Genomic DNA, 56,724 nt, shown 5'->3' with positions numbered 1-56,724 from the left:
AACTGCAGCACCATCGCCGACACCTGCCAAAATTTCGTGTCCAGTTCACCAGAGTAGGCATCAAGGATTTCGTCGATGATTTCGTTCGGCATGTCCTGCTCATCCGACAGCACCTTGGCAAGTTCGAGGTACTCGTCGGCCAATGCGAATAGCGGCTTACTCATGGCTCCCCCCCTCCTGCTGGGCTTGGCCGTTGGCGAATGTTTTTTCGCCTTCCGCCCAAGTTTCGAGTCGCTTTGAAATCGAGGCGCACTGGGCCTGCGTCAGTTGATCGAGCTTGGTGACGCTACCCCCCGTTGTCTTGTAGAGCCATGCCAGCACTCGTTTTTCGGTGAAACCGTACTGACGAATTTCCTGGCGTAGGGTTTCAAGGGCTTCCTTGCCGATCTGCACAAGCGTTGCATCGGTTGCAGAGTTTGCAGAAGTTGCGTTCGATGCAGGCGTTGCAGACTTTGCTGAGCGTCGTGGCTTTGGCGGCAACGATGCAACGGGAGTCTCTTCCTCGACGACAGGACGGTCCTCAATGTCCTGCGTGTAGATCTCGGATAGGCCAGCCAATCGCAAGGTGGCGTCGATGTGGGCACTCTTCTCGGCCATCTTCAGCGTCTTGTTGATGTCGCCGTAGTCCTGGCCGACACTGCGAGCACCAACCCCTTCGGCGACCGGGCGACCGTGAGCATCACGAAGTTCGCAGCGCAGCATCACCGTGGTCAGTGCGATGCCATTCAAGACTGCTTGCTCGTAGTCGGGCAACGATGGGTAATGCACGGTCATGCCCAACATGCCGGTAATTTTTTCTGCGCCAGGCTTGAACAGCGATGGCTTGGACCAGTGATGAGGATCACCACAGTCCTTGACCCGGCCTTGGCGAGCAAACTGGCAGCGTTCCTTGCTGGCAACGTGGATTCTTCCGAAATCGACACCCTCTACCAACGCTGATCGTAGCCATTCCATCAATAGCTCACGGTTCGCTTTCCTGCGATCCAGACCGGCTTTGAATTGCTCGGCTGGTAAGTCGAGGGGTGAAACGGTGATGGCGGTGTGCGGTATGGGCACGGGTTGCGGTAGTGGCTGCGCTTCCACCACGGTAGGGACGCTGATCGGCGTTTCGTCGGCAATGCGACGGATGACACGACGGCCATTACGCAAAGCTTGTTGCGTGGTGGCGGCGAGTTCGTGGTTCTCACGGATTTTGTCTGCGAGTCCCATGGTCAGTACTCCTCTGGCAAGAGAACAGTGGTAGTGCTGCGGTCGGCCTCCGTGATGATCCACAGCTTCTGATTGCTGATTTCGTAGGAGGACAGCAAGCGGCTGCCGTAATGCAAGGCGGCACGATTGGCCTCCACATCCTCGGGATCGAGGTCGCCCCAGTCGCCGGTGTGGTGGCGATGCAGGAACTCATAGGGCGTCAGGTCGTTTTCCTGAAGGAAAGCCATCGCGCCCGGTGTGGCGTAGATTTCGCCCAAGTTGAACAAGGTTGGGCGTTGCCAGAGAGAAAAGCTGGTTGTGGCTGCGGTATTGGCAGTCATGGTAGGGTGCTCCTCGTGGTGAATACTCATCACACGGTTTGCGGGAGTCGGTCGCCAAACTCAGGCTCCCGCAAACCACCAGCACATGCTGCCCCCTGCCGACGAGCGACATACCGTTGAAACGAAGGAATGAATCAAAACCAACCGGCGTGACTTGGCCTGAGCGGTATTGCTCATGGTTGCAGTCGGTGAATTGGCTTGTTTCGGGGGATGCCGACAGGTCGGCTAGGGACAGGAAGCGCCTTTGCAAAGGCGTCCGGTGACAGCGATGTGCGTTTTCAGCTTAGCGCCAACGCACTCAATTTGTCAACTTGTCGTTTGAAATCAATCTGTTGTTGTTTTATCTCTGGCCGCTCAGGGCCTGATACCGGTAGATTAATCATGCTGATCACCGTCAGCACCTCGGCCTTAGCGGACATAAACGTTCTAAAAACAATTGGCCGAATCTGGTCTGGGAGCAGCCATTTTGCCTTTGGAGCCTTGGAATGACGGATTTTGCTAGCTGCCTTCTTTGGCTTTACTTTCGTCCTAGTATTTCCACGGGGCCCATAGCTGAAGGATCTCACTATTTCCGCACTCAAATAGACAGTCGCTTTAGCCGGCAGGATTACCTTTAGGTAGTCTTGCCGGCTTTCACATGTAATAAGTACGGTGCCTATTCGTCTTAGACGATTAGGGCCTGCCCATTCAGCGCCTACGTGCGGCAATGATGAGTTGCGCCCCACGTTCTGCAATCATGATAGTGGGCGAACTAGTATTTCCAGAGGTAATGGTAGGCATGATTGAGGCGTCGACAATCCGCAGCCCTGTCATTCCTTGCAAACGCAATTCGGAGTCGGTAACCGCGTTCTGGTCATCGCTGCGCCCCATTTTGCAGGTGCCGACAGGATGAAAAATGGTAGTACCGACATTGCCAGCTGCATGAGCAAGTTGCTCGTCGGTGGTGAATTGAGGTCCCGGCAAATGTTCCACCGGCTTGAATGGCGCAAGTGCCGGTTGGCTCGCGATACGACGCGTCAAGCGAAGCGCTTGTGCTGCCTTTCGCCGATCCGCTTCATGCGTGAGGTAACAGGGCGCAATTTTAGGTGCGCTGGCGGGATCGCGATCTCGGATGCCTATATGACCGCGCGACTGCGGGCGCAGATCGCAGACGCTGGCAGTAAACGCAGGAAAACTATGCAGCGGATCACCAAATTTATCCAACGACAACGGCTGTACATGATATTCGAGGTCTGGTGTCGGCACCGACTTGTCGGAGTAAGCGAATAGCCCAAGCTGGCTGGGGGCCATCGTCAGTGGGCCGCGGCGGAAAAGAGCATATTCCAGGCCCATCATGGCTTTACCCAATAGGCTGTTCGCCTGCTTGTTGAGCGTCTTGATACCCTGGACTTTGAAGACACTGCGTAGTTGCAGATGGTCTTGCAGATTTTGGCCGACTCCCGGCAAGGCGTGGACCACCGGGATGCCCAGGCGCTGCAGGAAAGTCGGGTCGCCGATACCAGAACGTTGCAGAATGGCCGGCGAACCGATGGAGCCAGCGGCAAGAACGGTCTCGATACGGCTGCGAGCCACGCAGACTTGATTGCCGAGGCGAAATTCGATGCCGCGGATGTGTTTACCTTCAAGCACTAGCTTATCGGACAGGGCCCCAGTGACGATTTTCAGATTTGCCCTCCCGCGAACCGGGTCGAGGAAGCCGCGCGCACTGCTCCAGCGCGTACCTCTTTTCTGATTGACCTCGAACTGGCTCACGCCAAGGTTGTTGCCGCCATTGAAATCCGGCGTGGCCGGAATACCTGCCTGCACTGTCGCCTCGGCGAATCGGTCCAGAATGCTCCAGGACAGCCGCTGACGCTCAACCCGCCATTCACCGCCCGAGCCATGGAGTTCGGTATTCCCCCCCCAGTGATCCTCAACCCCCTTGAATAGCGGCAGCACCTTCTGCCAGCTCCAGTTCGTGTCGCCGGTCGATTCGGCCCATACATTGTAGTCATGTGCCTGGCCACGCAAATAGAGCATGGCATTGATCAATGTACTACCGCCAAGGCCTTTACCTCGGGCGTAGATGATCGAACGCCCATTGAGTCCGGGTTCGGGCTCCGTCTTGTAGCACCAGTCGGTACGCGGATTGTTGATGCAGTAAAGGTAGCCAACAGGGATCTTGGTCCAGATCCATTTCTCGTCGTTGCCGGCTTCGAGCAGAAGGACGGTCACGTCGGGGTCGGCCGACAGGCGGTTGGCCAAGACGCAGCCGGCCGCACCGCCGCCGACTACAACATAGTCGAATTCACCGAAATCTTTCATAGTGCATTCCTGGGAAAGTCAAGTTTGATGGCGCCCTCCGCTATGGCGGAGGGCATTTCAGAAGACGGCCGGAGGTTAGTTCACCGGCATCACAAACTCGGGGCCCTTGGAACCACTGTCAGGCCAACGCTGCATAACGCTCTTGTAGCGGGTGTAGAAACGCACCCCTTCTTCGCCATAGCTGTGGTGATCGCCGAACAGGCTCTGCTTCCAGCCGCCGAAGGAATGCCAGGCCATCGGTACCGGAAGGGGGACATTAATGCCGACCATTCCGACCTGGATTTTCTGGGCAAACTCCTGTGCAGTCCGCCCGTCGCGGGTATAGCAGGCGACGCCGTTGCCGAAGGCGTGGGCGTTGATCAGGTTCACCGCCTCGGCAAAGGTGTCGACCCGCACCACGCAGAGCACCGGGCCGAAGATTTCCTCTTCGTAGATCTTCATGCCGGGCTTCACATGATCGAACAGAGTGGCGCCGAGGAAGTAGCCCGTCTCGCGTCCGGCCACAACATGTCCACGCCCATCGAGCACGGGGCTGGCGCCCTGTTCAATACCCGATGCGATGTAGTCCTCGATGCGCGCCTTGGCGGCGTGCGTGACGACCGGCCCCATGTCGGCGCCGGGAGCTTCACCATCGTTGATGTTGAGCTTCTCGGCGCGGCTCTTCACCTTGGCAACCAGTTCATCGGCGATATGCCCCACCGCCACTGCCACCGAGATCGCCATGCAGCGCTCGCCGGCCGAGCCATAGGCGGCACCGATCAGTGCATCGGCGGCCTGGTCGAGGTCGGCATCCGGCATAACGACCATGTGATTCTTGGCACCGCCCAAAGCCTGCGAGCGCTTGCCGTTGCGGGCTGCGGTCTCGTAGATGTAGCGAGCGATCGGCGTGGAGCCGACAAAACTAACCGCCTGCACGTCAGGGTGGGCGAGCAGCGCATCCACAGCCGTCTTGTCCCCTTGCACGACGTTGAACACCCCCGCCGGCAAGCCGGCCTCACGGAATAGTTCGGCCGTTAGCAACGAAGGCGAAGGATCTCGCTCGGACGGCTTGAGGATAAATGAATTACCACAGGCGATGGCAACCGGGGCCATCCACATCGGCACCATGAAAGGGAAGTTGAAAGGAGTGATGCCGGCGGTAACGCCGAGTGGCATGCGTTGGCTCCAGTTGGCGATGCCGCCACCGACGCTGTCGGAATACTGCCCCTTCAGGAGCTGCGGAATGCCGCAGGCAAACTCGATTATCTCCAGGCCACGCTGCACCTCGCCCTGGGCATCAGGAAAGGTCTTACCATGCTCACGGGTGATCAGTCGGGCGAGATCATCTGTGTGCCGTTCGACCAGTTCCTTCATCTTGAACAGCACGCGGGCGCGGCGCTGAGGAGCCAGATTCCCCCACTTGACCTGTGCGGCAACAGCAGATGCAACAGCGTCCTCCACGTCGGCTTGGCTCGCAAGGTCAACATAACGGGCAACTTTTCCTGCTGCCGGGTCAAAAACAGGGCTTTGACGATCATCTCCACCGCGACGGAACTCGTTGTCGATCCAGTGGCCAACATGACTGAGTGGAGTGGTATACGTAATGCTCATATTTAAATCTCCAAAAAAAGTATCTCAAACAGGTGTAATCAATTTAACGCCATGAAATACATGGGGTCCAATGAGTTATTCTCAAAATAGATATTTTGATTGGAAATATCTAAGAGTGCCCTCCCCCCAGATACGCTGCGTGCACCGCAGGATCGTCCCGGAGTTGTTCGGAGGGCCCGTGTATCGAAATCCGGCCGTTTTCGAGCACATAACCGTAGTCGCTAACGGAGAGTGCTGCAGCAGCGAACTGCTCGACTAGCAACATAGTCACGTTCTGTCGGCGAAGGTCGGCAATGATGTTGAAAACCTCATCGACCAGGATTGGCGCCAACCCCATTGACGGCTCATCGAGCAGGATCACTTCGGGGTCAAGCATCACTGCCCGCGCCATTGCGAGCATTTGTTGTTCGCCACCGGAAAGTGTGCCGGCCAGTTGGTGGCGGCGCTCCTTAAGGCGTGGAAAAAGATCCATCGCCTGCTCCAGGTCGCACTGGATGTCACCTTTCGGGCGGCTACCGGTGAAGCGTGGAAAAGCACCAAGCAAAAGATTATCGGCTACCGACAGATTCGGAAAAACGCGGCGTCCTTCCGGTGAATGCGCGAGGCCGCGGCGAGCAATGCGGTGCGAGTCGAAACCGGTAATGTCGTGGCCTTCGAGCAGCACAGCACCGCGGGATGGTTTAATCATCCCGGAGATAGCTCTCATGGTCGTAGTCTTGCCGGCTCCATTCGAACCGATCAGACAGACCACCTTGGCCTTGGGGACGGTAAGCGAGATGCCATGAAGTACATCGACGCCGCCATAGCCGGCGTGCAGATTGTCTAAGGTCAGCATGCGTATGACTCCTGGGCATCGGTTTGCACCGCTTCGGCACCGAGATAGGCTTCAATGACTTTTGTATTGGTACGAATCTCGGCTGGTGTGCCTTCAGCGATCTTTTGGCCGAAATCGAGCACCGAAATACGGTCGCAAACCCCCATTACCACGTCCATGTGATGTTCAATAAGAACGACCGCAATGCCATGTTCGCGAATCTTGCGAATCATTGCCGTTAACTCTGGCAGGTCGGCCGGCGGAATGCCGGCAGCCGGTTCATCGAGCAGGAGCAGCGAAGGCGACAGCGCCAGGGCGCGCGCTATCTCGAGCAAGCGCTGTTTTCCGTATGGCAAATTGCGCGCTTCTTCGTTGAGCAATTCACCCAAACCCACGAAATCAAGCAGGCTTGCCGCACGTGAGCGAGTTGCGAGTTCCTGCCGGCGATAGCGTGCGGTGCGCAGAACGACATCTGCCAAAGTCAGCGAGTAGGAATGGGTCAATCCCACCATGACATTCTCGATGACTGTCATTTCGCCAAACAGCTGCACATTCTGGAAGGTCCGTGCCACACCTTGAAGTGCGATGGCCGATGACGTGCGCCCTGAAATAGCATTCCCTGCAAAGGAGACATGCCCCCGGGTCGGCATGTAGATGCCGGTTAGCACATTCATCATTGTGCTTTTGCCCGAGCCATTGGGGCCAATCAGACCATGAACGCGACCGGCAGCGATTCGTAGATTAACTTCGTTGAGTGCCTTGAGCCCACCGAACTGCATCACGATGCCGGACGCCTCCAGCAGCGCACCTCCTGTCTTTATGTGCTCTGGCGCCGCCCAGACAAGGGAAGCATCGCCCTTATCTGTGATCACTTCGTGGACTTGGACCCACTGCGGCCGGAAGCGCTTCACGACGGTGCGCAGGTACCCCATGATGCCGTCCGGCAGGTAATAAACCACACCGAGGATTAGCAGACCAAAAATGGTCAGGCGATGTTCTGCAATATCCTCGAGGGTAAAGGCAAAAACCACGAAGGCGGCCAACGTAACTAAGGGCGTCGCCAATTGGCGCAGGGTGGTACGGGTTTTCAAGACTGCGTAAGCGGCACAGATGAGGACAGCCCCGGCGATGACCACTGTTAGCTGCCGGAACAACTCGATATCGGAGAGCAAGTTGGGTAGCAGCACGACAATGGCGGCGCCAAGTACAGAGCCACTACGAGTTTTGCGCCCACCCAGCGTGACCGCCAGCAGAAACAGGATGGCCAATTCGAAATTGAAGGTACTAGGGGCAATGTATTCCTCCGAAAAGGCATAGAGCCCGCCCGCCAGGCCGGCAAAGCCGGCACTCATGACAAAGGCCAATACCTTGCTTCGGTACACCGAAACCCCCATGCAATCACAGGCTACAGGACTGCCGCGCAAGGCTTCAAAAGTACGGCCGATATAGGACTTCAGCGTACGGTGCACAACCAGTAGCGCGAGCAGGACTGCGGCAAGGGTGAAGTAGTAAAAACCCACCGCCGTGACCACATGGCCTAACACCACCGGCTTGAGCACCTGCAGCCCTTGCGGACCATTGGTGAGGAAATCCATCTCGTTGATAAGAATCTGGGCGATAGTGCCGAAGGCAAGAGTAACCATCGCCAAGTAGGGACCGGTGACGCGCAAAGCTGGCACTGCGAGGATGGCGCCAAAGGCGGCAGTAACGGCAATGGCACCTGGCAGCGCCAACCAGAATGGGAGGCTGGCTTGGGTAAACATGACCCCGGTGGCGTAGGCGCCGATACCGAAAAGGCCAGCATGGCCGAGCGAGATTTCCCCGGTATAACCAACCACAATATCCAGACCGAAGAGCAAGATAGTGTAGATGCCGATCACCACTAGGAGGTGGATGTAATAAGGATTGGGCACGAACAGGGGAAACAACATGAGCCCCATCAAGAGCAGGCAAAAGAAAAGCAGTTTGGTGTTTTTCATGATTACACTTTCTTAATCGCAGTCTTCCCAAACAGGCCCGCCGGCTTCACGGCCAACACCACCAGCAGCAGTACCAGCCCGGGCACGTCCTTGTAGCCGGTAGAGACATAGAAACCAGTGAAGGTCTCAGCCAGACCGAGGATCAGGCCGCCGACAATGACCCCCAACCCAGAGGTGAGTCCGCCGATGATGGCAACAGCAAAAGCCTTGAGACCGAGGGAGGCCCCCATGCTGGCGCCAGTCAGGGTCAGTGGTGCGACCAGAACACCAGCGAAGGCTGCGGCGGCGCACGATATGGCGTAGGAAAAGGTGATGACCTGGCCAGTATTGATGCCCATCAGGCTGGCAGCATCGCGGTCGGCGGCAGTAGCAACAATAGCCTTGCCGTAGATCGACTTTCGGTTGAAAAACTCGACAGCAAACATCAGCACGAGCGCACCAACGATTACAATAATTTCCATCGGCAGGATGTTTGCGCCGAACAACTGCAACGGCGCTTCGGGCACTGGCGAGGGAAATTTTAGGTCGTCCTTGCCCCAGATGTTCTCGGCGACGTTTTTCATGATGATGCCGAAGGCAATGGTGGCCATGATCCACCCTTGTGACTTGATCTTCAGCGCGGGCCGAACGCTTAGACGCTCTACGCCGATGCCATAGAGGGCGCCAGCAAGTAGCACAATAGGAATCATCAACCAGTAGTTACCGATATGACTGACGGTGCTAAGGCCAATCAGGGCGCCGACAGCTAAGGCTTCGCCCTGGCCAAAATTGAGGGTGCCTGAGGTAGAAAAAGTCAGCTGATAGCCGAAGGCGATGACCGCGTAGATCATGCCCAGGGCGATGCCGCTGAACACGATTTGCAACAGCATGTCCATGGAAAGGGCTCCGTGTGGGGATGTGCCCGACAAGTGACGGGCCAAGCATGCGGTGCAGTTCGCAGCTACTAGCAATCCGCACCGCCTGGTGATGAGGCTGAAAACAACGCTGAAGAGAGCGTTATCTGGCGCTCTTGTTCTTCTCAGCGTCGTAGGCGTACACCACCTGACCGCCCTTGACCTCCCCGGTCACCAATGTGCTAATTCCATGGACGGCTTCGTGGACCTGCTTGCTATATGGCTTCTCATAGGTCTGAACAACGCCCATCACCGGTTCCTTGAGGTTTTCCAGCGCCTCGCGGATCTTGACCCCATCGGTGCTTCCAGCTTGCTTGATCGCCGCAGCAAGTAGTTGCATAGCGTCATAGCCTTGAGCCGCAGAAGCTGGTGAAGGGATGCGCTCGACCTTATAGGTTTTCTGATAGGCATCGATAAATGCTTTACGCTTGGGCGTAGTTGCTTCCTGGATGAAAGTCTGCGGCATCCGGGCCCCTTCGGCATTACGGCCGGCATTGTCGATGAAGTTGGCCATCGACAGCGTCCAACTGCCGACCATCGGCACTTTCCATCCGAGTTTTGCCATGCCGTTGGCAATCTGCGCCAACTCTGGCCCTATGGCATAGGTCAGGATGGCCTCGGCCCCAGCAGATTTGGCTTTAAGAAGCTGCGGGGTCATGTCTACGTCCTTGATATTGAATTTCTCCACAGCCACCGCGGTGATGCCTTTATTCTTCAGCGCAGCTTCTAGATCCTCGCGACCAAGTTGGCCGTAATTGGTGGAGTCTGCAAGGATGGCAACTTTCTTGAATTTGCGGCGTTCAATAGCCTCCTCGACGATTAAGGCCGCCTGGATGCTATCGTTAGCAGCAACGCGGAAAATATAGCTTTCCTGATATTGGGGCGGCAGAAATTGGCGAGTCACTTGGGTGCCGGTCGCCACCGTGGTAATCATCGGAATCTTTGATTCCTGATAGAAACGTTGGCTGGCCAAGGCGACACCGGTATTGGCGATACCCAGTGCAGCGACCACTTTTTCCTTATTGATCAGTTCTTGCACCACTTGGGCGCCACGTTCATTCTTCGCCTCATCATCGCGCTCAATCAACTGGATTTGGCTACCAATGATGCCACCTGCGGCATTGATTTCCTGGGCAGCCAGTCGGATACCATCTCGCATAGCAACCCCCATCGGCGAAGAACCACCGGTAAATGGGCCAGACACACCGATGCGGATTGTGTCTGCAGCCTGCGCGCCACAGGCCAAACTAACCGCCAAGGCGGCAGTGATCAAATCTATCTTCAGCTTAAACATTGTCTCTTCCTCTTGGTTTTGAGTAACGAACCGTAGTGCCGGATAGACGGCAGAACACCCGCCATAAAGCACTTCTCCTCACGTCGCCGAATACTTATCCAAGGGTAAAAAGATGAGCCAGATATATGGAAGACTCATTGCAAAACCCTATGAATAAACAGACAAACGACTGATTGGCATTAAAACCAGTGGAAACTGCGGGGTCCAATGAGTTATTGTTGACTCAGTTATTTAAACTTCAAATATCAAATGGACTACTCTGGACTAAGAGCCTTTGTCATGGTTGCCCAAGAAGGAAATCTGACACGAGCAGCTGATCGCCTATGCCTTACTCAGCCGGCCCTGAGCCTACAGCTAAAAAAACTCCAAGAGACTCTTGACGTAACCCTCTTTGAGCGCTTGCCCCGAGGCATGCGCCTGACACAAGCCGGACGCCAGCTGCTACCTGCTGCCGAGCGGGTTTTGATGTCCGCTACCGAATTTCGCGCGGCAGCGGTGAGCCTTAAGGGCAGTGTTATGGGAACACTGCGTCTTGGAACGATTGTCGATCCCGAGTTTCTACGTTTGGGAGCCTGCCTACGGCTACTTGCCGAACGCCATCCCGGACTATCTTTCGTGCTCCGGCATGGCATGTCAGGTGCCATGGCTCGAGAGGTCGAGGCGGGAAACCTCGATGTTGCCTTTGCGCTTGGAGCTCCCGAACTAGAAGATCTACAGGACAGATTCCATGTTCTCGCTCTGACAGGTTTCGTCTATCGGGTCGTTGCCCCACCAAGCTGGGGAGTACAGGTGCGAGGAAAAAGCTGGGGAGATTTGGCTCAGTTACCGTGGATCGGCACGCCTCCGGAGTCAGTTCACAACCGACTGCTTAGCCGTATCGCAGCAGCAGAAAATGTAGATTTCAAGGTGGTGGCACAGGTCGATCTAGAGCCATCGATGATGGATTTGGTTAAATCCGGGGTCGCCCTCTCCCTTGCTCGCGATAGCTTGGCCTTGCATGCAGCTCATGCCGATGGCGTAGTGATTGCCGATGCCGTCACAGTACCTGCGGCTCTTGGATTCGTATGTCGCAAAGATCGATTAAAGGAGCCAGCGATTGCAGCGGCATTGGAAATCGTGTCAGAAGCTTGGCATGGAGAGGTTCATTAACAATTGCCGGGATAATCTATGCTGGCATGATGCCCTGTGGGGATTACTCCCCAGAACAAGAGTTGTCGCATAGGCTTGACCTTGAGCAGCGTTGTCTACAGATTAGAGAGCGGCTTGGTGTGGTTAGTGAAGAAGCCACCTTCGGTCAGCACCCTACGTAATTTTTGCACTGCAGTCTTTAGCCGGTCAGTGGTAAACCCTCCAAAACCGAGCATCAGACCGGAAAGTTTGAGGCCATCGGAGCACATCGTCGAGAGGGGTCTAAGGGCAATACCTGCCATGCTGGCTGCTGCCGCAATCGCTACGTCGTCCAGCCCCTCGGGAAGCCGCACCACGAGATGCATCCCTTGGTTTGCCGATTGAATTTGCAACTCGGGCAGTTCGAGTTGGAGGGCATCGATCAATCCCTGGCGCCTCTCGGCATAGACGCCACGAATGCGTCGAATATGGGTCTCAAAGTAACCCGGGCACGAAGGCGCCTTCCTTGTACTTGAAGTCGTGGATCATGCCGGCCGGGATGTCGTCGGCCTTCGGGTTATACGACACCTCCCAGACTTCCTTCACGTCCTTCAGCGCGGCAACGAAGCTCTGGCGCGGCGAGGCGTCATAGACGGCCGACACGCGCGAGGTCGTCTTGCCATCCTTGTCGGTGACCGGCAGGATTTTCTTCAGGTTCAGGTCGGCGTCGAGGATGACCAGGCTGTGCGGCAGGTAGTTGGCCACCGCCACCCACTTGCCGTCGCCCGACACCGCCGCGTTGCGGGTGTTGATGCCGGCGCGCACCTCGGCGACGATCTTCAGGTTCCACAGGTCGTACTTGGTGATCCAGCCATCGCGCGAGGCAAAGAAGACGTAGCGGCCGTCCGGCGTGAATTTCGGCCCGCCGTGCAGGGCGAAGCGGGACTGGAAGCGATGGATGGGTTCCAGCTTGTCGCCGTCGAGCACCGACACGTGGTGGTCGCCGCTCTCCACCACGACGAACAGGTTGAGCGGATCGGCCTTGAACACCGGTTTGTCGGGCAGCGGCTGCTTTGCGTAGACGATGCGCGAGGCGGCGATTTCCTTCTCGCCCCAAGCCGGCATGGGCAGGATGGGGGTGTAGGCGTAATCGACCAAGGCCTTGATCTCGTCGGCCGACAGCTTGTCGCCAAAGCCCTGCATCTGGGTGGCCGGCCGGCCTTCACGGACGACCTTCTCGGCCTCCGGCTTGCGCAGGCGGGCCAGGTTGTCCGGCAGCAGCGCCGGGCCGAGGCCGCCCAGGCGGTCGGCGCCGTGGCAGGCGGCGCAGTGCTGCTTGAAATTGGCCTGCACGTCGGCCGCCTCGGCCAGTTGCGCCATGCCGAACAGGAAGTAGGCGGCAAAGCCGGCCGGGACCAGGATTTTCCAATAGCTCATAGACCGATCTCTTCATCCGACAGGTAGCAGCCGGGATCTTCCGCCCACGGGTCGCCGGTCATCTGCTGGGCGCGGACGCGGGTATTGCCGTTGCAGATTTGCAAATAGGCGCATGCGCCGCAGCGTCCCTGGACCGCCCGCGGGTGCTGCTTCAAGCCAGCCATCAGCGCGTCCGAGGTATCCGGCCAGATCTGCGAGAACGGCCGGTCCTTGACGTTGCCCAGGGTGTGGTGCCACCACATGGTGTCCGGGTGCACATTGCCCAGGTTGTCGATATTGGCGACATTGACACCCGACGAGTTGCCGCCCCACTGGCGCAGCTTGGCCTCGACGTGCGCCGCCTGTTCCGGAAAGCGCTGGCGCACCCAGTGCAGGAAATAGACGCCGTCGGCATCGTTGTTGCCGGTGGTGAATTCCTTGTTCAGCCCGCGCTGCTGGTAGTCCCGGCAGGTGGCGAACAGCAGGTCCATCGCCCAGCGCGTCAGCTGGTGCTGTGCATCGTCCTTGCGGTTCTTGTTGCCCCGCCCGGCGTAATTGAGGTGCGAGAAGTAGAAGCGGTCGATGCCTTCGTCCTCGACCAGCTTGAGCAGCCCGGGCAGGTCGTGGGCGTTGTCCTGGGTCATCGTGAAGCGCACGCCGATCTTCAGGCCGAGGTCGCGGCACAGGCGGATGCCGTGCAGGGATTTCTCGAAGGCACCGTCCAACCGGCGGAACTTGTCGTGCGTCGCGCCCAGCCCGTCGAGCGAGACGCCGACGTAGTTGAAATCACATTCGGCGATTCTGTCGATATTGTTCTCGTCGATCAGCGTGCCGTTGGACGACAGGCCGACGTAGAAGCCCTTGGCCTTGGCACGCTTGGCAATATCGTAGATGTCCGGCCGTAGCAGCGGCTCGCCGCCGGACAGGATGAGCACCGGCACCTTGAAGCCGCGCAGGTCATCCATCACCGTATAGACCTGTTCGGTCGTCAGCTCGCCGGGGAAATTGGTGTCGGCGGAAATGGAATAGCAGTGCTTGCAGGTCAGGTTGCAGCGCCGGATCAGGTTCCAGATCACCACCGGCCCCGGCGGATTGCGCTTGGGGCCGAGCGGCGTCGGCGACGCGATTTCCTGCATGTATTGGGAGATACGGAACATCAATTTTCCTCGTCGTACCAAGAATTTGAACGATTTGTCATCAGCGCCACCTTCATCGTGGCTATCCTCGAAAAACTACCTCTTTTTACGGGGAAAGGCGGTTGGGTCTGGGTTGTCGTTGGCATCGCAGCTACGCCGTCGTCCTTTGCTTGGGACCGTATCGCTCGGGCGATCGGCCAGATTCCAGCCCTGCTGCTCGCCTACGGACTGCAAACAGTTTCCATCATCCTGCCCGTCCTGACGAATAGTTCATCACTCAACCTGTTCAGCGCCATTCTCTTTGGCGGCACCTTCGTGGGCATTGTCAGTCTGACGCTAACGCTCATCGGTCGATGTTTTCCGGAGAATCCCGCCAAGGCGATGGCACGGCTAACCCTCAGCTACGGCGTCGCACAAATAGTTGCGCCGGCCATGGCCGGGTATATCGCTGCGGTTAGCGGAAGCTATGAGCGGGCTCTCATCATTGCAGCAAGTGTCATGGTTGCAGGCATGTTCCTGCTCGTTGCCCTCGGGAAGCACGAGGGAAGACAAAAAACCTGATTACCCCTTAGCGCGCGGCGACCAAACATTTCCCCTCCATTCCAAATGATGCGGCGCCCAGCCCCGGCACTACTGGGGCTGCGGCCGGGGAGCACAATACCGGTCCAAAGAAAATTGAGAATACTGGACCTTCACGTTGTGCCGGTCGGACATAATAGTTCACAGCCGATTGTGATCAGCCTTTGCACCATCTCGTCGAGAAGACGCCAGCCCTCTACAACCCCATGTACACATCAACTTTCACTTTCGCTCCAGGTGCCTTCGACGATGAATTTCATGCTTTGGACGAGGAAATTGCCCGAACTGCAAAATCCATCCCCGGCTACCTGGGTGAAGAGAGTTGGGAGAATCCTTCAACAGGACTCATTTCCAATGTGTACTACTGGGAAACCCTGGATGCACTTCAGGAGTTGGTAAAACATCCAGTACACGTCGCTGCAAAGGAGCGGCAAGCCCGTTGGCTCAATGGCTATCAAGTGGTCATTGCTCAGGTTATCGGCTGCTATGGTGACGGCGGCATTCCACATCCGCTTGCTCACAAAACGCTCACAGCAAGCGGCCATAGATCGCCTTGTATCCGCAAAAGTAGAATGGACAGATGAACAGTTACGGGATCGGTTTGAAGGGGATTCAAGATCACCTCTAGAGCGTCCTCGGAAAGGAGAATCGTATGGCGTGGGCACTCTTGGTAATTGCTGGTTTTCTTGAAGTGGGTTGGGCCATCGGTCTGAAGTACACGGAGGGATTCACCAAGCCGTGGCCGAGTATTTTCACAATCACGGCCATGATCATCAGTGTCGTGCTGCTGGGCATTGCCATGAAGTTCCTGCCTGTTGGCACCTCCTACGCCGTGTGGGTAGGAGTCGGGGCTGTTGGTACGGCAATCCTCGGCATCATTCTATTCGGAGAACCTGCCACACCTGCTCGGCTGCTCAGCCTGGGGTTCATCGTTGCCGGCATCGTCGGCCTCAAACTGGCAAGTTAGGCTTAGTTAAATTGGTGTAGTTGCAAGGATCCGAATATGCAAAGCATGAGCACCTCATAGAGACCTTGCACTTCAAACACGTCCGTACAAAGTACGTCCAGCGTAGGAACCCATCACCGATAAATGACCAACACCATGTCGTTCATAGCTTTCCTGACCACCGCCATTCTCCTTGCCATCACTCCTGGCCCAGGTATTGCTTACGTGGTCGCTCGTACAGTGGCTGGCGGCCGGACAGAAGGCTTGACCTCATGTTTCGGCACCTGCATCGGCGGAATGTTCCACGTTCTCGGGGCAGCGTTCGGGCTGTCTGTGCTAATTGCCCAATCCGCCGTGGCCTTCAACATGATCAAGTACCTCGGCGCGGTCTATCTGATCTACTTGGGGATTCGCCTGCTCCTGTGTAAGGAAGAAGCGCTCCCGGTCGAGCCAATTGTTTCTCAAGGTACACACAGTGCGCTGTTTGAGGGAATCTTTGTAGAGGTCTTCAACGTCAAGACCGCACTCTTCTTTCTAGCGTTCCTGCCGCAGTTTTCCTTACCTGGCAAACCGTTAGCTCCACAACTAATGCTGCTCGGAAGCATCTGCGTTGTCCTCAACACGCTCGTAGATGTCATAGCGGTTTTTGCTATAAATCGTTTGCTTAAATCAAGCAACACCAGCACTGCACGCGCTCGACTACTTACCTGGGCGTCCGGTCTCACTATGCTAGGGTTAGGTGCCTATTTGGCAATAGCACGGCGTAACGCCTAGGTCTGATATGGTCCCTTCGGCCTGATTGGAGCTAGTGACCTGCTCTCTGAAATTAGTCCGGTCATGATGTAGCGTCTGACTCGATAGGTGGCGGACATCGACGCGGCCGGCGGTATTCCGAAGACCGGCACGGCCGCCCTTCACGGCTTCGTGTTGAACCGGGGGCTGGGCCACAAGATGCTCGGGAAGGCCTCGTTCACGGCCACATACGGCCGTTGACGCGCGAGTGCGGGGGGGCAGCCGTTGCTCGTCCCGCCGGACTGGAGGGCGTCGATACGTCCGCAAAGAGCACGATCCGGACCTAGGCAGGTAGTGCAACCAGACGTGCAACCCTTCAAATTGCCAATGGCCGGTCTGTACTCAGGACTGGCCACTTATCATTGAGGTCGCCACCGACCGCTAAGGCCGAGATCCGGCCTGATGCCAGCGGCAACAGGCAGTTGGTCGGCCTAGGACTAAACCGCTCGCGCGGTAGGGTCCGTGCTGAACCGCAGCGCGCCGCTCTGGCGGACAAGAGGTTCGTATTGCGCTGGCAATTGCCGATGTTGGAAATGAGGCATTCCCGCCTCGTTCTGACAGGCTTCTCAGTGTGAAGATGCCTAACCCTCAAACTGATCAAGTTGATGCTCAGCAAAAAGCACTTCGGGCGATTTTGTCCCAACCGTCATTTCCGGAGATGCGAAAACATATTGCTCAAAATCAGGCGGCAAATCAAAGTCGGTCGATGGGGTTAAAAACCGCTCAAGTTTTTGATGTGCCGCAAGCTGCTGAACATTGGTAAACGGCACCGTTAAATCGATGCCGGTGATCGATTTGATCTCATCGCAATTTTCAGCAAACACATCATGTGGTTTTTTCTGACCAACGAACATCTTGTGGTGGCGAGGATCGCTTCCATCAAAGTACCAAGCCATTAAATTTTTGCCCCGAGTACCCAAGCCTTTGACGGCTGCATCGGTCGGCATCATTATCGGAAAATTTTGGCGCAGCCCAAAATCATGCTCGACCATGGATAAAATTTCGTCATTGATCAAAACTTCATCCCAACCCCAATCTGCAGGGCTGACTTTTGCATTGCGAGTCAACCAACGCTTTTTGACGGTCACTTCGATAAAAAGATACCGTTGGCACAGCGCCAAGTACTCAGCCGGGATAACCACAATATCGTGGCTATAGGCTACTCGGGACATCCAGTGGGCAGGATCATTGAGTGCAAAAAATCGAATGCTGTGATCCTGTAGTGACAGTTCCCAATACCCATTGCGGCGACTACCGTGAAACTGCAGCCTGTCCCGATAGTCAGTAGCCCATGAAATTTTCTGGTTGTGCAGCAATTCAGCCCGGTCAGCAAGGGTGGTGACAGCGGTCCTGACTTCTTCAATACTGTCGAACGGCACAAAAAGGGCGGCTGTCGCGCGTCGGATTTTGCTGCACGCCACGCTGAACAGTTTGACCAGATCCAAGGGAGTATCCCAAAAAATCAGCCACTCCTGCAATAAGCTCAACGCCAATTGAGCCGCAGCCATCGGATTGTTGTGAGTCAGCAACTCACAACTAACAGAGCAGTCACCAGGGTAGATTTCAACTTGATAGCCTTTCCATTGGCCCGAGACACCGTAAACAACGGATACGGAAAAGTCGCTGCCGCTGATGTAGGAGGGCGGATTGATTGGGGTGAGCATAGTTTTTCCGCCCAGTTCATGGCAGCAACTGCCAGTGTATCCCGGCAATAGGCGCATTTTCTTGCGTGAAATATTCTTTGAATCGGGATAGAAGTTAATGACGAGATTTCTCATCGAGGTCTCCATTCAAGGGAGGTTAAAAAGCAAAGGCCGTGAGCCGCTCATCAGCGGCTATGTTTGCTTTACAGTTTTTTGCCGACGTAATTCGAGTAGAAATTCGTGGCTGTTCCTGGCAAATACGTGCCCCATTTCAAGGCGGGCAAGGAGCTTTTGGAACGTGTCGAGCAGCACAACGACACGAAACGACTCAGCCCCCCTCCCCGTCTGCACGACGCTAACCATAAGTTTCAGGCGGGGAGGACTCATCACTTTGGCATACAGTATTGATTGCCTCTGTTTGCTGTATAAAAATACAGTATTAAAGGAGGCTGCCATGATTCGTATCGTTTGCCCATTCTGTCACTCCCCGCTGAACGCCACCGATCTGGAAACAGCAACGCTCGGTGATCGCGTGTGCTTGGTTTGTCCCGAGTGCGAGCACGTCCTATTGATGGATGATACTCACGCTGGACCTGAAGTGCCGGTGTCTGCCGAGGCGGTTGAAGCCCATGCTTGAGGCTGCCAATTCAAGCTTCGATTGGTTGCCTGCCCTCGACCCGCCACGTCTATTCATCCCACTCGGTGCGGCCAAGGTCTCGGCAGGATTTCCCAGCCCGGCTGCCGACTACGAAGACAAGCGGCTCGACATCAACGAGTACCTGGTTCGCAACACGGTCAGCACCTTCTTCTTCCCGGTGCAGGGCGACTCGATGCAAGGTGCGGAGATCTTCGACGGCGATATTCTGGTTGTGGATCGCAGCATCAAGGCCAGCCATGGTCACATCGTTATTGCATTTGTCGATGGCGAACGTCTGGTGAAGCGCCTTTATCACCGTGATGGCCGTGTGGCTTTGGTCGCTGAAAACCCGGCCTATCCGACCATCGACATTCGCGGTGACATGGAATTGGTCATCTGGGGTGTGGTGATCGGCAAGTTCAAGCGCCTGGGGTAGCGATGCCGGTATTCGCCTTGGTCGATTGCAACAACTTCTATGCCAGTTGTGAAAAGCTGTTCGACCCCAAGCTGGCCTCAAAGCCGGTGGTGGTGCTGTCGAACAACGATGGCTGCGTCGTTGCGCGAAGTGCCGAAGTCAAAGCCTTGGGCATTCCGATGGGAGTTCCTTGGTTCAAAATCCAGAAGGAAGCCAAGCAGTACGGCATCGTGGCTTTCTCCTCGAATTACGCCCTGTACGCTGACATGAGCAACCGTGTGGTAGAAGTGCTGGGTCAGTTCACCCCGAACCTAGAGGTGTACAGCATCGACGAAAGCTTTCTCGACCTGAGCGGCTTCAATCGTGATTTGGTCGAGTACGGTCAGGAAATCCGGCAGCGTATTCAGCAGTGGCTGGGCCTGGCGGTGTGTGTCGGCATTGCCCCGAGCAAGACCTTGGCGAAGCTGGCGAACCATTGCGCGAAGAAAAACCTGGCTGGTTCCGGTGGCGTGTGTGATTTAACGACCATGACCCAATCTCAACTCAGCCAACTGTTTGCCGGTATCGACGTTGGCGAGGTCTGGGGTGTTGGCAGCAAGATCGAGGCTCGTCTTGCCAATATGGGCATCACGACCGTCTTGCAGCTTCGGGAAGCAGACCCTGACTTGATTCGCTCTAAGTTTTCGGTGGTGCTGGAGAGAACGGTTCGGGAATTACGCGGTGTGTCCTGCCTGGACCTGGAAGAGGTTGCCCCGGATAAGCAGCAGATCATGTGCAGCCGATCCTTCGGCCAATACGTTTATGACCGCGATCAACTTGAGGAAGTCCTCGCTTCTTATGTGGCAAGGGCTGCCGAGAAGCTGCGAAAACAAGCCTCATTGGCCGGTGCCTTGATGGTGTTTATTCGCACCAACCCGTTCAACCCCAAGGAGCCGCAATATCAGCGATCAATGACCATCCCCCTGCCCGAGGCCACTGCCGATACGCGAGTGTTGGTGATGTGGGCGTTGAAAGGTTTGAAGCGAATTTATCGCCCCGGCTTCGCCTATCAGAAGGCCGGCGTGATGCTGAGCGAACTGCGACCGAAGGCGATGGCGCAAGCATCGCTATTTGCTGACATTGAGGATGATCGTGGTCAGCGGCTGATGGCGACGCTCGACGTTATCAACCAGCGGTGGGGTCGAGGCACCTTGCGGTCGGCGGCAGAGGGGATGGAGAAGCCTTGGCAAATGAAGCGGCAGCGGCTATCGCCGAGCTACACGACAGAATGGCAAGGATTGCCGATGGTGATTGCGGGGTAGAGTTGAGGGACGGCAATCGACCCACAGCCGACGTTCGGTGCGCGAAATCTGTGATGTCAGGTAACGATGCGTAGCCGTCACCCGGCAATGCTAATAGCGCGCGACAATAGCTTTCAGAAAGCCCCGCATAGTTCCTGCGAGGCTTTCTGTAGCTGCACAAGTGTTAGCGATTTACATCAACAACAACACGCCCTTTAACTTCACCATTCAGCAATTTGGTGGCAAATGGCATAACCTCGCTAAGACCGATTTCGCGGCTGATAACGCCCAGCTTCTCGATGTCTAGGTCAGAACCCAAACGTCGCCATGCCTCAAGGCGGTCAGGCGTTGGGCACATGACGCTGTCGATACCCGCCAGCGTCACGCCGCGCAGAATGAAAGGGGCGACCGACGACGGAAAATCCATACCGCCCGCTAGGCCGCAAGCGGTAACAACACCACGGTATTTGGTTGTGGCGCAAACATTGGCCAAGGTATGGCTACCCACGACATCGACCGCACCGGCCCAGCGCTCTTTACCCAAGGGCTTGCCAGGTGACGAGAATTGCGCGCGGTCGAGCACTTCTTTGGCGCCCAAGCCTTTCAGATAGTCTGCTTCCTCTGGCCGACCGCTCACAGCAACCACCGTGTAGCCAAGTTTGGTCAGCACGGCCGTGGCGACACTGCCGACGCCACCTGCCGCACCGGTAACCAGAATTTCACCTGCTGACGGCATGAGACCGTGCCGTTCAAGTGCCAAAACGCACAGCATAGCCGTATAGCCAGCGGTACCGATAGACATGGCTTGCTGCGGCGTAAAACTGGCAGGCAGGGGGACCAGCCAATTCCCATTTAACCGGGCTTTTTGCGCCAGGCCTCCCCAATGGCCTTCGCCGACGCCCCAGCCATTGAGCAGCACCGCATCACCGGGTTTGTATCCTGGATGCGAAGAGTCTTCAACGGTACCAACCAAGTCAATGCCGGGAACCATAGGGAATTTACGGACAACGGGGCCTTTACCGGTGATTGCCAGGCCATCCTTGTAATTCAGTGTCGAATGGCTGACGCGAACGGTCACATCGCCTTCCGGCAGTTGTGATTCGTCAATGTCCCGGAGTCCAGCGCGGTAGCCGGATTCGTCCTTCTCAATCAAAATCCCTTTGAACATGTGAGTCTCCTTGGTAATTTAGACCGAACGTCTAGTAAAAGGCAAAAAAATTAGCCGGGGGGTAACCCAGCAAAAAAACCTCGTGCAAAAACTTCAAGCGGCTCTGCGCTTTGTTCCAACTTCGCCCTCAGCACCGCACCCTCCCAGCCAATCCAGAAAAAAGCAGCGAGTTGTTCACAATCGGCTTGCCGTGAAAGCTCGCCTGCTTCTTGAGCTGCCATCAGGCAACGCGCAAATCTTGACTGCCAATCGTCGAAAACCGCTTGCAACTGCCTGCGGAAGCTTTCTGGGAGGGAGCCCATTTCCTGACCCAGATTTCCGATGAGGCAGCCGCGCCGAAAATCGTGACTAGCCATGCCGGCCTGGGCTCCGGCTACGAAAGCCCGTAAACGCGCGAGTGGAGAGATGCTTTTGTCGCTGAGATAATGGTCAATCTTGCGAGCAAAAAAATGAGCGTATTGCGCAATTAACGCTGTACCGAAGGCCTCTTTGCTTTCAAAGTAATGATAGAAAGACCCTTTCGGAACGCTGACACGGTGCAAGATTTCGTCAATGCCTGTGGCCGAGAAACCTTTCTCGGTCAGAACTTCCAAGCCGGCGCGCAGCAGCAAATCACGTGTTTCAACCAAATACTCTCTGGGTTTAGGTGGTCGGCCACGCCTACGGGGAGTTGAAAGCTGAGTTTCCATGTTTTTTATATTAGACCGACCGTCTCATTAAATCAAGTAACTTTTAAGTAGGCCAGTTTTTGGCGCTGGAGCCGTTAGCTCAATTTGCCGCAGAAACCGAACTCGGTTCCCGGTTTGACGAGGCATTCCGAGCGTTTAAGCAAGTCATCAGGCAGGTTTTGGAGCGGAGACGACGGATGAATGTCCGCTGTGCAGAAAAGATGGGCGGCTGGTTGTGGCCGAATGCTGACCGATCAAGACTCTGCCGAGTACATCAACTGCCGCTGGTGCTTCAAAGTCAGCAGCACAACGTCAGCGTCGGAATGGGCGTACAAAACAATGAACTGCTGGCCGACGACGTACTCGCGCAGTGAAGGCAGTCCAGCTTGCTCAGCCAGTTGCTGAACAGCGTTGGCTTTCAGCGCAGCTTGTGCAGATTTTGCAGATAGAAACCGTGCTGGCCGACCGCTGGCTGGTGACCAGGCCAGGATGGCGATCATATCCCTGAGGTCTTCCTTCAGCTTGGCTAAGCGACCATCTGCAGATGCTGCATCTTGGACGTGGAAGAACTGGTGTGCGGCATCCAGGTTGGCGAGGAAATTCGGTGCGGCTTCGACCTTGGCGTTAAGTGGTAACGCCATTAAGACAAGGCTTTGATGAGGTCAGCGTTCGATACGCGATGACCGGCCAATACCTCACGCAGCCCTGCCTCAGCTTCCGTTAGCAGGACTAGGCTGGCATGTTCCTCTTCCAGGGCATGGTAGTAGTCAAGCTTCTTCGCATCGACCAAGGCGACGTAAGCCGCCCCGTTCTTGGTCAGCAGCTTTTCAGCCCCGGAAACCACATCATCAGCCAACTCGGTCAGGCGGGCGCGAGCCTCGCTGATCGGTACGACATCTTGGGCAGTGAAGCTCATAGCAACATCCTTTAACAAAAACGTTAACGTTTAGTGTAGCAGACAGCGATGGCGTTGCAGATGTTGCAGATGAACTCAGGGATAAATTGCACCCAGGGATGCAAATTGCTTCGGGTAGCCTGTCTTCAACTTGGTCGGCTGAATACGGTTAGCCAGGGTCACAGCGGTGTTCACCCGAGAGTGCGGCCAAGCAATGTCCAATCCGTGAGGCAGAAAAACTTTGCGATAACGGTTAAACGTCAGCCTCGGCCAGTGATCCTGAATGATCGTGCCTGATGCCCACGCACTGTAGATCGCCTTATTCTGGTGGCTAAGTGTTGCCAATACCGATGGTGGAAGCTCAGCCACAAGGTTCAAATGCGAGAGGCCAAGCTGCTGAAGGCGATCAGACAACTCCTGGCGAACCACCGATAACGACCAGTCATTGCTGTTGGCCTTACCCATCTTCCGCAACTCCGCACCACGATAAACACGCTCGTAGCGCAACAAATTTTGGGCGAACTGTAGCAACTTACGCCAGTAGGAAGGCTTACCTTTGATGGGCTTGCGAATCATCTCCAGATGCTTGTTGTAAAACTTGTCGGCGGCTCCATCCTGCTGTTTGCCAACGTAGATGGTTTCGATGCCGGTCAACTCCTCATGAACGGTAACTGCAAATCCGTCGATCAACAGGCGCTCACGAATGTGTTGCAGGGTTTCCACCACCTCAGCCTGGGAGGAAAGGGGGAATGCGCCATTTATATCGAGGCGCTCAAGCTCAAACCCCTGCTGCATGTAGAACTCTCGATCAGCCTTGGTGAAGGGCACACCGAATCGCTGGTGAACGAAAGGCATTAGGCCGACCATCAAGGCTGTAGCGTTATTGGTCCCGACCAAGTTGTGCCCCTTGAGCAGGGACATTGGCGATACAGGGCCTGTCCTCATCGTATTTGCTGCTACAACGAAGGTGGCTTTGAAGCTACCGCAAGGAGTCTGAACCCTTCTCCAGAATTCACTGCCCTTGGCTTTCGGGTCGCTGGCCTTGGCAGCAGTCACTGCTTGCAGCAGTTTTGAGCGCATCTGGATGATGCCGTCAGTGGTATCAATCATTGTTGTATTCCTTGACTGCATTCGTACTCAAAACCGATCTGGCTATCGGTTATTGAACATTGATAGTCTTGTTCAATTTGTTGAGTACGCTGCGTATTACCGTGATTTGTACTGGCCGCTTATCTGGCTTGGTGTATTGGGAATTAGTGGTCGGCACTGCATCAGTTGCAGCCGATGCAGTGCCAAGCCGCTCATCACACCGTACTCAGAATGAGGGGGTTGATGACGTAGAAACTTTGCTTGCCGCTCTTCGAGCTTGGCATGGCGATCTGCCTCGTCGGGGTGCCACGGGCTCCAAGCATCAATAGATTGCGACTTTTAAGTGCGGCGATCACGGCTGACTTGCCATGCTGAAGGCAAACTTGCTGCTGGAAAGCTTCTTGGCTCAGCAGGAATGCCGTCACGCCATCCACGGTGTGGGTGAAACCGCATGGCAGGCCCTTAGCTGAACGGTGTTCGACAAGCGGGATGAACGACGCCTGATGGTCGGCGATGTAACCTTTCACTGATGCGAACACGGGATCACGCGCGACCGCCTCAGCCTCGTATTGACGGTTCCATGCCTTGAAGCAGGTACGAGCAGCGCGGATTGCAACACCAGTATCGAAAGGCAAGATCCCGATTTCAATCGCAAGCTCCCCTGCGTATGCAATAGTCGCCAAACGCCGAGCAACATCAAGCTGAAGCCCAATTTCCGGTAGGTCGGCACAGCCACTCATCAGGGTGTCCTGAATTTTCTCGACGCGCGCAGCCGCGGACTGTTCGATTTCGTCCTGATGATCCACGAGATGCTGAATAAACGCAGGCCCAGCGGTGCCGTAATACTTCTGAGCATTCATCGCCATAGCTCCAGCCAATGCAGCATGGTTTTTATAGCCATGAGTATTCTCGAAGACGCCATGTGATGAAAACGGGATCGAGAGCATTCGAGCCAACTGACCAGCGGAAGCTGTTAATCCATACTTGGCGAGGAAAGCAGCGAAGCTCTGTTCCCCTGTCGAAATTGTTACTAACCGGAACTTATGTACCGGCTGGACTTTGCTGTCTGAATTCAACCGTGATTTCGACGAGCCGTTCATCAGGTCATAGGCAGCCTCACCGGCATCACTAGCTTTGGCTTGCGACAATTCATCAAGTGGAAAAACCAAGTCGTTGCGATCAACTGCAGATTGCAGGAGAGCATTGGCCGTAGCCTTCCAACTTCCCATGATTTCCTCATCACCGTAGACCGAACAAATGGCGGCAAGGGTGGCCGTTTTTCCGGAGCGCGAAGCTCCGTGCAAAAGAATACCGATGTTAGGCTGCTTCACTAAACCCAGCAGTGGTCCAGCAAAGGCAGCGGAGAGCAGTAATAGCTGACGTGAATTGCCAGCAAAGAACTTGGCGACAAACTGCTTCCACTCCTCCAGCGTTCCCTGCTTTTTGAACGGTGCGGTTCCGTAGAAATACACCGCAGGCTTTTCTCCCTTGGGGGCCAGAATTTGGTTTCCATAGATGAAAACCTTTTTTCCACTCTCACCATTGCGGTGCCAGCCGGGCTTTTCTACGCGCATGAGATTTTTCTGGGGGCTGCACCAGGTCAGCAACTCATCGAGGACGAGCAGCACGGTTTTCTTGGGGGAGAAATACTCCCAGCCACAATTCAGAAGCCTTGCGATAAGGCTCTTGCTGTCTTTGCATTCAGCTTTTGGAACTTGAAGCTCGTGCCATGCGCCCCGGTCATCCTTGAATTTGAGCAAAACCAACACCTTCGGTTCGGTGTCTCCGCGAATATAGGCATCCGCTTTGATAGGGAGACAGACCTTGGTCAGGTTGCCATGTTCCTCCTCAAGTTCCAGGAAGTCTTTTTTGAGCTTGATGGTTCCAAGCGAGCACTGACGTGGCGGCTTGGATTGAGGTTGATCGCGGTCGGCAGTACTGCTGTCAGCATCCTTGAGCAGACAGGAGCGTTTGCCAGTGCGGAGGTCGTCGGCTGTAAGCATAATTATTGCACCTCCGCTTTGATTTGCTGGGCGCGACTGGCGACCCAATCGTCAATGTCGGACTCGAGCCAGCCAACGGCACGGCCACCAGGACCGGAAAGGCTGAAGTTCTGGGGGAAACGTCCATCTTTCTTCAGAGCGTAAAGCTGAGCACGTGAGATGCCTACACGTGGAAGCACCTGCTTCAAACGAAGAATTTTAGATGTCCTTGGAAACAAGGACGGTGTAACTACCCGCATTGCCATCATTTTTCCTTTCATCTCAATTAACTCGCTGTTGTTTCAGCGTTCCGAGATCGTAGAAAAATAGTGAAGCAGCTACCTCCGGCGCAGAAAGGAGTCTACTCGGCAGGTCCTGCTGAGATTGTTCTCTTCTCAGCAGGATGCGGAATGGCAAAATAACGGCTACTCTGTGGCGGCTAGGCTTAGGTATCGCCAGGGTTCAAGATGCTGCTTGGCGAGCTTCCATTGTTCATCGAATGCCCTGCCAAACTGTACTGAGTTAAGTTTTTGCCCCGGCGGGATTCGAGCAATCTTTGGGTAGGCAATTGCATATAACTCAGCCCGACTCCGTTTGCTCATTTTCTCCTGCTTTTCGTCGTAGGCAACTAAGTCCAGTAAGCGGAGAAGCGACAATAAATCACCTCTTTGAGTCCGCTGAGTAGGCTGAACGCCGTTATTTTTTGCCCACACAGAGGCTTGTCGCTCAAGCACTGAATCTATGTACCTGAGCAATGCTTTGCGACTTTTTGTCTGTGTTGCATCGCGGAGGCTTACTCTGAGAATGATCTCGCCGGGGGCCAAAAAGACCTTTTTCTTCTTTCGATCTGAAAATCTACCGTTACTGGTATCAACCCAAAAACTAACTTGAGCACTAGAAAACTTGGGCCGGCAGCAGGAATAGGGTTCACGATAGTCTTTAAATTTCAACAAGCCGAATTCGGTAAGCGAAACCTCCTTGATCTCCTTTATGGAGAGTTGCTGTGCCTGAACTTGGTCACAAAAATCACGAAAGCTTGAGTTTCGGCTTAAGAATTCCCATGCCCATCGACGGTTTGTCCACTTATCCGAACGAGGGTAGTGGCTACTGGTCAGTCCTGTAGGAAAAACTGCAGAGGCAACTACTTGGCAAGTAGTGGGCTGTGTAACGCTCGATAGTTGGTGTGGTGAAGCCTGAAGGGTTTCAGCGTGTTCGGAATGACTCATTTTGTTCTCCGAGAAGTTACGGGAGATGCGCCAAAGATGGCGTAAAATCGAATCCGACGCAAAGAAAATCCTAACCCTAAAATTCTAAGAGCGTCTTGTAAAAGCCAGTCATCTTGGCGGTGGCGATGACGGTATTTTTGACCGTCTTATGAAATACTCTAATGAAAACAAACCTTTGGATTCAAATGGGTCTAATCGCCCGTTATTGCGAGCGTCTGCTGACCGCAGAACGCGACTGATCAGCGCGAGGGGACTGGTTTTCCGGTGAAATACTGGCAATCCGTCCCCGATGCCTGCAAAACGATGCGGAACGGCATCTGCGGGCCCTTGAACCCAAGCGCCCGGCAGCCATGCGGATGACTTACTTCATGCGTCACGAAATAGTGCTGGCAACGCAAGCAGGGGGCAGGTTTTCCGGTCGAATCCATGCGGCGACATTTGATATGAAAACGCCCGAACCACTGGCATGGTTCGGGCGCTGAATCTGGTGGGCCGGGGGCTCCGAAACAAACCATGCAAACAATTGGGCCACAATGCTCTTGTGAGTTATGAAAAAAGAGATACCCCCAATAGTACCCCCGGGTGATCCGTGCTGACGCCTTGTTTGCAAGTTGCCACTATCTTTCGATGACTGATACTTTATCCCAACTACCGCCTATTGCATGGGCATCTGGCGGCTGATCGGCCAAATCGGTCATTGGCCATATAAGTGTTATCGGTCAGCAATCCGCCGGTTAGCCGTCCTTCAGCCCTGATGTGTTGGGAACAGCTTTCCTACTTTGCGCATATGTACTATCGACCCAATGCGGAATTTCGCGGAATTACTCGCGATTGAGTTCTAGCAGTTGTAACAATCCATACACATCGCCGAGAACCCACAGGTCAGCGACCAGTCCATCCCTAAACGAAAAGAGCGCTGCGCCAGCCCACTCGACCTTTTTCCCTGTTGGTTTGAAGCCAAAAAAGTCCCCACGGTGTATTCCTGAAAACCGCATTCGGGCAAAACACTGATTGTCTTCCTCAACCAAGTCAAGAATATCGCATCGGTAAGCACCAAGTGCCTGATGTACAAAATCTACGTAATCAGCAAACTCGCAATGTCCAGTTTTGCTTTGACCGAGCGAGCCTCTGAACGTGAAGTCCGACTGAAGCAGCGAGGGAATTGCCGTTATGTCGTGCTTGTTCCACACATCGGCATAGAATCTTTGAACAACAGTCTTGAGCGCAGAATAACCCATGGTGAGTGCCCGAAAATTTCATGATGGGCATCCATTTTGCCCTAGGCCCTACAATGATTGAGAGGTCCGCTTCTGTCTGACAACAAGAGCACAAGATGATGCACGAAAGCGGCCGCACGGGGTGATTCGCTCTCGCAGCCGCAATGCCCGGCTAGCTTTCAGTCTGCTCCGGAATTTCCAACGCATTGCCTACCTTGAGACCGAGGAAGCGAACGATGCCCCCAGCTTGGAGTGACCAAGTAGTAACTGAACAGCCCGTAGCTTCTTCGTGCGCTTGTCGATTAAAGGAATCGTCCCTCCATTACGGCCAACATCGACGGACAAGCCTGCTCTGCCCTTAATCCGTCAATGACGCCCTGGCGGTCGGCTGGCAACCTATTCTGACTTACCTTCCATTTTCCCTCGATTGAACCGATGGGAATCTCGATTCCCACAATGGCTTTGAGTTGTGCCGCGATAAAGTCTTCCGGGGCATCGGAGAGCTGGCTGCTGGCGAGCGGCTGCCATCCACCAGGGCTTTGGCCGAGTCCTTGGGCGTCTCACGTGGAACCGTGACGGAAGCCTATGAGCAGTTGATGGCCGAAGGATGTCTGGATGCACAGCCCGGTGCCAGCACACGGGTAGCCGCTACTGTCGTTGATCACTCAACTTGAGAGGAATGATCACTCAACTTGAGAGCCCATTAGCCTATCAGCCCGATTGACTCGCGACAGCAATAGCCTTCACTCCCACCTATTCCCGCTATTCCGCCTTTGCGGTCATTGGGGCCGTTGGCTGAGTTAGGTAGCTATACGCCAGTAACAAAAAAAAATGACTTTGGACGCCTGCCTTCCTGTGCGTTGGCCAAACCAACCCGAGCATACCTATGGGTAAGGGAGCGCTTATTGGTCGACAAAAGCCAGGTTCTCTAGAAAATTTTGGCACATAGGGCAGCTACCCAAAACGAGCGCGCAATAGGCGGGCTCAAAGCATTACGAAAGGTCCTGATTTTCCGAGAGGGTCGCCGGTAGTTGGCTTTCGCCAAAACCCGGGTTTCAGTCTCTCACTCTGGCTCTGAGGCATGAAAATCGATGGGGCGCCGGTGCTTTCATGCGGATTTCCAACTCGCGCGTCACCCAGTTCTCCAAAGCGTTGTCATTGCGCACTGTCTTGCGCAATTCCCGGTTTTACGGCCCTTGTACTCCAAGCAATAGCCTTTTTGAATTCTAGTATGGGAATAATAAAGAATTTGGTCCTACCTGCGCGACTCCGCATCAACGGATGGCCAATGCTCCTTGAGACGCACGTGCGTCCGTAAGATTTGCCATTCAGTGCGGCCCCCTTCCGTTCCAGCACTTCTCTATCTGGCGCCCCATGCGTGTCGCCAGCGCTGGATCCAGTACTTCAATGATGCAGAATTCCGGATCGTTCGTATCGCGCATGACGGGCGTCAACAAAGGGCGCCCCAACGCGTCGGTAAAACAAGCGACATTAGGACTGTCAAGAATGCCGGGGGAGTTGCGAATGACCACAGCCATTTCGCGCGTGCCCAAGCGAAGCACGCTACCCGGGGGGTAGAACCCCAGATCCCAGATCAGGGTCTCGATCAGATGGCCATCGTAGCGATCCAGTCCGTCGCTATAGAGTGCCTCCAGTGCCCTGCGCGCCATCAACCGATCACGGTAAGGTCGCGGGCGTAGCATGGCGCTGTAGGCATCGGCGAGCGCCAGTATTCGCGCCCCAATGGAAAGATTCTCACCGCGCTTGCCAGCATAGCCACTCCCATCCAGAAACTCATGATGATCGGCCACGACCGAAAGCCAAAGCATGTCTGTCACCCCCAGACTGCCCAGCAATTGCACTCCGCGCTCAACATGCTGTCTGACCCGCCCCATTTCTACATCGCTCAGCATGTCCTTCGAATTGATCAAATCGATCATGTCCAGCAACCCCAGATCGTGGGTCAGCGCTGCACTAACCAACGACACCCGTTGTTCCCGGTTCAAGCCGGAGGCCAGACCCAAGCGGCAGCAAACGACGGCGGCCATCATCGAATGGACGGCAATGTAGGAATGAAGATTATTCAGATGGATGCTGGCAAAACTGGCATCGGGATCGGCATCGCAAAGCTGGATCAACTCGCCAGCGAGACTTCTGACGCGTTTTGAGAAAACACCGGTTCCCGGTCGCTCGCGGATGTCGCCATAGATATGCCCAAGCCGGTCAGCGAGCGCAGACATGGCTGCAAATACGTTGATTCGCTCGCCAGGTGGCTGCTTGAAATAGCCGCTCTCCTGAACGCGTGCTGCCTCTTCCGCTGATTTGATGGCGCTACCACGCAGCAGGAGAAGACATTCATCGTGTGTAAATACATCGAAAGCCAGGCGCTGTCCGGAAACAAGCGGAATGGCAGACATGGAAATCATGGACGCCCCGCCTCTTCGCCAGACCGCCCCAACAACCTGCCGATGATGCTACGCAAAGCGACCAAGGAAAACGGTTTAACGATGTAGTCATCGGCGCCAGCAGCCATGCCTTCCTCGATGTCGGATGCCTGGGCCAAGGCTGTCATCATTACCACGGGCGTATCGCGCAGTTCCGGATCCTGTTTGACAATCCGGCAAATGCCAAAGCCGTTGATTTCTCCAGGCATCATGACATCAAGCAGGATCAGGTCGGGACGATGCAGGTGAATGGCCGCCAGACCAGCCTTGCCGGAATCCGCTTCGATCAGGGTATGGCCGAATGGCTTGACCGCCATGGCCACGAGCAAGCGGATCTCCGGACGATCTTCAACTACCAGGATCTTTCCAGGATTATTCATGTACCCACCATTTCGGAAAGAGCGGCAATGCTGTTTGACTGCGCATGATTTGCTGGAAAACCTAAAACCACCTCGGTTCCCTGATTGAGCTCGCTCGAAATACCCACCGTTCCTCCGTGAAGGTCAACGATCTCCTTGACGATGCTCATACCCAGACCGGTACCCAGTATTCGTCCGGATGTGTCGGCACGGAAAAACCGCTCGCAAACCCTGGCCACCGACTCCGGCGTCATGCCCACACCCTGATCTGTAACGCTTACCGCGTAACCCTGACCAGTGGGCGTATCGGCGCGCCTGACCGTCAGAACGATCTCGCCACCATCCGGTGAATACTTGAAGGCGTTAGTCACCACGTTATTGATGGCCTGCGTTACCTTACGGCGGTCTCCCTCGATATTCGCCTGCACGACATCAAGATGCAACGTGATTCCCCGACTGTCATTCGGGAAGCGGAATGACTTCGCCACTTCTCGCGCAAGCTGGCACAAATCCAGTGCCTCCAAGACGAAATCCTGGCCCCGGCGCGCCTCGATCCGAGCCAGATCGAGCAACTCGTCGATGATGGATGCCATCAGGGTGGATTGGCGATGAATCGTGTCGATCAGTTCGTGAGTCGTTTCCTTGTCAAAGCCCGAGTCTTCGAGAAGCAGTTCCGAAAATCCCAGAATGCTGACCATCGGGGTCCTCAGCTCATGAGCGGCCGTCGACAGGAATTCGCTCTTCAGACGATCCACCTCGGTTTCGTACGTGACATCCCGGAAGTAAAAGATCTTGGAAACGCTCCGTTCAGCGCTTTGACGCCGCCCGATTTCCAGAACCCGCCGCTCCGGCTTGTCCAATTCCAGCAGATGGCGTCCCCCGGGCCCCTCCCCGCTCACCTTTCCGTTACCCTGCTCCAGTGACTCGAGTACCTTCAGGTTGCTCCGCGAATCCGACAGGCAGCGGAGTGCCAGCAATCCAAGCAGTTCCCGCTCGCTCAATCCATAAACGTCATTGCCATCCAGCCCTGTCAGCACGCAGAAAGCCGTGCTGGCATATTCGATCAGGCCATTCTCCCCGAACGCGATGAAGCCGTCCGGGCTGAGCGCAAAAATCGCATTCAACTGGGCCGTGCGTAATTTGAGACCGCTCTCCGCGAGTATTCGCTCATGAATGTCGGAATGGGAGCCCAGGAAACGGCTCGGACGCCCGTCGCTGTCCCGGATGGCCTTGCCCCGCGCAAGGATCCAGCGATAGGAGCCGTCCTTGCAGCGGACGCGATGCTCGACTTGATAGAGATCGGTCTTGCCGTCCAGATGGCGCTGAACCTCGCCCAGAACGCGTTCACGGTCTTCCGGATGAATCCGCTCTTCCCACTCTTCGTATCGATTTGATATCTCATCATCACGATAACCGAGCATCTCTTTCCAGCGTTCCGACAAGTACAGGGTACCGCTACGGATATCCCAGTCCCAGATGCCATCGTTTGAGCCGGCGACCGCCAGTTCCCAGCGTTCCTCGCTCTTTGCGAGCTGGTACTGCATTTCCTTGCGCTCCGTGATATCCCGCGCAAAACCTACCGTTCCGAGTATCTGCCCCTCCGGAGTCACCACCGGCTTCTTGAAGGCTTCAATCCAGCGCCGGGCCCCGGCGATTTCGACGGGCTCCTCGAGGTTCTTTTCCTGACCGCTCGCCATCACCTCCCGATCATCAGCCCGATACTGCTCGGCCAGCGATGCCGGCCAGGCATCGAGATCGGTCAGCCCGCGCAGCTCATCGCCAGTGCTGCGGCCGGCAGCTTCTGCAAAACGTTGATTAACCGCCAGAAAACGACTATCCGCGTCCTTGAGCCAGACCATGAAAGGGAAATTATCAAGAATTGCCCGCAGATAGAGTTCCCGTCGGCGCAACTGCTCCTCTGCTTCGCTCCGCTGGGTCACGTCGGAAAGCATGCCATCGAGACGGATGACCGAACCATCGTCGCCAACGACTCGATGGGCTCTTGCCTGCAACGTCCGTAGTCCCTTTTGTGGATTGTTGAAGCGAAATTCGATATCGATGTTCTCGCCATCATCGATCAACCGGCGTAACGCGCTTTGAATGACCTCGATATCGTCGGCATGAACCGCCGCGAAGAAAACGCTCAGGTCGCCTTGCACGATCGCGCTGTCGATGCCTGTCACGCTTGTGCTGGACGGGCTGATGTAACTGAGTTGCCTGCCATCCGGGGTAAGCGACCAGATCCCGTCCTGAATCGATGCGAGGATGCTTGCAAGCTTCTGCTCGGAAGCCTGCAGTGCAGCAGTCCGTTCTTCGACACGGCGCTCGAGCACATCATAGGAGTCCGTCAGGCGACCCAGCATCTGGTGAAATGCCCGGGCGAGACTGCCCAGCTCGTCATCACGGCGCATTTCCGGTATGGACTCCGGTCGCCCGCTCTGACTGATCCGCTCGGCGGCAAACGACAACTCGCTCAGCGGCTGTGTCAGAAAACGTGCAGCCCGCCGCGAGATGACGGTGACCCCTATCAGCAGCACGGCACCAATGACCACGAAAACCACGAACAAGGTGTCGAGTTCATGCAAGGCAACATCACGATCCTGACTGATGCTCACTGAGAGAAAGACAGCTCCCAGTGGCTGCGGAAAATCGATGTGCACGATGGATCGGATCGCATTCTCGCCGCCGAGCGAGCCAGTGATGAGCTTGCTGTGGGCATCAAGCAAACCGAACTGATATTTTCCTGCGTGTTTTTGCAATAGCTCCCCGGCCGGGATAATCAGGACGATGGCCCCCTCGGCCTGTCCCGTCAGCCGGTACACCACGGGGAGTACGGCAACCAGCCTGAACGATTTGTCGCTGCTGGAACCGAGCAAGGCACCACCCGGATTACCGGACGTCAGGGTCGCATCGACAAGATCCGAGAGGCCTTCGACAGGCTCTGCCTCATTGGACGAGCTGGCAGCCACCACACGTCCGCGATAATCGGTGAGCAAGAGTTTTGCGCCCGGGAACGGCAGGCTCTGGCTTGACAGCAAGGGAGCCAGGTAGGTCATTCGCCCGAGGTTATCCGCCAGCGCATTTGCCGTCACCGTGTTGTTGGCCAGCGACCGAGCCAGGGCAATTGCCGATTCCATGCGCAACACGACTTCACGTTCCTGCTGTTGCGCCGACATCGCGAGAATCGACCGAGTGTTGGTAACGATCAACTGCCGGCTCAGCATGAAGGCAGCAATGGCAATGGCAGCCGTTACCAGCAAGCCACCTACGCCCATGGTCAATGCGATCTTGCGCTGGAGCGATGCGTTCTCGAAGCGCGTCCGTAGCGAACGCAGTGCGTTCAACATGATGAGTTCAGTGTCCGGATACGGGTACCAGCGACCCATCGACGGCGTAGCGCGCGATGAAAACCTGATCGCGACTCAATGCCTCGTGATTGGTAGCTGTAAATGGATTTCGATAGGATCGAACCAACCCGTCGTATGCCACTGGTTGCTCGAGGGCTGCACGAACCAGTTTTCGGTCTGAACTTTTGGCCTTGCCCATGGCGAGTGCCAGTAAATGTGTCAGATCATAGGCATGCGCAAATCCGACCAGCGCAGGAATTTTTCGTACATCCTCGCCCAGGTGGCGCTCGGCTGACTGCAGGACGGCAGCCTGTCGTGCATTCGGCTGGGCGGAGAAAGCGAAAGTCTGCACCGTCACAAAATCCATCCGGCTCGCCCGCCCCTCGGTCACTCGATTGAAATCGCCTGCGGTCATGCCCCAGTGCGCGATGATCGGCAAACGTTCCGCAGGCTCCATGCCATCAACCACGCGCAGGATATGCTTCGCTTCCGCTTCATTCGCAACGAGGAGAAACCCGTCACTCCGTTCGCGACGGGCCACCAGCATCTGGTCGGCAAACTGCGTGTCGCCCCAGTTGTACCAGGTTGCCTCGACACGTAGATCACGATGATTCTTGAGATATCGCTCAATGGCCGCCTGGCTGCTCCGCCCCCAACCGGTATTTGGCAGGAGCGCAGTCAGCTTGGTCATGCGGCGCTTTCGTGCGTGGTCAAGCATGGCTTCAATGGCCCACGTATCGATCAACGACAGTCGGAAGACAAAATTTGGCTTCTGCCCGTTATTGGCAATGCCATCGGCTGCTGCCCACGGATCGAGGAGGAGCATCTGCGTCTCGGAAGAGACAGGGACCAGTTCCAGCGCCACGGGCGAAAACCGACCACAGAACACCGCCACGACATCCGGGTCTCGTGCCAGCTCGCGCATGTTGTCGATTGCCCTTGCCGGCAAGCCTCGATCGTCACGGCTCACGACCTCCAGTCGCCGACCGCCCAGCACGCCACCACGCTGGTTGATTTCCGCCACGGCTAACGCAACCCCCTTTTCGATGCTCTGCGCCGCAAAACTGCCCTGCATGCCGTATTCGGCGCTGACCGCAATTTTTACGGGAGGTTTCTCGTCGGCAGCCAGAAGGTGTGGGGCTGCAAGTGCAGAGGCCATCAGGGCGAGAAGTTTCCGACGTTCAGGCAACATTTGTTTCTCCTGTCTGCGTAGTCAAGAGACCGATCCAGTTTTCAATTGACGCCGGCAGCATGGGCTGGGCAAACAGGAAGCCCTGTACGGACGTGCATCCCTGATCGACAAGATGCCGTAGCTGACCGGCCGTCTCGACGCCCTCGGCGACGACATCGAGTTTCATGACTTTGGCCATGGTGACGATGCAGGTACTGATCGCCTGGGCATCACCATCATGTTCGAGATCCTGCACGAATGAACGATCAACCTTGATGCGGTCGACGGGCAACGTGCGCAGACGGGCCAGGTTCGAATAGCCCGTTCCAAAATCGTCGATTGCTATTGAAAGGCCGCGCTTGCGAAGCTCGTCGAGTTTCATCAGGGTCGACTCGGGATAAAGCATCAATTCGCTTTCCGTGATCTCCAATTCCAATGCCTCTGCAGGCAGACCACTGTGTTCCAGTTCCTCGATCACCAGAGCCGTAAAGTTGGCATCGCGTAATTGCCGTGGAGAAATGTTTACGGCAACGCGCTCGACATGGCATCCCGCCTCGCGCCACGCCGCCATCTGGGCGCACGCAGTCCGGATAACCCAACGCCCGATCTCGACAATGGCACCGCTCCATTCCGCAATGGGGATGAACACATTGGGGGAGACATCGCCGAAATCCGGACTTCGCCAGCGGAGCAAGGCTTCGACACCGTGCAACGTTTGACCGTCAGCCGACAACTGGGGTTGATAGACGAGGTAGAGCTCTCCGCGATCAAGTGCCTGACGAAAAGCACTTTCCAGGCTGAACACCCGGGTATCGCCCTCGTCATCCGCCTCAAAAACCCGAAAGGCGTTTCCGCCGTCCCCCTTCGCGTGATACATCGCCATGTCCGCACGGCGTATCAGTGTCGCTTCATCGGTACCATGGCTGGGAAACATGGCTATGCCTATCGATGGCGACGGAAATAACAAATGGGCTCCGACCTGAACCGGGGGCTGGAAAACTTCGAGAATCTTGGTAGCAATGGCATGCGCATCACGCTCGTGACTGAGGTTGGGCAAGATGACCGTGAACTCATCCCCCCCCAACCTGGCAACTGTATCCATCTCGCGCGTCACGCTGGCCAGTCGCTGGGCCACCACCTTGAGCAATTCGTCGCCGACGTCGTGGCCCAGGGTATCGTTGACCTGCTTGAATCGATCCAGATCGATGAAGAACAGCCCCATCTGGGTATTGCTGCGTCGCGCCTGACTCATGGCCATTTTCAGTCGATCCTGAAAAATATGCCTGTTCGGCAGGCCGGTCAGCACATCGTAGTAGGCCAGTTTCGACAGGTGTCCTTCGGACTCATGCAAACGCGACAAGTCGTGAAACTTGCCGAAATAGCCCACGATCTCCCCACTGCTGTCTCGCGAGCTGGCGACCGAGAGCCACTCCGGATACAACTCCCCGCTCTTTCGCCGATTGACGATCTCGCCCTGCCAGCTTCCATTACCTTTGAGCGCTTCCCAGAACATCCGGTAGAAATGTTCCCCCTGGACACCGGATTTCAGTATTCGCATGGGTTGGCCAAGACATTCCTCAGGTTGATAACCGGAAATCCGGCAAAACGAATCATTGACGACAAGGAGTCGGCCGTTGCCGTCGGCATAGAACACTGCCTCGCCCCCCAACTCCTGGCGACTCTGATCGCGATCGTAAATATGTATTCGATCCTGAATCATGGGTCGTACGAGCCAGTGCAATTGCTCCGCTTCTGCACCTACGCTGAAGTCGTCGATGATCCAGACAAGCGCCTCGACGACCTCGCCGCTTGCATTCACCAGGCCAATGAGACGTCCTCCACCTGAGCGAACGTTATCCCCTGCACTAATCTCTCCCTGCATTTCGTCGAATGCGGCCAGCGACTCCGCCGCGATCAGCCCCCGCAAGTTCTGACCGACCAGCTCATCGCTGCCGAAAAGCACGGCAGCACTACGTGTCGCACTCGTAATCTGACCCGACGACGTGCTCAGATACGCCTCACTGGCCGAATACATCAGCGTCGTCAGCAGATCGCGATAATCGCTGATCGAACGGTAGGAGCGATCCAGCGCACGATATCGCTGCTGTAGCTCATCGTGCTCGCTCATCAACACATACAAATCTTCAGCGTAGCGATAGAGCTGCGCCTGTAACTCGGCAACCAACGCGCCTGAATCGCCCGTGTTGCCAGAGTCAGGTGGAAACATCATGATCCGAAGTGCTCCTGCAGCAGCGACATCAACTGAAGGGGGCTGAAAGGCTTGATAAGGTAACCGTCCGCCCCGGCATCGATTGCCGTTTCGAAATCAGCCTGCTGACCTTTGGCAGTCACCATCACGACAAATGTCCCCTTGAGCTCGGCATCAGCCCTGATGCGCTGCAACACGTCCATGCCGTTCAAGTCGCCGGGCATCATTACGTCCAGAATGACCGCGTCCGGCTTCTGTTCTGCCGCGAGCAGCAAGGCATCCGCCGCATTGGATGCTTCATGGATCTCATAGCGCTTGCCCAGAGTGAGATGAATCAAGCGACGGATATCGGGCTGGTCATCGACAATCAGTATCTTTCTCATCATTCCTCCTCGCGTGGTCAATCCGCCTTGACGCCACTGGCGCCAATCGCCTTCCTGTCATGAATCTTCTGAGCGATCTCCTCGAGCCGCGCAAAGGGAACGGGCTTTGGGAAGACCGTCACACCGGGCGGCAAGCCGCCGGCCTCAGCAATATCCTCCTCACTAACGCCGCTCACGACCACGATTTCCATTGATTCGCAGGCGGGCATGGTGCGCAGCGTACGTACCATCTGGAACCCATCCAGATGCGGCATCTGCAGGTCAGTGATCAGAAGGTCAGGACACTTGATTCCGATCTTGACGAGCGCCTCAATGCCATCCTGTGCGGTTTCGACAATAGGTGACATGGAGCAGACGGAAAGCCGAATCTGATAGATCCTCAACAGCGATAGCTGATCCTCGACGACCAGGATATGAAGCCGGCTCTGGCCGCCAGCTTGCGGTAACTGCCCCCACGAGCGCTCGACAGAGCGGCGCGCCGACGAGTCACCCAACAGTTTATTTACGGACTCACGGGAAATCCGCCGATGCCCGCCATCAGTTTTCCATGCTTCCAGCAAGCCCGACTCGACCCAGTTTTGCGCTGTGGTCAATGAGACCCCCAGTAAGGTTGCTGCTTCTCTTGTCGTACAGAACGTTTTTGTAATCGCCATTTGTATTGCCTCAGCTATATCGCCCAGCGCTTTTCGTATGCATTTCGTGTATTTGCAACAAAGTTGCGAATAGTATGAAACACGTGGTAATATTTTTCAACACTTTTTAATATTTTCTTTCATTTCTGGCTCTAGCATGGCGAAGAAACCACCTCTTCCACGCGCCACAACAACCGCCACCAGCAACGCGGAGCTGCCAATCGCCCCCCATTTTGACGATATGGGCATGGAAGCAAATGTTTACCGCACGCTCCTACATACGCTCCCCGACGCCTTTGTGGCGATCGACGACAAGCGCAGGGTTGTGGAGTGGAGCCCCCGAGCGGTTGAACTGTTCGGCTGGTCGTTCGCCGATGTTGCGACGGGATCGACTGAAACGCTGGGGCTGCCCCTTCCCTATCAAAAATCGGCCGATGCCGAACTGCCGATTTTCGTTCGCCTTGCAGGTTCCGGACGAGGCAGGCGGGCTTTCTCGCAATATCTGGCCATCAGCGCTGACGGCACCGAATTTCCGGTTGAACTGTGTGTAATCAACGCACCGCATGAGGGCTCAGAGAGCGCCAGTCATTTTTTCCTCATCAAGGACATACGCCATCGCCTCGTCGCGGAAGAGCGAATTGCCCAGGCTGGAAAGATGGAAGCGATCGGGCAGATGGCCAGCGGCCTGGCCCATGACTTCAACAATGCCCTGGGGATCATACAGGGCAGCCTGGAAACCCTGGCCATGCGGCTGAAAGACCCGCTGAACCGCGAACTGGTCGAGCTGGCAATGGCTGCCACCGCACGGGGAACGGAAACCACCCGGGCCATGCAGGCGGTGGCCCGCCGGCAACCGGTTCAGCAGGCGCGAGTGGACATCAACAAGGTGCTGTCGGATATACGCCTCTTGCTAACAAAATCACTTGGCTCCGGCATCGAGCTGACGGTCCTGCCGGAAGCGGCGGAATCCATGGTCCTTATCGATGCGGGGGCGCTGAACAACGTTGTCCTCAATTTCGCGATCAACGCGCGCGACGCTATGCCCTCCGGGGGGATGGTGCTTGTCTATACCCAGAACATTGCCATCGCCGATGACCCGCTCGAGGCAGTCGATCTCGCACCGGGCCACTACGTCGTGGTGGGCGTCGACGATTCAGGTACCGGCATGCCTCCGGAAGTGGTTTCGCGCGCCATGGAGCCATTTTTTACCACCAAGCCAAAGGGCAAGGGAACCGGTCTGGGTCTCGCCATGGCCTATGCCTTTGCCCGCCAGTCCGGCGGCGCGCTGCGCATTCGCAGCACTCCAGGCAAAGGAACCAATATTCACCTCTTCATACCGGTGGCTGACACCGCGGTCGAAGACTTCGGAGTCACAAATCATGACTGACATCGCCCTTGCCCACGACACAAGCATCCTGATCATTGATGATGAGCCGATGTGCCGGGACATCATTCGCCACATGCTCGATGGCGACGATATCCTGCTGCTCGAAGCCGAAAGCATCGAAACGGCATGGCAGATGTTGTCGGAAAATTTCCTGCTTCAGATCGACCTGATCCTGCTGGACCGCAAACTCCCCGACGGTGATGGTCTCGACCTCATCCCGCGCCTGAGGACTTTGCCGTCGCTCCAAGGCGTTCCCATCATCATCCAGAGCGGTCTTTCGTCACCTGAAGATATCGAAGCAGGGATGAAACAGGGTGCGTATCACTACCTGGAAAAACCCTACCAGCGAGACATGCTGAGGACGCTGATCAGGATCGCGGTCAAGGAGTGGCGAGAACATCGATACCTCACAGCCCGAGCTACGGAACTCGGTGCAGGTTCGCTCTTTCTCGAACACGCCGAATTCAGAATCCGCACACTGGAGGACGTCCGGCATGTCACCCCCTTCATAGCCCAATTTTTTCCACGTCCCGATAGTGCCGTCATCGGGCTGGCAGAACTGCTGATCAACGCCGTTGAACATGGCAATCTGGATATCGATTACCGGAAGAAGGGCGAGCTCCTGGAGAACAACAGCTGGGCAAGCGAAATCCAGCGCCGTCAGGCCCTCCCCCAGTACCGTACCCGGACAGTCCATATTCTTCTCGAACGACAGGAATCCCGCGTTCAGGCCACGATTACCGACGAGGGTTCAGGATTCACCTGGCAGGAATTCGATACGCTGGACGAATCGCGGATGTTCGACCTGCATGGTCGCGGCATCCTGTTGGCGAGGATGAACTGCTTCGATGGCGTGACGTTCCATGAAAAGGGGAACGTGGTTCGCTGCTGGTCGAATGTCGATTGATGGTCACGCCCCCCTGAAGGATCGGCCATGTCGCTGGATATCACTCACACCGCCCTCCCCGAGAGAAAGCGGATCCTCGTTGTCGAAGACCTCGAAGCCTTGCGCCGACTGTATGCCATCACACTCTCTGCGCACTTCGAGGTGGACGATGCCTCGAATGCCATCATCGCCCTTGAAAAAATCGTCAACGACCACCCCATGGCAGTAGTGCTGGATATACGCATGCCCGGACGGATGAGCGGACTTGATCTCTGCCGGCACATCAAGGCCAGCGACAATTTTCGCCACATCAAGGTGGTGATCGTCACCGGATCCGGTCAGCCGTTTGACAGAGATGCCGGAATTCAGCTGGGCGCAGATGCATTCTTTCAGAAACCACTCAGCCCATCCGTCCTGTTAGGATGCCTTCTAAGTCTCACCGAGCCCCTCTGACGCGCCCCATCGACGATCATGGACAATTACCGCCTCCGCCCTCTTCAGGTGACCGCAGTCTTGCTGTCGCTCGTTGCCATCACGGTCGCCATTGCAGCCGTCATTTTCCTTCGCCAGCAGGCTCTGAATCGCCACATGGAAGCGACCCGAAGCCTGACGGCGTCAGTCGTCCAGACCATTGACGGCATGATCGACGACATTGATTACGCGTTGCAGACATCGATCGATGAACTGGAGCATCAGATATCCGAAGGCGGTCCCGAACGAAACGCCGTAAACAAATTTCTGATCCGGCAACAGAGCCGCTTCCCGCACATTGACCTGCTCCGGGGAACCAACGAAAAAGGTGAAACCATCTATGGCAAGGATGTCGATCCGGCGCAGCGTGCCAGTCTCGCCGAACGCGACTATTTCAAATATCTTCGGGATACCCCAAACGCGGGCATGGTCATCTCGGAACCGGTAGTCGGCAAGATATCGCAAAAATGGATCTGGCTGATGGCAAACCGGGTCAACAACCCGGACCGCTCGTTTGCCGGGCTGGTCTATGCATCGATGTTCATCGATGACCTGGTAAAGCGGTTCGAGCAGATTCCGCTTCAGGCAGACAGCACAATTTCCCTGCGCGACCAGAACATGAAACTGGTCGCACGCACGGCCTTCGGTGGAAAGCAGGCCATACCGGTCGGCGACGCACGTCTATCAGACGATTTCCGGCAGGCTCTGGAGACCTCGACCGATAGCGGAAGCTACGTCAGCGGCGCATCCTCGATCGACGGGATTAGCCGGATCTACTCGTATCAGCGCAGCGCAAAATACGGCTTCACCATTCTGGTCGGCATTCCGACTTCGGTGGCCATTGCCGACTGGAAAAGGCAATCGATGGTCATCGGTGCGTTTCTGGTCATGTTTTTGCTCGGCATATACCTGTATACACGGCTGATGAGCCGGAAATGGGAAGAGTCCATCCTTCGCGAATCGCTGGCAACACGAGAAGAAGAGCGTGCCTTCCTGAAAAACCTGCTGCACAACATCCCTAATCTGGTCTGGTTGAAAAGTCCCGATGGCGTATTCATGGCAGCCAATGCCCAATTTGAACGGCTGGTCGGAAAACCCGAACACGAGATACTCGGTCGAACCGACTTCGATCTGGTCGACAAGGAGCTTGCGGAATACTTTCAGCGCAACGACCATCTGGCGATCGAGGCGGGAAAGCCCATGCAAAACGAGGAATCGGTGGTTTTTGCCGATGATGGACGCCATGCTGTACTCCGGACCACGAAGACTCCCATGTTTGCCTCGGACGGGACACTGCTCGGCGTTCTGGGCATCGCGCACGACATCACCGAATCCCGTCGGCAGGAAGAAGCCCTGCACCAGGCGCTCGAAGAACGCAGCAAGGCAGAACTTCTGCTCCAGCAAATGAATCAGGAGCTCGAGCAGCGTGTAAATACACAGACGGAGCACCTCAGGGAAGCCAATACCAAATTGCTGGATACACAATTTGCCATGGAGAGCGTCGGTATCGGCATTACCTGGGCCGATTCGAAGAGCGGGCGCTTCACCTATGCAAACCGTTACCACGCAAAATTTCTCGGTTACTCGGTTGATGAAATGCTTGAGTTAGGCGTGTCCGATATCGACCCCAACTTCCCTCAAGAGAAATTCGTCGAGGTTGTCGAGCAGATACGCCAACAAGGACATGTCCAGTTCGAAACCACACAGCGAACGAAGGACGGCCAGATACGCCCTGTCGAAATGACGGTCTATTACCATGCGGGCGTCGATCAGGCATCGGGACGACTGATTGCCTTCATGTCGGATATATCACGTCGCAAGGAAATCGAGCGAGCTCAAGTATTGGCGAAGGAGGCGGCGGAAATGGCCAGCAAGGCCAAGAGTGAATTCCTCGCCAACATGTCCCATGAAATTCGAACCCCACTGAATGCCATCCTCGGGCTGAATTACCTCCTACTCAAGGAATGCAAGCAGCCCGATCACGCAACGAAACTGGAAAAGATCCAGGCATCCGGCAAGCACCTGCTTTCAATCATCAACGACATACTTGATCTCTCCAAGATCGAGGCTGGAAAGTTCGAGATTGAACGCGGCAACTTCCATGTCGGGCAGCTCGTGGATCACGTCGGTTCGATCATCCGGGATACGGCAAACAGCAAGGGAATCGAGCTGAAGATCGATACGGGCGATGTTCCGGAATGGCTCAATGGGGACGTCACCCGTCTTCGCCAGGCACTCCTCAATTTCTGCGGAAATGCCGTCAAATTTACTGATCGCGGATCGGTTTCGATTCGCTGCCGCGTACAGGAACGCGAGGGTGACAACCTCAGGGTCCGCATCGAAGTCGTCGACACGGGAATCGGACTGACGCCCGAACAGCAGGCCAGACTGTTTCAGGAATTTCAGCAGGCCGACAATTCGACATCCCGTAAATATGGCGGCACCGGCCTTGGTCTTGCGCTGACCAAACGTCTGATCGAATTGATGGGCGGAACCGTCGGCGTACAGAGTGAGGCGGGGCTTGGCAGTACCTTCTGGCTGGAGGTGCCCCTTCAATCCGGAGAGCCACAGAGCATCTCGATCGATGACGTCGCCCACACTTTCGCCACCACGAAGAGCAGCGACGTCAACACGCTTCGAAGATCTCGCGTGCGCGTGCTTCTGGCGGAGGATAACTCGATCAACGCAGAAGTCGTGGTGGATATACTTGGTGCCATGGGTATCGAGGTATCGATTGCCGAAAACGGTCAGAAAGCCGTGTCCAAAGTTGAATCGGAGTATTTCGATCTCGTACTGATGGATATGCAGATGCCTGTCATGAATGGTTTGGACGCAACCCGTCAAATTCGGCGCATCAAAGGCCGTGAAGAGATACCCATCATTGCGCTGACGGCCAACGCGTTTGCCGAAGACCGGCGAGCCTGCCTGGATGCCGGCATGAACGACATGTTGACGAAGCCACTGGATCCGAACCTCCTCTTCGAGGCACTTCAGCGCTGGTTACCCCCCCTTGGAAGCGAGAACGAATCTCCACAACCCCAGCAGTCGGTAAGTGACACACCGGATGATGCCAAAGTCCTTCTCGACAAGTTGCGCTCCCAAGCCGGTATCGATCCTGACCGTTGCCTGAACACCCTTAAAGGCAACGTGACCAAATACATTCAGCTACTGCAGCATTTTGTTGAAGCCCATGTACACGACGGCGAAGTGATGCTCAAGGCAATTCAGAATGGCAATTTCCCCCACGCTGAGGCAACCGCACACGCCATCAAAGGCAGCGCCAGTACGTTGGGACTGAACCGGATTGGCGAACATGCAGGAAGAATAAGCAACTCACTGAGGAATGTGACCGATAGTCCCGATGACCCGGCACAACTGCTCAAGATGGCAAACGAGATTCAACGCGCCCTGATTGAAATTGCCGGGCATTTGGGATGCCCACCCCACGTCACTAAAACCGAATTCAATAGCTGAAACATCCCTAGGCTGGTCGACAGACTGCGAGACGCTTGCGCCTCAACGGCAGCTCTTCTCAAAGCCTGGGAAGGCAGGGAGAGCTCAAAAACAATTGACTCGCTTCCACAAAGTGATTCACCAACAAGCGCCGAAAATCTATGCCGCCGTAACTCGTCCCAAGTTCTGCAGAAACGATCTCCCCGTTACTGGGCCTTTCAACAAAAGATTCAAAAATCTTCGCGGATGAAACAGTCCCTAACTTGGGATGCCGGAAGAAAGGTTGCCGCACCAGTTGCCAGAGCTGTTGCTGCATCCTGAGCAAATGGCTCTGCAATCGCTCCTCTGGCCGGGGCGCAAAAAGTAATCTTTAGTGACAATCTCCCCTGCAAATTGCCACTGGCGCATTCCATCTGCTGTCCGTCCTTCGATGCCGAACAGCTGCATGAACTCAAAAACATCACAGCGACAATAGTCAGCAAGCGCCACAGCACGCTTAATGGTCGTTGGATACACCAATGTTGAAAACCGAATGCCAACAAAGCAGGACTTGCGTTACGAGCCTTGCTGCGATAGCCCAAGCCCTTCAGCCACCCGCGACACATTCTTCTCTCGCACGAGATGCAGCAAAACGCGCATGTGCCTGACATCGATCTTTTCAACCATTTTTGGTTGTATCTCATACAAGTCTTACATGATTTAAATTGTACCTGTGCATTTCTATACTTGCGCCTCTCACAGACATATCGAGGCTCATCCATGAAAACTGTTATTCTCATCGGCGCCCAGGGACACATGGGGCAAGCTGCGTTCAGCGGGCTGAAAAATCACAATGTCATCACTGCCAGCCGCTCTGGCAAGGGCTGCGACCATCAGGTAGACATCACCGACAAAGCATCGATTAAAGCGCTATACGAAAAGGTCGGTTCGTTCGATGCCGTGGTCAACACCGTGGCCGCCCAGCAGGACCGCGACATCTGCTGCAGCCTTTCCGGTGACAGCCAGTTGATGCTGAACCTGAACCCGCCGGCGTCTGTCAGATCTCGATAGAACTCCAGTACTTCGGCAGGCTGAACTACCTTGTAGCGGTTTGAGACCACAGAGAGCGGTGCATGCGTATCCGAGCGGAACAAGACTTTGGCATCTGCATTGGCCTTTACATGCAACCCTCCTTCATCCGAGACGTTGAAGAGGACAGGAGCTTCACGAATCTCCCAGTTCAGTCCGGCTTGATGTGCCCAGATATCGAGCGGCTGGTGTGGCGTCAGCGCGTTTCCATTCTGCTTGTCGCAACTCACCTGGACGTACGAACAGCAACGGAGCCAGCAGTAGCGCGGCTTTGACAACCAATGTGCCGGAGAATGCATCCATGGCACGCAGCAGTTCGGCAACTTTGACCGGGTCGGTGATCGAGGGGAAATTGGTCTCACGGGCAGGGGGCAGTGCGCCGCGCAGATCAGGGCATGGGTCTCTCTCGGCCCTACCTGTGGCGATTGCGTAGCGCATAACCTGAGAGATATTGCCCTTCGCTCGGTGAGCGGTATCCAGTGTTCCGCGCTTCTCTATCCGATGCAATACAGCAAGAACATCTGGTGCGCTAATGTCTGTCGTTGCCTTTGATCCTAGCCAAGGAAAGACGTCTCGCTCAAGGCGTGTGATGATTTTATCGGCGTGGCTTGGCGCCCAAGTGTCGCGGTTCTTTGAAAACCACTCTCGAGCGACGACTTCGAAACTATTAGCTGCCCGCTCCATCCCCGCAGCCTTTTGTGCTTTTTTTGCCTCGCCGGGATCAATGCCATTGGCTAACAGTTTTCTGGCATCGTCACGGCGTGCTCTCGCATCCTTCAGACTGATGTCGGGATAGACACCAAAAGCGAGCAGCTTTTCCTTTCCGTTGAAGCGATATTTTTGACGCCAGTATTTTGATCCGTTTGGATGGATCAACAAGAACAAGCCCTTTTCATCTGGCAGCTTGTAGGGCTTGTCTGATGGTTTGGCGTTGCGGATGGAGAGGTCGCTGAGTGCCATGGGGGTATATCAGGTGGGGTGGTTGGCATGTACCCCTTTTTATACCCCTATGTACCCCAAGATAGCAATGGATCTCTTCGTACAGCTCAAGACGTAAAAAAGGCTGGAAACCTTGATTTCTCTTGGTTTTCCAGCCTTCTTTGCACCGTCTTGGACGGGAATCTGGTGGAGCCGGGGGGGATCGAACCCCCGTCCGCAAGCACTCTACAGACAGTTCTACATACTTAGTCCGGTCAATTGAATTTAACCTTGGCGCGCCGGCCGAACAGGCTCGCTTTTGGCGATCTGCTTGATTGTCGAAGACCTACCCGCAGCATGACGGTCTCGTATCTGATGAAATTGACGCTGCTGCCGGTTGCCCGGCCTAGCCCATCAGCAGGCTAGTGCAGCGCTCGCCGGGATTAGGCGGCGAGTGCGAACGATTCGTCGTTGGCGTTTGTTGATTTCCAGCGGATTTACGAGGTGACTGGGCCTCGGTATGCCCTGTTCTGCTTTGCAACCCACGTCGAAGCCAGGTCGGCCCCAGAGTTTCTCAGCAACGGCTCAGACAGCAGCCTAAACGGAGAGTTCCATTGTAGCCGCTTTGTCCGTGCGGGTCATCTGAAAAGGGTGGTGTGGCGAATTGACGCACCCGGAGGCGCGGCGGATTGGGTAGAATTGCACGCTTAGTTCGCTGTTTTTTATTGGTTTTTAACGTTTGTCAAATTTGGCTGATTTCCCGCTTAACGTTGCCCTGCCGCCCCTGATGCGGACAGAGGTTCGCCCGCCGCTTGTCCAGCGTGTGCTCCATGCCGGCCTGGTGCTGTTCGTCCATCTGGTGCTGGGTTATGCGGCTTTGTATTGGTCGGTCAAACAGGAATTGATTGCGCTGCCGCCCTCGATTTCCGTGCGTCTCCTGCCTTTGGCCGAGGCGCCGAAACCCACGCCGCAACCACTCAAGCCCACGCCACAGCGCCCTGTGGAGCCCGTGCATAAGGTGGTGCCGGTCCAGCCGATCCTGACCAGCAAGGCGGCACAGCCGACGAGCGAGTTTGCCGTGGCGCCGCAGCCCAGTGTGCCGACACCGGTTGCCAGCGCGCCGGCCGCGCCAGTCGCGGCGGCTACGCCTGCCGTGGTGGCAGCGCGTTTCGATGCGGATTATCTGCACAATCCGAAGCCGGTTTATCCCGCGTTTTCACGCCGGGCCGGTGAGGAGGGCAAGGTTTTGCTGAAGGTCCGCGTCAGCCCGCAGGGGACGGCGTTGGAGGTCAGTTTGTCGAAATCGAGCGGTTTTCCTCGTCTGGATGCCGCCGCCCAGGATGCGGTCAGCCGCTGGCGCTTTGTGCCGGCCCGGCGCGGCGATGAGCCGGTCGAGTCGTCGGTGATCGTTCCTGTTTCTTTTACGCTTGATTGAGGAATTGCTATGCAGTCACAGATGGGCATTGCCCACTTCTGGAGTCAGGGGGATTTTGTTTCTCACGCGACCGCCATCATCCTGGCCATTTTGTCGGTGGCCTCCTGGTCCGTGATTGTCAGCAAGGTCTTGTCGACCTGGCGCACCTCCCGGGCTCAGGAAGGGGCGTTGAATGCGTTCTGGGGGTCGAATTCCTTGCCGGAAGCGCTCGAAACCTTGCGCCGTGCCGATCCGTCCGGTGCTTTCTCGAGCCTGGCCCTGGCCGGTGCTCACGCCGCTCAGGCCCATCAGCAACATGCCGCCCGGGGGATCGGTGCGGGCGTGAATGCATCGGAGTTCGTCACGCGGGCGATGCGTTCCCAGATGGTGGCCTCGCAGGCCCGCCTGGAGCGCGGCCTGACTTTCCTCGCTTCCGTCGGGTCGACCGCGCCGTTCATTGGCCTGTTCGGTACGGTCTGGGGCATTTATCACGCCCTGGTCGGGTTGACCGGTGCCACTCAGGTGGTGCTCGACAAGGTGGCGGGGCCGGTTGGCGAGGCGTTGATCATGACGGCAGCCGGCTTGTTCGTGGCGATTCCTGCAGTCCTCGCCTATAACGCCTTTACGCGCGCCAACCGTATTCTGGCGGCCCAACTTGACGGTTTTGCCCACGATCTGCATGCCTATCTGACGACGGGTATCCGGGTGGGCGGTTCGGCACAACTGGTCGATATCGCGGCGGGTGCCCGCACGCAGCAGGGTTGAAGCCATGGCATTCGGCAGTTTCAATGAAGGCGGTGGCGGCCAGCCGATGGCCGAGATCAATACGACGCCCCTGGTCGATGTGATGTTGGTGCTTCTGGTGATTTTCATCATCACCGCACCGATTTTTCATCAGGCGGTCCCGATCGATCTGCCGCAGGTGGCCTCGACCAAGATCGACGAGAAGCCGGAAGTCATCCAGTTGGCGGTCGATGCGGAGGGCGGTTTGTTCTGGAACGGTGAGGCGATTTCGCGCACGGTGCTGGACGAGCGCTTTGCCGCCGCGGCCGGCAAGCAGCCGGAACTGCATCTGCGGGCCGACCGCAAGGTGCCTTATGAGAAAGTGGCGGATGTGATGGCAGCGGCTCAGCGGGCGCAGATCGTCAAGATTGCGTTTGTGACGCAGCCGGCTCAGTAACGTCCTGGTTTTTGCCGGTTTCCGGCGGTCGACCGCCGGAAATCAGCAAAAACGCTTCAGCGTGGTCAGCATGTCGTCGGCGCTGAAGGGTTTGGTGATGAAGTCATCCATTCCCGCAGCCAGGCAGGCTTGCCGGTCGCTTTCCATGGCATTGGCTGTCAGTGCGATGATCGGGATTCGGGCGCGGGCCTGATTGTCCTCTTCCGCGCGGATCAGCCGGGTGGCTTCCAGACCATCCATTTCAGGGAGCTGCAGGTCCATCAGAATCAGATCAAAGGCTTGGTTTTGCCAGGCCTGAATGGCCTGCTTGCCGGTCATGGTCAAGGTGGTGAGACACCCGAAACGCTTGAGCAAACGTTCGCCGAGGAGCTGATTGACCGGCGTGTCTTCGACCAGCAGGATCCGTTTGCCCTGCAGGTCGGGGTCGGTGCTGTGCAGGATGTTGCTGCGGGTTGCACGCGTAGGCGTTTGGGCAAGCTTGGCCAGGATGGAGAAGCGGAAGGTGCTGCCCTGCCCCGGCATGCTCTCCAGTTCGATGTCGCCCTGCATCAGGCTGACCAGGCGATGCACGATGGCCAGCCCCAGCCCGGTGCCGCCATACTTCCGGCTGGTTGAACTCTCCGCTTGCGAGAAGGGTGCGAAGATCATTTCGCGCTTCTCCGGGTCAATGCCGATGCCCGTGTCCGTCACCGCAAAATGAATCCGGACATGATCGTGTTCGGCGGGGGTGCTGCGCACGACCAGGGTGATGGCACCGCGTTCGGTAAATTTCAGGGCGTTCGAGATCAGATTGGTCAGAATCTGGCGCAGTCGGAAAGGATCGCCAATCACGTGGTCGGCGAGTCCCCCTTCGGCGTGCCAGCTGATGCTCAGTCCCTTGGCATGGGCCTGCACGGCGTAAATGCCGACCAGACTGTTGAGCAAATCGGAGAGCGAGAGCGGGATCTGTTCCAGTTGCAGATGGCCGCTGTCGACTTTGGAAAAATCGAGAATGTCGTTGAGCACCTGCAGCAGGCTTTCCCCGGAGGCTTTGACCCAGGTGAGGTACTCGCGCTGTTCATCGTCGAGCTCGGTGGAGAGGGCCAGTTCGGTCATGCCAAGAATGCCGTTCATCGGCGTCCGGATTTCATGGCTCATGGTCGCGAGAAAATCGGTTTTGGCCCGCGCGCCGGCTTCGGCGGCAATGGCCAGTGCCTTGGCCTCGTCGCGGGCCTGGGTGAGGTCGCGAATACGTTCGCCGATGGTCTGTGACATGGCGTTGAAGGCGACGCCGAGACGACCGACCTCGTCATCGCCTTCATGCACGGGCGGCGGTGTCAGATGTCCGGCGGCGACCGCCTCGCTGGCCTCGGTCAGGGCGCTCAGATGGCGTGTCAGGTAGTACCCGAGCAGTGCCAGCACGCCCGCAGACAGCAGGAGTTCGATGAGGGCAATCGCCAGACCCTGTTGAAAGAGGGCATTCCGCGCCGAGACAATGGGTTGCAGGTCGAGACCGAAATGCAGGCGTCCCAGCAGTTGACCGTAGGCCTTGACGTCGATTTCGACATCGTAGCGGGGCTTCTCGCCCTGTCCTTTGTCGAGTTGGAAGGATTTGTCTGCCAACGGCAGCCGGACACCGGCCGGCCAGCCGCTACTGGCCAAGCGCTTGCCGCCGGGGTCCGTCACCGCAACGTATTCGATCCCTTTGACGGCCGTGCTTTCCTCGATCACGGCTTGAACCGTGGCGAAGTCCCGTTGCGCCAGGGGGGCCACGATGGCTGCGATGAGCACCGGCGCAATCTGGTCGGCCTGGCGCCGGGCTTGCTCCCCCATGTTGTCCGCCAGCAAACGCAGGCTATTGGTCACCAGCAAGGTGAGCATCACCGCTTCGACCAGGACAGCGACCAGCAGCAGACGACCACGCACCGAGCGCGGCAGGAGTCTCGTCATCATTTGGCCCGCAACTCGCGCAGTGTTTCTGCCGCAAAGGGCTCCATGGCATCCAGCTCACGGGCCTTGAGCTTGCGATAACCACCGAGTTTGTTCTGTTCGAAGTAATTCTTGCCAGCGGCCGATTCGGCAAATTGCGCCAAGGCCGTCTCAATTTTGAGTTGAAGGTTTTTTTGGCGTTTGTTCAACAGATAAACGCGGCCAACCATGGTCTCGCTTTCCGCAAAGATGCGGAGCGCGTCCTGCTGGTCGCGCGGCAGTTTCTGGTAGTTGGCCAGTGAGGTGAAGGCCAGCGCTGCATCGCCGGCGAGCACCTGGCGGCTGACGCTGTCGGCTGCAGAGACATAGCGGATGGTGACGTCGTTCAGGCTGTTCTGTTTCAGCCAATGTTGTCCCCATAGCGTCACGAGCGATGTGGGCGACAGCCCCAATACGGTGCTGCCGCGAAGGTCGGCGGGCTTGCTCAGCTTGCTGTTGGCGGGGACCAGTGCAACGGCTTTGAAATCGGCCTGATAGGTCAGCAGGGGCAGATATTGGGCCTGTGTCTGGAACAGCCGGGCCTGGTGGCCGGTCGTAATGGCCAGGTCGTAATCCTGATTGAGGGCACGGCGGGCGAACTCGGTGAAATCGGGGGCTGTTTGCAGGTCGACCGTCTGACCCAGGGATTTTTCAAGATGTTGGCGCAGGGGCTGGTACATCTCCAGAATGACCCGCGCGCTGGTGTGTGGTGCGACCCCCAGGCGAAAAGCCTCCTGCGCCTGCGCCAGCATGGTGCTGCCCAGGCAGATCAAGGTAAGGCATAGCGTGCGCAAACCGGCGTGTCTCATGTGAGCCTCTCAGGCGTTCAGTTTTTCCAGGGCCTCGCGCAGCTTGCCCGGTTCTTCCAGGCGCAGCATCCGACGGACATGCGGGATCAACTCGCCGATGTCGGATTTCAGCACCCGGTTTTTGACCTCAAGAATTTGCGAGGGATGCATGGAGAAAATACGCAGGCCCATGCCCAGGAGCAGGCGGGTCAGAGCCGGATCGCCGGCGAGTTCGCCGCAGACCGAAACCGGGATGCCGACTTTTTCCGCGCTGGAAATCGTGTGGGCGAGCAGCATGAGGACGGCGGGGTGAAGCGGATCGTACAGGCTGGCCACCTGCTCGTCGGAGCGGTCGATGGCAAGGGTGTATTGAATCAGGTCGTTGGTGCCGATCGAGAGGAAATCGAGGCGCCGCAGAAAGAGGCCGACGGCCAGTGCAGCAGCCGGGATTTCGATCATGCCGCCGACCTGGATGTGTTCGTCGAACGTGACTTTTTCGGCGCGCAGACTGGCCTTGGCCTGCTCAAGGGCGGCCAGGGTCTGATCGATTTCGTGCGCATGGGCCAGCATCGGGATGAGCAGTTTGATCGGTCCGTACTTCGATGCCCGCAGAATGGCCCGCAGCTGAATCTGGAACATCTGCGGTTCGGACAGGGAAAGACGGATCGCACGCCGACCGAGTGCCGGGTTGGTTTTAACCCGGTCGCCCAGGGTGCTCTCCGGGCGGATGTCCTTGTCGTTGCCCAGATCGAAGGTCCGGATGGTGACCGGGCGGCCATTCATGCCTTTGACGACCTTCTTGTAGGCGTCGTATTGCTCCCGCTCATCGGGCATGTCGCCGCGGTCGAGGAAGAGGAACTCGGTACGGAAGAGCCCCACCCCTTCGGCACCGGCCTCCAGGGCGACCGGCACATCGCCCGGCAATTCGATGTTCGCGTACAGGCTGACGGGAACCTCGTCGATCGTCTCCGATTTTGCGGTTTTGAGGCGTTTGAGCTTGCTTCTTTCCAGTTCGATCTGGTTTTTACGAAGCTGGTACTCCTCCAGGATGCGCGGGTCCGGATTGACGATGACGACGCCGCGGGTACCGTCGATGATCAGCTGTTCGCCGTCACGGATCAGGGCGCGCGCATTTTCCAGGCCGACGATGGACGGGATGGCCATGGAGCGGGCCAGGATGGCCGTATGCGAGGTGGCACCGCCGACATCGGTGATGAAGGAGGCAAAACGGTGATCCTTGAAGGAGATGGTGTCGGCCGGCGAGAGATCGTGGGCCACGACAATCAGGGCTTCTTCCTTCGTCCCCTTGCTGACCTTGGGGGCGGGGCGTCCGGCGTGGCCGAGCAGTTCCTTGACGACCCGCTCCACGACCTGCACGACGTCGAATTTCCGCTCGCGCAGATAGGGATCGTCAAACGCCTCGAACTGATCCACCAGATGCTCCATCTGTTGAACCAGGGCCCATTCGGCATTGCAGCGGCGTTCGCGGATCAGCTCGCGGGGCTTGTCCACGAGCTCCGGGTCTTCCAGGAACATGGTGTGGATGTCGATGAAGGCTGCGAGTTCCGCCGGGGCGTGCTCGGTGTTTTCCTTCATCTGGATCAGTTCGTTCTTGACGGCCAGCACGGCACTGTCAAAACGGGCGATTTCCTTGTCGACCGAGCGGGCCGGAATCGTCAGGTGGGAGACTTCCAGGGTCGCATGCGACATCAGCATGGCCCGCCCGATGGCGATGCCACCCGATACGCCCAGGCCATGCAGGACAAAACTCATGGTGCTTATTCCCCTTCTCCGAAATAGTCCGCAATCAGGGCCAGCAGGGCTTGCATGGCATCGGCCTCATCCGGCCCGTCAGTTTCCAGGACCACCTTGGAGCCTTTACCGGCGGCGAGCATCATGACCCCCATGATGCTTTTGGCGTTGATGCGGCGGCTGCCTTTGCTCATCCAGACTTCGCACTTGTATTTGCCGGCGAGTTGGGTCAGTTTGGCCGAAGCCCGCGCGTGCAGGCCCAGTTTGTTGATGATTTCGGTTTCTTGAGTGAGCATGGGTCAGTGATCGAGCATGTTGAGGACGCCGTCGCGGCCGCCGTCGCGTGCACGCTGGAGCAGGACTTCCATTCCTTTTTCCCGGTACACAATGGCACGTAACAGCATGGGCAGATTGACACCGGAGAGACCTTCGATGCGCCCTGCTTCGAGGAGCTTCATGGCCAGATTGGCCGGACTCGCCCCAAAAATATCGGTGAGGACCAGCGCCCCGTCGCCTGTATCGACAAGACGCAGCATGTTTTGGGCGAGCGGCAGCAGATCCAGCGGATCATCCTGTGCGGCGATCCCCAACTGGGCGAGCTGAACCGGACGTTTGTTCAGGACGTGGCAGGCATTCTGAACCAGGGCTTCGCCGTAGCTGCCGTGGGTGATGAGCAAGATTCCAATCATGCGGCTGATTCTAACGCTTCCCTGTCGGCGGCAAAAGAAAACCCCGCTTGCGGCGGGGTTTGGAGATCATGCCGGGAGTTGGCTTTCGCCGGCCATCAATTCAGACACGGTTTCCCGTTTGCGGATTTGGTGGACTTGGTCGCCGTCCACCATCACTTCGACGGCGCGTGGGCGGGTGTTGTAGTTGGAAGCCATGGCCATGCCGTAGGCGCCGGCCGACATGACCGCCAGCAGGTCGCCGGGCTGCACGCAGAGCGGGCGGGCCTGGCCGAGGAAGTCTCCGGTTTCGCACACCGGGCCGACCACGTCGTAATCCCGGGGCGTACCGGCGCGGGCCAGGACCGGGTTGATGTCGTGCCAGGCTTCGTAGAGGGCCGGACGCATCAGGTCGTTCATGGCCGCATCGATGATGGCGAAGTTCTTGCCCTCGCCTTCCTTCAGGAACTCAACGCGGGTCAGCAGCAGGCCGGCATTGCCGACCAGGCGACGACCCGGTTCAAGGACTACCTGCAAGCCACGCCCGTTCAGCTTGTCGAGCAAGGGGGTCAGGTAGGCCGCCACGGTCGGCTGGACCTGGTCGGCCTTGTACTGGATACCGAGGCCGCCACCGAGATCGATGTGGTGCAGGTGAATGCCTTCGGCGGTCAACTGGTCGATGAGGGCCAAAATGCGGTCGAGTGCCTCGACGAAGGGCGAGGGATCGAGCAGTTGCGAGCCGATGTGGCAATCGATCCCGGCCACCTCGATATGCGGCAGGGCAGCCGCTTGGCGGTAAAGACTGAGTGCCTGTTCGTAGGCGATGCCGAACTTGGCCTCTTTCAGCCCCGTCGAAATATAGGGGTGGGTCTTGGGGTCAACGTTCGGATTGACCCGGAAACTGATCGGCGCACGCTTGCCGCAGGCAGCGGCCACCTCGTTCAGACGCTCAAGTTCAGGGGCGGATTCGATGTTGAAGCAGAAAATACCGGCCTCAAGGGCCTGGCGCATTTCTGCCGGTGTCTTGCCCACGCCGGAGAAGACAACTTTTTTCGGGTCCGCGCCAGCAGCCAGAACGCGCTGCAACTCGCCGCCGGAGACGATGTCGAAACCCGCACCCATGCGGGCAAAGAGGTTGAGGACTGCGAGGTTCGAATTGGCCTTCACGGCATAGCAGACCAAGGCACCCTGCCCGGCCGGATGGACCGTCAGTACATCCAGAAATTCCTGCAGCGCACTTTCCAGCGCGGCGCGGGAATACACGTAGGCGGGCGTGCCGAATTGTTCGGCAATGGCGGTCAGGGCGACGTTTTCGGCGTGCAGGACACCGTTTTTCTGAGTAAAGGCGGTCATTCTGGCTGTGCGGAAGGGGTTGGGGTGTCCGTGCTAACATCCGGCCGTTTTGCCGGTTTGGGCGTCGGCTTGGCATTGCCAAGCCAGGGCTCCGGTGCCGGTCCCGGCGGTAGCACCAAAGGGCCTTTCAGGCCACAGGCGGTCAGGCTCAGACACAGCAAGGCGACAGCAATTCGGGACATGGGGACGGACTGGTCAGTAAGAAAAAGGATGGTAACACGATGGAAGACAAGGATTTTAACGCACTGGCCGGCACGGCCATGACCCGTATCGAATCGGCGCTGGAGGCCGTCGATGC

The 56,724-nt window shown here is 56.6% G+C and carries 54 protein-coding genes, 1 other RNA gene and 3 pseudogenes (2 of these 58 running past the window's edge); 18 read left to right on the top strand and 40 right to left on the bottom strand.

Annotated elements, in window-relative coordinates; translation table 11 throughout:
• The 9 genes from AACO21_RS01100 to AACO21_RS01060 form a co-directional block, all read right to left on the bottom strand.
• Window positions 1–164, bottom strand: the 5' end (the start) of a protein-coding gene (locus AACO21_RS01100; protein WP_346190630.1) for a siphovirus Gp157 family protein. The gene continues 337 nt to the left of window position 1, outside the view; only the first 164 of its 501 coding nucleotides appear in the window; it begins with the start codon at window positions 162–164; its stop codon lies beyond the left edge, outside the window.
• Window positions 157–1,209 carry a hypothetical protein gene (locus AACO21_RS01095; RefSeq protein ID WP_346190629.1) on the bottom strand — a complete coding sequence of 351 codons (1,053 nt, stop codon included), beginning with the start codon at window positions 1,207–1,209 and terminating at the stop codon, window positions 157–159. The genes AACO21_RS01100 and AACO21_RS01095 overlap by 8 nt, the downstream gene beginning before the upstream one ends.
• Window positions 1,210–1,211: 2 nt before the next feature.
• The gene (locus tag AACO21_RS01090) at window positions 1,212–1,529 is read right to left on the bottom strand and encodes a hypothetical protein (RefSeq protein WP_346190628.1); all 318 of its coding nucleotides are present in this window, start codon (window positions 1,527–1,529) and stop codon (window positions 1,212–1,214) included.
• 687 nt (window positions 1,530–2,216) lie between these two features.
• Complete coding sequence (locus tag AACO21_RS01085; RefSeq protein WP_346190627.1) at window positions 2,217–3,833, bottom strand: GMC family oxidoreductase N-terminal domain-containing protein; 1,617 nt, start codon at window positions 3,831–3,833, stop codon at window positions 2,217–2,219.
• 75 nt (window positions 3,834–3,908) lie between these two features.
• Complete coding sequence (locus tag AACO21_RS01080; protein WP_346190626.1) at window positions 3,909–5,423, bottom strand: CoA-acylating methylmalonate-semialdehyde dehydrogenase; 1,515 nt, start codon at window positions 5,421–5,423, stop codon at window positions 3,909–3,911.
• Window positions 5,424–5,532: 109 nt separating this feature from the next.
• Window positions 5,533–6,258, bottom strand: a complete 726-nt coding sequence (locus AACO21_RS01075) for an ABC transporter ATP-binding protein (protein WP_346190625.1) — start codon at window positions 6,256–6,258, stop codon at window positions 5,533–5,535.
• Window positions 6,252–8,216: a branched-chain amino acid ABC transporter ATP-binding protein/permease gene (locus AACO21_RS01070; RefSeq protein WP_346190624.1), complete on the bottom strand. Its 1,965-nt coding sequence runs from the start codon at window positions 8,214–8,216 to the stop codon at window positions 6,252–6,254. The genes AACO21_RS01075 and AACO21_RS01070 overlap by 7 nt, the downstream gene beginning before the upstream one ends.
• A 2-nt stretch (window positions 8,217–8,218) precedes the next feature.
• Window positions 8,219–9,091, bottom strand: a complete 873-nt coding sequence (locus tag AACO21_RS01065) for a branched-chain amino acid ABC transporter permease (RefSeq protein WP_346190623.1) — start codon at window positions 9,089–9,091, stop codon at window positions 8,219–8,221.
• Between the two features lie 121 nt (window positions 9,092–9,212).
• Entirely contained in the window at window positions 9,213–10,403 is a 1,191-nt protein-coding gene (locus AACO21_RS01060) for an ABC transporter substrate-binding protein (protein ID WP_346190622.1), read from the bottom strand.
• 249 nt (window positions 10,404–10,652) lie between these two features.
• Between AACO21_RS01060 and AACO21_RS01055 the strand changes: the two genes are divergently transcribed.
• Window positions 10,653–11,552 (top strand): LysR family transcriptional regulator, encoded by a 900-nt coding sequence (locus AACO21_RS01055; RefSeq protein WP_346190621.1) that lies wholly within the window; start codon window positions 10,653–10,655, stop codon window positions 11,550–11,552.
• Between the two features lie 95 nt (window positions 11,553–11,647).
• Here AACO21_RS01055 and AACO21_RS01050 read toward each other — a convergent pair whose 3' ends face one another.
• The 3 genes and pseudogenes from AACO21_RS01050 to nirJ form a co-directional block, all read right to left on the bottom strand.
• Window positions 11,648–11,956, bottom strand: a complete 309-nt coding sequence (locus AACO21_RS01050) for a hypothetical protein (RefSeq protein ID WP_346190620.1) — start codon at window positions 11,954–11,956, stop codon at window positions 11,648–11,650.
• 52 nt (window positions 11,957–12,008) lie between these two features.
• A pseudogene (locus AACO21_RS01045) lies at window positions 12,009–12,890 on the bottom strand (cytochrome D1 domain-containing protein); the annotation flags it as partial.
• 53 nt (window positions 12,891–12,943) lie between these two features.
• A complete protein-coding gene (nirJ, locus tag AACO21_RS01040; RefSeq protein WP_346190619.1) occupies window positions 12,944–14,083 on the bottom strand; it encodes a heme d1 biosynthesis radical SAM protein NirJ in 1,140 nt (379 codons plus the stop codon).
• Here nirJ and AACO21_RS01035 point away from each other — a divergent pair.
• The 4 genes from AACO21_RS01035 to AACO21_RS01020 all read left to right on the top strand — a co-directional run bounded on the left by AACO21_RS01035 (window position 14,066) and on the right by AACO21_RS01020 (window position 16,361).
• A complete protein-coding gene (locus AACO21_RS01035) occupies window positions 14,066–14,623 on the top strand; it encodes a YbfB/YjiJ family MFS transporter (RefSeq protein ID WP_346190618.1) in 558 nt (185 codons plus the stop codon). The genes nirJ and AACO21_RS01035 overlap by 18 nt on opposite strands.
• 182 nt (window positions 14,624–14,805) lie before the next feature.
• Complete coding sequence (locus AACO21_RS01030; RefSeq protein WP_346190617.1) at window positions 14,806–15,225, top strand: antibiotic biosynthesis monooxygenase; 420 nt, start codon at window positions 14,806–14,808, stop codon at window positions 15,223–15,225.
• Window positions 15,226–15,293: 68 nt separating this feature from the next.
• Entirely contained in the window at window positions 15,294–15,608 is a 315-nt protein-coding gene (gene sugE, locus AACO21_RS01025) for a quaternary ammonium compound efflux SMR transporter SugE (RefSeq protein ID WP_346190616.1), read from the top strand.
• A 123-nt stretch (window positions 15,609–15,731) separates the two neighbouring features.
• The gene (locus AACO21_RS01020; protein ID WP_346190615.1) at window positions 15,732–16,361 is read left to right on the top strand and encodes a LysE family translocator; all 630 of its coding nucleotides are present in this window, start codon (window positions 15,732–15,734) and stop codon (window positions 16,359–16,361) included.
• A 599-nt stretch (window positions 16,362–16,960) separates the two neighbouring features.
• Here the strand turns inward: AACO21_RS01020 and AACO21_RS01015 are convergent.
• The gene (locus tag AACO21_RS01015) at window positions 16,961–18,157 is read right to left on the bottom strand and encodes a hypothetical protein (protein ID WP_346190614.1); all 1,197 of its coding nucleotides are present in this window, start codon (window positions 18,155–18,157) and stop codon (window positions 16,961–16,963) included.
• Between the two features lie 319 nt (window positions 18,158–18,476).
• On the opposite strand from AACO21_RS01015, the gene AACO21_RS01010 reads away from it, so the two are divergent.
• The 3 genes from AACO21_RS01010 to AACO21_RS01000 are packed head-to-tail and all read left to right on the top strand — an operon-like array spanning window position 18,477 to window position 20,375.
• Window positions 18,477–18,659, top strand: coding sequence for a hypothetical protein (locus AACO21_RS01010; protein WP_346190613.1), 183 nt, complete (start codon window positions 18,477–18,479; stop codon window positions 18,657–18,659).
• The gene (gene umuD, locus AACO21_RS01005) at window positions 18,652–19,095 is read left to right on the top strand and encodes a translesion error-prone DNA polymerase V autoproteolytic subunit (protein WP_346190612.1); all 444 of its coding nucleotides are present in this window, start codon (window positions 18,652–18,654) and stop codon (window positions 19,093–19,095) included. The genes AACO21_RS01010 and umuD overlap by 8 nt, the downstream gene beginning before the upstream one ends.
• Before the next feature lie 2 nt (window positions 19,096–19,097).
• On the top strand, window positions 19,098–20,375 hold the full coding sequence (locus AACO21_RS01000) for a Y-family DNA polymerase (RefSeq protein ID WP_346190611.1): 1,278 nt from the start codon (window positions 19,098–19,100) through the stop codon (window positions 20,373–20,375).
• A 163-nt stretch (window positions 20,376–20,538) separates the two neighbouring features.
• On the opposite strand, the gene AACO21_RS00995 is transcribed toward AACO21_RS01000, so the two are convergent.
• The 9 genes from AACO21_RS00995 to AACO21_RS00955 form a co-directional block, all read right to left on the bottom strand.
• A complete protein-coding gene (locus AACO21_RS00995) occupies window positions 20,539–21,522 on the bottom strand; it encodes an MDR family oxidoreductase (protein WP_346190610.1) in 984 nt (327 codons plus the stop codon).
• A 50-nt stretch (window positions 21,523–21,572) separates the two neighbouring features.
• The gene (locus tag AACO21_RS00990) at window positions 21,573–22,151 is read right to left on the bottom strand and encodes a TetR/AcrR family transcriptional regulator (protein ID WP_346190609.1); all 579 of its coding nucleotides are present in this window, start codon (window positions 22,149–22,151) and stop codon (window positions 21,573–21,575) included.
• A 293-nt stretch (window positions 22,152–22,444) separates the two neighbouring features.
• Window positions 22,445–22,831: a hypothetical protein gene (locus tag AACO21_RS00985; protein WP_346190608.1), complete on the bottom strand. Its 387-nt coding sequence runs from the start codon at window positions 22,829–22,831 to the stop codon at window positions 22,445–22,447.
• Window positions 22,831–23,106, bottom strand: a complete 276-nt coding sequence (locus AACO21_RS00980; protein WP_346190607.1) for a type II toxin-antitoxin system Phd/YefM family antitoxin — start codon at window positions 23,104–23,106, stop codon at window positions 22,831–22,833. Before AACO21_RS00980 ends, AACO21_RS00985 begins: the two co-directional genes overlap by 1 nt.
• Window positions 23,107–23,181: 75 nt before the next feature.
• Window positions 23,182–24,195 carry a phage/plasmid replication protein, II/X family gene (locus AACO21_RS00975; RefSeq protein ID WP_346190606.1) on the bottom strand — a complete coding sequence of 338 codons (1,014 nt, stop codon included), beginning with the start codon at window positions 24,193–24,195 and terminating at the stop codon, window positions 23,182–23,184.
• Window positions 24,196–24,389: 194 nt separating this feature from the next.
• Window positions 24,390–26,177, bottom strand: coding sequence for a DUF927 domain-containing protein (locus tag AACO21_RS00970; RefSeq protein ID WP_346190605.1), 1,788 nt, complete (start codon window positions 26,175–26,177; stop codon window positions 24,390–24,392).
• Window positions 26,178–26,179: 2 nt separating this feature from the next.
• On the bottom strand, window positions 26,180–26,437 hold the full coding sequence (locus AACO21_RS00965) for an AlpA family phage regulatory protein (RefSeq protein ID WP_346190604.1): 258 nt from the start codon (window positions 26,435–26,437) through the stop codon (window positions 26,180–26,182).
• Between the two features lie 144 nt (window positions 26,438–26,581).
• Window positions 26,582–27,382, bottom strand: coding sequence for a hypothetical protein (locus AACO21_RS00960; RefSeq protein ID WP_346190603.1), 801 nt, complete (start codon window positions 27,380–27,382; stop codon window positions 26,582–26,584).
• A gap of 821 nt (window positions 27,383–28,203) precedes the next feature.
• Entirely contained in the window at window positions 28,204–28,620 is a 417-nt protein-coding gene (locus AACO21_RS00955) for an ester cyclase (protein ID WP_346190602.1), read from the bottom strand.
• 476 nt (window positions 28,621–29,096) lie between these two features.
• On the opposite strand from AACO21_RS00955, the pseudogene AACO21_RS00950 reads away from it, so the two are divergent.
• Window positions 29,097–29,219, top strand: a pseudogene (locus tag AACO21_RS00950) (winged helix-turn-helix domain-containing protein); the annotation flags it as partial.
• A gap of 708 nt (window positions 29,220–29,927) precedes the next feature.
• On the opposite strand, the gene AACO21_RS00945 reads toward AACO21_RS00950, so the two are convergent.
• The 7 genes from AACO21_RS00945 to AACO21_RS00915 are packed head-to-tail and all read right to left on the bottom strand — an operon-like array spanning window position 29,928 to window position 39,165.
• Window positions 29,928–31,025, bottom strand: a complete 1,098-nt coding sequence (locus tag AACO21_RS00945; protein ID WP_346190601.1) for an HD domain-containing phosphohydrolase — start codon at window positions 31,023–31,025, stop codon at window positions 29,928–29,930.
• Window positions 31,022–31,423, bottom strand: a complete 402-nt coding sequence (locus tag AACO21_RS00940) for a response regulator (RefSeq protein WP_346190600.1) — start codon at window positions 31,421–31,423, stop codon at window positions 31,022–31,024. Before AACO21_RS00940 ends, AACO21_RS00945 begins: the two co-directional genes overlap by 4 nt.
• The gene (locus AACO21_RS00935) at window positions 31,420–34,749 is read right to left on the bottom strand and encodes a PAS domain S-box protein (RefSeq protein WP_346190599.1); all 3,330 of its coding nucleotides are present in this window, start codon (window positions 34,747–34,749) and stop codon (window positions 31,420–31,422) included. The genes AACO21_RS00940 and AACO21_RS00935 overlap by 4 nt, the downstream gene beginning before the upstream one ends.
• 7 nt (window positions 34,750–34,756) lie before the next feature.
• Window positions 34,757–35,941, bottom strand: coding sequence for an ABC transporter substrate-binding protein (locus AACO21_RS00930; protein ID WP_346190598.1), 1,185 nt, complete (start codon window positions 35,939–35,941; stop codon window positions 34,757–34,759).
• Window positions 35,931–38,150, bottom strand: a complete 2,220-nt coding sequence (locus AACO21_RS00925; protein ID WP_346190597.1) for an EAL domain-containing protein — start codon at window positions 38,148–38,150, stop codon at window positions 35,931–35,933. The genes AACO21_RS00930 and AACO21_RS00925 overlap by 11 nt, the downstream gene beginning before the upstream one ends.
• Window positions 38,147–38,512 (bottom strand): response regulator, encoded by a 366-nt coding sequence (locus AACO21_RS00920; protein ID WP_346190596.1) that lies wholly within the window; start codon window positions 38,510–38,512, stop codon window positions 38,147–38,149. The genes AACO21_RS00925 and AACO21_RS00920 overlap by 4 nt, the downstream gene beginning before the upstream one ends.
• Before the next feature lie 17 nt (window positions 38,513–38,529).
• Window positions 38,530–39,165, bottom strand: coding sequence for a response regulator (locus tag AACO21_RS00915; protein WP_346190595.1), 636 nt, complete (start codon window positions 39,163–39,165; stop codon window positions 38,530–38,532).
• A gap of 136 nt (window positions 39,166–39,301) precedes the next feature.
• On the opposite strand from AACO21_RS00915, the gene AACO21_RS00910 reads away from it, so the two are divergent.
• The 4 genes from AACO21_RS00910 to AACO21_RS00895 are packed head-to-tail and all read left to right on the top strand — an operon-like array spanning window position 39,302 to window position 45,362.
• Window positions 39,302–40,531 (top strand): ATP-binding protein, encoded by a 1,230-nt coding sequence (locus AACO21_RS00910; RefSeq protein WP_346190594.1) that lies wholly within the window; start codon window positions 39,302–39,304, stop codon window positions 40,529–40,531.
• Entirely contained in the window at window positions 40,524–41,438 is a 915-nt protein-coding gene (locus tag AACO21_RS00905) for a response regulator (protein WP_346190593.1), read from the top strand. Before AACO21_RS00910 ends, AACO21_RS00905 begins: the two co-directional genes overlap by 8 nt.
• Before the next feature lie 27 nt (window positions 41,439–41,465).
• On the top strand, window positions 41,466–41,870 hold the full coding sequence (locus tag AACO21_RS00900) for a response regulator (RefSeq protein ID WP_346190592.1): 405 nt from the start codon (window positions 41,466–41,468) through the stop codon (window positions 41,868–41,870).
• Window positions 41,871–41,888: 18 nt separating this feature from the next.
• Entirely contained in the window at window positions 41,889–45,362 is a 3,474-nt protein-coding gene (locus AACO21_RS00895) for a PAS domain S-box protein (protein WP_346190591.1), read from the top strand.
• Window positions 45,363–45,571: 209 nt separating this feature from the next.
• Here AACO21_RS00895 and AACO21_RS00890 read toward each other — a convergent pair whose 3' ends face one another.
• Window positions 45,572–45,922: a hypothetical protein gene (locus AACO21_RS00890; RefSeq protein WP_346190590.1), complete on the bottom strand. Its 351-nt coding sequence runs from the start codon at window positions 45,920–45,922 to the stop codon at window positions 45,572–45,574.
• Window positions 45,923–45,962: 40 nt separating this feature from the next.
• Here AACO21_RS00890 and AACO21_RS00885 point away from each other — a divergent pair.
• Window positions 45,963–46,247, top strand: a pseudogene (locus tag AACO21_RS00885) (hypothetical protein); the annotation flags it as partial.
• On the opposite strand, the gene AACO21_RS00880 reads toward AACO21_RS00885, so the two are convergent.
• From AACO21_RS00880 to ssrA, 3 genes are all read right to left on the bottom strand, one after another.
• Window positions 46,214–46,441, bottom strand: a complete 228-nt coding sequence (locus AACO21_RS00880; RefSeq protein WP_346190963.1) for a DUF932 domain-containing protein — start codon at window positions 46,439–46,441, stop codon at window positions 46,214–46,216. The pseudogene AACO21_RS00885 and the gene AACO21_RS00880 overlap by 34 nt on opposite strands.
• Window positions 46,442–46,544: 103 nt before the next feature.
• The gene (locus AACO21_RS00875; protein ID WP_346190589.1) at window positions 46,545–47,369 is read right to left on the bottom strand and encodes an integrase arm-type DNA-binding domain-containing protein; all 825 of its coding nucleotides are present in this window, start codon (window positions 47,367–47,369) and stop codon (window positions 46,545–46,547) included.
• 163 nt (window positions 47,370–47,532) lie between these two features.
• Window positions 47,533–47,893, bottom strand: a transfer-messenger RNA (tmRNA) gene (gene ssrA / locus AACO21_RS00870).
• 221 nt (window positions 47,894–48,114) lie between these two features.
• Between ssrA and AACO21_RS00865 the strand changes: the two genes are divergently transcribed.
• The 3 genes from AACO21_RS00865 to AACO21_RS00855 are packed head-to-tail and all read left to right on the top strand — an operon-like array spanning window position 48,115 to window position 49,921.
• Window positions 48,115–48,762: an energy transducer TonB gene (locus tag AACO21_RS00865; RefSeq protein ID WP_346190588.1), complete on the top strand. Its 648-nt coding sequence runs from the start codon at window positions 48,115–48,117 to the stop codon at window positions 48,760–48,762.
• Between the two features lie 9 nt (window positions 48,763–48,771).
• On the top strand, window positions 48,772–49,506 hold the full coding sequence (locus AACO21_RS00860) for a MotA/TolQ/ExbB proton channel family protein (RefSeq protein ID WP_346190587.1): 735 nt from the start codon (window positions 48,772–48,774) through the stop codon (window positions 49,504–49,506).
• Between the two features lie 4 nt (window positions 49,507–49,510).
• Window positions 49,511–49,921: a biopolymer transporter ExbD gene (locus tag AACO21_RS00855; RefSeq protein WP_346190586.1), complete on the top strand. Its 411-nt coding sequence runs from the start codon at window positions 49,511–49,513 to the stop codon at window positions 49,919–49,921.
• A gap of 42 nt (window positions 49,922–49,963) precedes the next feature.
• On the opposite strand, the gene AACO21_RS00850 is transcribed toward AACO21_RS00855, so the two are convergent.
• The 7 genes from AACO21_RS00850 to AACO21_RS00820 form a co-directional block, all read right to left on the bottom strand.
• Window positions 49,964–51,853, bottom strand: a complete 1,890-nt coding sequence (locus AACO21_RS00850; RefSeq protein WP_346190585.1) for an ATP-binding protein — start codon at window positions 51,851–51,853, stop codon at window positions 49,964–49,966.
• The gene (locus AACO21_RS00845; protein ID WP_346190584.1) at window positions 51,850–52,677 is read right to left on the bottom strand and encodes a phosphate/phosphite/phosphonate ABC transporter substrate-binding protein; all 828 of its coding nucleotides are present in this window, start codon (window positions 52,675–52,677) and stop codon (window positions 51,850–51,852) included. The genes AACO21_RS00850 and AACO21_RS00845 overlap by 4 nt, the downstream gene beginning before the upstream one ends.
• Before the next feature lie 9 nt (window positions 52,678–52,686).
• Complete coding sequence (ptsP, locus tag AACO21_RS00840; protein WP_346190583.1) at window positions 52,687–54,429, bottom strand: phosphoenolpyruvate--protein phosphotransferase; 1,743 nt, start codon at window positions 54,427–54,429, stop codon at window positions 52,687–52,689.
• A gap of 5 nt (window positions 54,430–54,434) precedes the next feature.
• On the bottom strand, window positions 54,435–54,704 hold the full coding sequence (locus AACO21_RS00835; RefSeq protein WP_346190582.1) for an HPr family phosphocarrier protein: 270 nt from the start codon (window positions 54,702–54,704) through the stop codon (window positions 54,435–54,437).
• A gap of 3 nt (window positions 54,705–54,707) precedes the next feature.
• Window positions 54,708–55,097 (bottom strand): PTS fructose transporter subunit IIA, encoded by a 390-nt coding sequence (locus AACO21_RS00830; RefSeq protein ID WP_346190581.1) that lies wholly within the window; start codon window positions 55,095–55,097, stop codon window positions 54,708–54,710.
• 66 nt (window positions 55,098–55,163) lie between these two features.
• Window positions 55,164–56,426: a diaminopimelate decarboxylase gene (lysA, locus tag AACO21_RS00825; RefSeq protein WP_346190579.1), complete on the bottom strand. Its 1,263-nt coding sequence runs from the start codon at window positions 56,424–56,426 to the stop codon at window positions 55,164–55,166.
• Window positions 56,423–56,608: a lipoprotein gene (locus tag AACO21_RS00820; protein ID WP_346190578.1), complete on the bottom strand. Its 186-nt coding sequence runs from the start codon at window positions 56,606–56,608 to the stop codon at window positions 56,423–56,425. Before AACO21_RS00820 ends, lysA begins: the two co-directional genes overlap by 4 nt.
• Window positions 56,609–56,647: 39 nt before the next feature.
• Between AACO21_RS00820 and cyaY the strand changes: the two genes are divergently transcribed.
• Window positions 56,648–56,724 carry the 5' portion of an iron donor protein CyaY gene (gene cyaY, locus AACO21_RS00815; RefSeq protein ID WP_346190577.1) on the top strand. 241 nt of this gene lie beyond the right edge of the window, so only the first 77 of its 318 coding nucleotides appear in the window; the start codon lies at window positions 56,648–56,650; its stop codon lies beyond the right edge, outside the window.

The sequence above is a fragment of the Dechloromonas sp. ZS-1 genome, assembly GCF_039649255.1.
Classification (GTDB): domain Bacteria; phylum Pseudomonadota; class Gammaproteobacteria; order Burkholderiales; family Rhodocyclaceae; genus Azonexus.
Note: the sequence above shows the minus strand (reverse complement) of the source record. Positions and strands in the feature narration are given on the sequence as shown.

Bases quoted from the DNA above. Each gene is read 5' to 3' on its own strand.
- AACO21_RS01095 (WP_346190629.1), bottom strand. From the start codon at position 1,209: ATGGGACTCGCAGACAAAATCCGTGAGAACCACGAACTCGCCGCCACC.
- AACO21_RS01090 (WP_346190628.1), bottom strand. From the start codon at position 1,529: ATGACTGCCAATACCGCAGCCACAACCAGCTTTTCTCTCTGGCAACGC.
- AACO21_RS01085 (WP_346190627.1), bottom strand. From the start codon at position 3,833: ATGAAAGATTTCGGTGAATTCGACTATGTTGTAGTCGGCGGCGGTGCG.
- AACO21_RS01080 (WP_346190626.1), bottom strand. From the start codon at position 5,423: ATGAGCATTACGTATACCACTCCACTCAGTCATGTTGGCCACTGGATC.
- AACO21_RS01075 (WP_346190625.1), bottom strand. From the start codon at position 6,258: ATGCTGACCTTAGACAATCTGCACGCCGGCTATGGCGGCGTCGATGTA.
- AACO21_RS01070 (WP_346190624.1), bottom strand. From the start codon at position 8,216: ATGAAAAACACCAAACTGCTTTTCTTTTGCCTGCTCTTGATGGGGCTC.
- AACO21_RS01065 (WP_346190623.1), bottom strand. From the start codon at position 9,091: ATGGACATGCTGTTGCAAATCGTGTTCAGCGGCATCGCCCTGGGCATG.
- AACO21_RS01060 (WP_346190622.1), bottom strand. From the start codon at position 10,403: ATGTTTAAGCTGAAGATAGATTTGATCACTGCCGCCTTGGCGGTTAGT.
- AACO21_RS01055 (WP_346190621.1), top strand. From the start codon at position 10,653: ATGGACTACTCTGGACTAAGAGCCTTTGTCATGGTTGCCCAAGAAGGA.
- nirJ (WP_346190619.1), bottom strand. From the start codon at position 14,083: ATGTTCCGTATCTCCCAATACATGCAGGAAATCGCGTCGCCGACGCCG.
- sugE (WP_346190616.1), top strand. From the start codon at position 15,294: ATGGCGTGGGCACTCTTGGTAATTGCTGGTTTTCTTGAAGTGGGTTGG.
- AACO21_RS01020 (WP_346190615.1), top strand. From the start codon at position 15,732: ATGACCAACACCATGTCGTTCATAGCTTTCCTGACCACCGCCATTCTC.
- AACO21_RS01015 (WP_346190614.1), bottom strand. From the start codon at position 18,157: ATGAGAAATCTCGTCATTAACTTCTATCCCGATTCAAAGAATATTTCA.
- AACO21_RS01010 (WP_346190613.1), top strand. From the start codon at position 18,477: ATGATTCGTATCGTTTGCCCATTCTGTCACTCCCCGCTGAACGCCACC.
- umuD (WP_346190612.1), top strand. From the start codon at position 18,652: ATGCTTGAGGCTGCCAATTCAAGCTTCGATTGGTTGCCTGCCCTCGAC.
- AACO21_RS01000 (WP_346190611.1), top strand. From the start codon at position 19,098: ATGCCGGTATTCGCCTTGGTCGATTGCAACAACTTCTATGCCAGTTGT.
- AACO21_RS00995 (WP_346190610.1), bottom strand. From the start codon at position 21,522: ATGTTCAAAGGGATTTTGATTGAGAAGGACGAATCCGGCTACCGCGCT.
- AACO21_RS00985 (WP_346190608.1), bottom strand. From the start codon at position 22,831: ATGGCGTTACCACTTAACGCCAAGGTCGAAGCCGCACCGAATTTCCTC.
- AACO21_RS00980 (WP_346190607.1), bottom strand. From the start codon at position 23,106: ATGAGCTTCACTGCCCAAGATGTCGTACCGATCAGCGAGGCTCGCGCC.
- AACO21_RS00975 (WP_346190606.1), bottom strand. From the start codon at position 24,195: ATGATTGATACCACTGACGGCATCATCCAGATGCGCTCAAAACTGCTG.
- AACO21_RS00970 (WP_346190605.1), bottom strand. From the start codon at position 26,177: ATGCTTACAGCCGACGACCTCCGCACTGGCAAACGCTCCTGTCTGCTC.
- AACO21_RS00965 (WP_346190604.1), bottom strand. From the start codon at position 26,437: ATGAAAGGAAAAATGATGGCAATGCGGGTAGTTACACCGTCCTTGTTT.
- AACO21_RS00960 (WP_346190603.1), bottom strand. From the start codon at position 27,382: ATGAGTCATTCCGAACACGCTGAAACCCTTCAGGCTTCACCACACCAA.
- AACO21_RS00955 (WP_346190602.1), bottom strand. From the start codon at position 28,620: ATGGGTTATTCTGCGCTCAAGACTGTTGTTCAAAGATTCTATGCCGAT.
- AACO21_RS00945 (WP_346190601.1), bottom strand. From the start codon at position 31,025: ATGATTTCCATGTCTGCCATTCCGCTTGTTTCCGGACAGCGCCTGGCT.
- AACO21_RS00940 (WP_346190600.1), bottom strand. From the start codon at position 31,423: ATGAATAATCCTGGAAAGATCCTGGTAGTTGAAGATCGTCCGGAGATC.
- AACO21_RS00935 (WP_346190599.1), bottom strand. From the start codon at position 34,749: ATGTTGAACGCACTGCGTTCGCTACGGACGCGCTTCGAGAACGCATCG.
- AACO21_RS00930 (WP_346190598.1), bottom strand. From the start codon at position 35,941: ATGTTGCCTGAACGTCGGAAACTTCTCGCCCTGATGGCCTCTGCACTT.
- AACO21_RS00925 (WP_346190597.1), bottom strand. From the start codon at position 38,150: ATGATGTTTCCACCTGACTCTGGCAACACGGGCGATTCAGGCGCGTTG.
- AACO21_RS00920 (WP_346190596.1), bottom strand. From the start codon at position 38,512: ATGAGAAAGATACTGATTGTCGATGACCAGCCCGATATCCGTCGCTTG.
- AACO21_RS00915 (WP_346190595.1), bottom strand. From the start codon at position 39,165: ATGGCGATTACAAAAACGTTCTGTACGACAAGAGAAGCAGCAACCTTA.
- AACO21_RS00910 (WP_346190594.1), top strand. From the start codon at position 39,302: ATGGCGAAGAAACCACCTCTTCCACGCGCCACAACAACCGCCACCAGC.
- AACO21_RS00905 (WP_346190593.1), top strand. From the start codon at position 40,524: ATGACTGACATCGCCCTTGCCCACGACACAAGCATCCTGATCATTGAT.
- AACO21_RS00900 (WP_346190592.1), top strand. From the start codon at position 41,466: ATGTCGCTGGATATCACTCACACCGCCCTCCCCGAGAGAAAGCGGATC.
- AACO21_RS00895 (WP_346190591.1), top strand. From the start codon at position 41,889: ATGGACAATTACCGCCTCCGCCCTCTTCAGGTGACCGCAGTCTTGCTG.
- AACO21_RS00875 (WP_346190589.1), bottom strand. From the start codon at position 47,369: ATGGCACTCAGCGACCTCTCCATCCGCAACGCCAAACCATCAGACAAG.
- AACO21_RS00865 (WP_346190588.1), top strand. From the start codon at position 48,115: ATGCGGACAGAGGTTCGCCCGCCGCTTGTCCAGCGTGTGCTCCATGCC.
- AACO21_RS00860 (WP_346190587.1), top strand. From the start codon at position 48,772: ATGCAGTCACAGATGGGCATTGCCCACTTCTGGAGTCAGGGGGATTTT.
- AACO21_RS00855 (WP_346190586.1), top strand. From the start codon at position 49,511: ATGGCATTCGGCAGTTTCAATGAAGGCGGTGGCGGCCAGCCGATGGCC.
- AACO21_RS00850 (WP_346190585.1), bottom strand. From the start codon at position 51,853: ATGATGACGAGACTCCTGCCGCGCTCGGTGCGTGGTCGTCTGCTGCTG.
- AACO21_RS00845 (WP_346190584.1), bottom strand. From the start codon at position 52,677: ATGAGACACGCCGGTTTGCGCACGCTATGCCTTACCTTGATCTGCCTG.
- ptsP (WP_346190583.1), bottom strand. From the start codon at position 54,429: ATGAGTTTTGTCCTGCATGGCCTGGGCGTATCGGGTGGCATCGCCATC.
- AACO21_RS00835 (WP_346190582.1), bottom strand. From the start codon at position 54,704: ATGCTCACTCAAGAAACCGAAATCATCAACAAACTGGGCCTGCACGCG.
- AACO21_RS00830 (WP_346190581.1), bottom strand. From the start codon at position 55,097: ATGATTGGAATCTTGCTCATCACCCACGGCAGCTACGGCGAAGCCCTG.
- lysA (WP_346190579.1), bottom strand. From the start codon at position 56,426: ATGACCGCCTTTACTCAGAAAAACGGTGTCCTGCACGCCGAAAACGTC.
- AACO21_RS00820 (WP_346190578.1), bottom strand. From the start codon at position 56,608: ATGTCCCGAATTGCTGTCGCCTTGCTGTGTCTGAGCCTGACCGCCTGT.